Here is a 40,921-nt window from a genome sequence, read left to right as displayed (position 1 = left end):
ATTAGTTCAGCTTCTAAGCGGTTAACTGTAGCTTGTTGAGCAATTTTTTCCGCACTTAATTGAGCAGCTATGCGCGTAACTGTAGCTTGTTGGGCTTCGCTTTCACCGCGCAACTGAGCCTGCAAACGTGCAATTACTGCTGTTTGCGCTTGAATATCTCTAGGTGAGCCAACTCTTACCTGTGCCAAATTAGCGCGGCTTTCTAAGAGTTTGGCTTTTGCTTCTTCTACAGCCGCTAGCTGAGTATCATGATTATCTAAAATAGCGATCACTTGACCTTTTCTGACACGTTCTCCCTCTTTGACAAAGAGCTGTTTAACTCGTGAAGCTGATTGTAATCCTCCTACTGGCGCAGAAAGTCTAATCACTTCTCCTTGTGGTTCTAAACGTCCTAAAGCACTAACACTACTAGCAACTGGTTTGATGGGTACAGATGGGTTAAACTTGCCAATTTGCTCTATTTTTGCTGTAGCTAGTAGGCCGGCGGCAACTGCTACTGGTAGAGCTACAGCAAGACCCCACCAAATCTTAGGTTGTTCTAGCTCAAGTGGCTGCTCTCTTGAACTTTGCTGTTCAGTCACCCTTGACATGGTTTTTTTGCCCGTTTATCTGAAATTTCCCTAATGAAAAGAAGGCAGGAAGGAGGCAGGGGGGCAGGAGGCAGGGGGGCAGGGTGCAGGGTGCAGGGGAGAAAAATCCACCAACTCAGCACTCACTACTCAGCACTCACTACTCAGCACTCAGCACTCACTACTCAGCACTCAGCACTCACTACTCAGCACTCACTACTCAGCCTATACCTGATAAATATTTAACTTCACAGCTTGAATCAGCTATGAGGTGAGATGCAAATTTTGGATTTTAACTACCTATAGTGACTAGACTTAATCACCCTGGTTTCTCTACTAAAACTGGGTTACTGTGTCTCACGAATAGTTGAGTATTCGTAAGTTATTTAAATGAAGAATCTGATTTTGCAGATAGATATCAGTTTGCTAAACTTTGCCAAAATTTTCTGCAACTTATATGACTTTATGGGGCTGTTTTAGCAATTTGATGCCAAATTTATCATCAAAATATCACACCCGCAAAGAATTTTGGTTCTACATAGTAACATTTGACTGCAACTATTTTGATAACTTTTTGAACATAATTAATCATTAATGGTAGGAGAAGAATTATGTTGTATTTGCACATAGTTTTGTTACTTTAGCAGTGATTTTTGTAGTTTAGCAATAGCATAAAAACTTATTTTTAATGATCTATTACTCACAAGTCATCACTTCTTTAAAAAAAATGAACCACGTTCTATTAGGGATGCAGTATTGATGGAAACACAGCCGAAATGTTGCGAAATCTTGAGTAAATTAACGCTTAGAGGAATCAAGCTTGAGGAAAAGTTAAGATACGGAGTATAAAAAGTAATTTTAGGATATAGTGTGGCAACCATCGAAGACTACTTAGAATCATAAGTTATGCGTCTTTTTTTATGCTCTCTTCTACTGACTCTTCTGCTTTTATTTCACTTTGCACCACTAGCACAATCAAAAACACCTTTTGCAGAGATTGAGACTTACTTAATTAATGCTCAATTTCAAGAGGGAGAAGCAGCCTTAGTTGCCAAGATTCAAGAGAACCAAAATGATGATCAAATGCGGTTTGGTTTGGGTGTTGTACAACTGATGGGCGCGACTGAAAAGTTAATGCAATCATTGTACCGTTATGGTTTACAGCAAAACGGCATTACTCAATTTTTTCCTATTTTGCGTTTACCTGTACCCGCAAATCCGCAACCGCAACCAGTTACTTACACAGATGCTCGCAATATTTTACAAAACTTACTGGATGATTTAACTAAAATCAGAGCCACCCTTGAACCTATTAAAGATAGTCAAGTTAAATTACCTGTGCGGCTTGGTTTAACACGCATGGATTTTAATGCTGATGGGAAACTAGAAGAAAATGAATCTTTCTGGAAAACTTTTAGTTTATTATCAGGGATACAAACCACCGAAAAAGCCGCCGAAAATTTTGCGATCGCCTTTGATTTCGGCGATGTCATTTGGCTCAAAGGCTACTGTAATTTACTCTCTGCTATGACTCAAACTGTTTTGGGATACGATGAAAGTAAATTGTTTGATTCTACAGGTCATTTAATTTTTGCTAATGCTCAATCAGCTTATCCATTTTTAGCTAAAGGTACAGGTATATTCAGCTTCGGTAATATTGACATTAGTGACATTGTAGCCTTTGTTCACCTGATGAATTTCCCCGTGGCTGAACCAGAAAGGTTAAGGGCTGCAATCCAACATTTACAAGCAGTGACAGCCTTAAGTCGTCAGTCTTGGGATGCCATTTTAGCGGAAACTGATAATGACCGAGAATGGCTACCCAACCCCAAACAAAAGGCTGTAATTCCTAACGCGGCAGTAACTCAAGAAATGATTGATAGTTGGCTAGCATTTCTAGATGAAACTGATACTTTACTCACTGGTAAAAAGTTAATTCCCTTTTGGAGAAAACGCGAAGTTAGAGGTATTAATCTCAATAAAGTTTTTACTGAACCGCAACCATTTGATTTAATTTTGTGGGTTCAAGGAACTGCGGCTGCTCCCTATTTGGAGTTTGGTAAACAAACTGATGCAGCGACTTGGCAGAGATTATTAGAAGTTTTTCGCGGACAATTTTTTCAATTTGCAGCTTGGTTTAATTAGTTATGTACTTAAGAACAATTTTTCTAGCGATCGCTACTTTCAGCCTCACATTTGTTGACTACAATATTAGTTCAGTTAAGGCTATCAATGCTCATCCTTTCATTGCTCAAAATATTAAACAGCAGACAAAAGGCATTACCACCAGAAGTTTAGAGGTAGGTAGAATTAAACTTTCCATGTCTGAGCAGGTAGTGAGGAGGCTTTTAGGTAAACCATTGAAGGTGGAAAATAGTTTTTCTCATGCAATTGGTAATGTTCGGACTTTGAAATATCCGGGCATCACTATTGATTTAGATGAAGGTGTACAGCCTCGTTACTTTAGTGTCTATCAAATCAAAGTCACTAGTCCTAAATACGCCACTGTAAATGGGATAAAAGTCGGAGACAGCCAAGCAAAAGTGCTGAAAGTTTACGGCAAACCTCCCAATAGTGAAAATGGACAGTTCACTACTTTAAGCTACGGAATTGAATCACCTAGTCCCGCCGGCTTAAATTTCACCATTAAAAATGGCAAGGTAACAGAAATTCTCTGTTTTTATCTCATGAATTAATAGAAGGAAGAAGAAGTTCGTAGTAAGGACTTTAGTCCTTACTACGAACTATTTATTTATCTGTACTGTATTGATTGATTATGTTAATCACCACCAGGTGAAGCAGCATGAATTAAGTCTGGTTTCTCCTCCACGGGAGGACGTTCAATCGATTGATCTGATGTGGGACGTTGATCCCGTTCAAGAGTTGGGATTTTTACGGGTTGACCTGTGGCAATAGATTGATATAGTGCTTGAATAATTCTGACATCAATTAGTCCTTCAATACCGTTTGGTTCGGGTTCTTGGTCTGACAAAATGCAGTCAGAAAAATAGGTAAATTCAGCTGCTAGCTGGTCGTGGCGGGGAAAATTCCGTTCTTGAGTTTGACCCTCAATTGTTAGATAATGCTTGATTTCTCCTTGCCATGTATAGGCGGATTCAACAAACAAATCGCCTTGAGTTCCCACAACTTGATAGTTAGAAACTTTTGCGCCTCCAAAACTACAGGTAAACGTTGCTAGGCGTTCATTAGGAAAGCGGAGAATCACACTAGTCATTTCTTCCACTTCGCTGAAGCGTTGTTCTCCCTTAGTGGCGGCTACTGCAAATACTTCTGTAGGTTCATCTTGAAATAAGTAGCGTGCAGCATTAATGCAATAAATGCCAATATCGTAGAGTGTACCACCGCCAGTAATGTCCCGTAGACGAATATTACCCTGTTCTACTTGTTGGGTAAAAACTGAGTTAAAAGCCCGTGCTTCCCCTATTTGCTGGGAGTTGACTATTTCCACTGCTTCTAGATTTGCGGGTTCTAGGTGTAGTCGGTAAGCAATCATCAGTTTGACACCGTTGTCGTTTGCAGCCTTAATCATGGACTCGCATTCTTGTTCTGTTATAGCCTTTCCCAGTCTGCTGAAGTACAATTGAGCAAATAAAGCTGTACATACTAGTCTAGGGTAAAAATGAAAGCATATTCCCTCGATTTGCGTCAAAAGATACTGGATACATATTTAAAAGATGGAATATCACAACGAAAGTTAGCAGAAAGATTTGGTGTAACTTTAGGATTTATAGAGAAATTACTGAAACAGTATAGAGAAACAGGAAATATCGCACCGAAAGTCAGAACACAACAAACGCCACCAAAGCTAAACTCTCAGCAATTGAATGTGCTTCAGGAAATAGTAGAAGCCAAAAATGATGCCACTTTATCAGAAATTCGGGAGCTACTCAAACAAAAAACAGGAATAACCATTGGAATTTCGACAGTAGACAGAATGTTAAAGAGGATGGAAATTAGCTTAAAAAAAAACATTGCACGCCGCAGAAAAAGATACTCCAAGAGTTCAATCGTTAAGATTACAGTTTTGGCTACAAATACGAGGAATACCAGCCCAAAAGCTGATATTTCTAGATGAAGCCGGAGCGAATCTATCTTTGGACAGACAGTCTGCTCGTGCCAAAAAAGGTGAAAGAGCGCATGGTCAAAGACCGCAAAAACGTAGTAAAAATGTTTCGATAATTGGTGCAATTGGTTTGAGAGGAGTCGTTAGCCAATACAGTATTTTAGGAGCGACTGATGGTCTAACATTTGAGGCTTATATTTCGCAAAAACTAGTTCCGAAACTGAAGAAAGGTGATTATGTAATCATGGACAATTGCTCAATTCATAAAGGTGGGGATATTGAAAAACTCATCGAATCTGCTGGAGCTAAGTTGATTTATTTACCACCGTATTCTCCTGATTTTTCACCCATTGAAAATTGTTGGTCAAAGATTAAGAATGCACTCCGTTCTATCGGTGCTAGGAGTTATCCAGATTTAGTAATAGCAATTGAAACTGCTTTTAGCCAAGTCTCTTTAGATGATATTTTTAATTGGTTTACTCATTGTTGTTATTGTACTTCACTAGACTGAGAAAGGCTATACCGCCATTGGCTTTTCACACAAAACATGAATTGCTTGATTAGCAGCACGCACAGTGTATTCACAATGTAAGTGATTGGGTAATGCAATATAAACAGCATCAATTTCATCACTGGCTAGACAGTCCTCATATTCTTCATAAGAGTAAGTATGGTCAACGCCATACTTTTGGCTGAGTTCTTCCAGTTTTTTGGGGTCATCTGAAACTAGCGCGGCTAATTTGGAATTTTCACTGTGAGCAAATGCAGGTAAAGCGGCTTCTTGAGCAAACCAACCCAAGCCAACCACAGCATAACGGATTTGGCGATCGCTTTTGCTGTTTGTCATTATTTGACCTCTGTATGAAGAACTTGTATCAAAATTGCTCTTCTACTTTCGTCAAGTTTTTCCCGCATTCCATCTTACGGATGAAATAAATGCTCGTCGTACTTAAGTTGGGGATTGGGGACTGGGGACACTTCGACAAGCTCAGTGCATCGCTGGGGATTGGTTAGAGGAAAACTTTTACTCATTTCTCGTTTTTTGTTCTCTCTACCGCAGGTTGGTGATTTATTTTTACTGTGATTTTTTTTACTAGGCGACTTGAAAACTAAAGTTGAGACTTGCCCAATGATTTACGTCTAATATATAAGTATCGGTAACTGTACTACTTATATCAGTCTTGCTACTACTAGCATTGTGTAAGTCTTGCAGTAAGGCTTGGGCAATTACTAAGGGATTGACTAGTGTACTAATGGGTTGTTGGTCGCCTGTGGGAGATTTGGCAGTTTCTAAGGCTTTCAGAGTTTCTTTAAAGGGTGCGGTACTCAAAATTAATTGGTATTCGCACTCATAAGCAGGCCCCGAAATTGTCCAGCCCGATGTTGCGGCGGTTTGGGGTAAGGTGATGGTTTCACCAGGGGCGATAATTATGGGTTGGAGTTGCAGTTTATTGTCGGGGGTTTCGGTTTCTGGGATAGTTTGCCAAGGATAAAATGCGATCGCAGTCCGATTATTTTTCATCCCCAATAGCATTAAATAAATTGGGTTTTGGCTTTTGTTCTGCACTCGATACTGTATCCGGCTCCCAATGGGAATTACAGGAGTTTTAAGGGTAGCATACTGGCTACTAGATGATTTTTTAGTAGAAGTTTCCACTACAGCATTTCGTAGGGTTTCCCGTTGTAATACTACTCTTGGTGAAATTCCTACTACTTCTAAGCTGGCTTTGACAGGTAAACGCGATGAACCTTCATTTTCTGTCAGTCGCCATAACTTTGCAGCTAACAGTGCGGGTAATTTCTTGGCTAACCGCAGTGCAGCTACCTTCACAGCTTCGCTAAATTCCCCTGTGGTGCTGGGTATGGGTTCACCACCCAGGGAAAATAAACCGTAGCGGCTGGGGGTTTGGAGGAGTTTACCAAATATGTAATCTGCTGGTTGTTCTCCCTCGACTACGGTGGAAACGTGGGGAACGGCTGCAAATGCACTAGTAGCATCTACCCGTTCAATTCTTTCTAAATTTGTATTTAAAGCGACTGTTAAATTAATATTTCTCGGTAATATCCGCAGTGTTTCTTGCAGGAGTTGTCCAGCTTGTAGGGGAGTCGCATCACTGATTTTAGCAAGTTGTGCTTTGGCAGTTAATCCCGTGCGCGATCGCACCACTAATTCTTCCCCTGTAGACAAAGCCAGCCGAGAATTACTGCCGTAGTATTCTAAAACCTGGGCAGGTAGTCCTCCTAGCCATATCTGCGCGGTTTTGCCCTCTTCTTCTGTAGCGATGATTGCACCTTCAGCCCCATTATTACCATCGGGAAGTAGATTTTCTATAGTTACTCCCGCTTGATTTTTCTTATTACTCACAAGTGCAGGTTGTTGTTTACTCCCCAACTGAGACATTGCACTAGCAACACGAGAAAAACTGACTTGAATAGTAGTAGATGGGGTAGACTCCCATAATTGTTGGGTTAAAGCGTAGGTAAATAACCCTGCACTAAATCCAGATAGTAAAACTTCCCTGGCGACTTGCTGTATATCTGAGGTAGCCGATAGCACCACAGCCGGACTATTGAGTTCTACATCTGGAGTTTTGCTAGCGGTTTGGGTTTTGAGTTTTTGTAGAAAAGCTAATTCCTCTGCGGCTAATTGCGCCTGTGCTGATGCCGGAAAGGCGCGAATTCTTAAACCTTTAGTTTGGATGGTATTTGGGGGAGAATAACTAGTGTCTAAAACTGCCGTGACTCGATCTGTAGAGAGCGATCGCAATAATAATAATAAGGTTTCTTCTAATAAATAATTACCTACTGGAGCATTTTGTGACGCTTGATTTTCATCAGTAGGGACTAAAGCATTTTGAATTTGCTCCGGTGCTATCTGAATCCTTGTCCCATAACCGCTAAAATGGAAAACTACCACATCTCCGGCTTTGGCTTGCTGGGTGAGGTGTTCACTAAAAGCCGCTTCAATGAATTCTCTGCTAGCTTGTTCATCAGTCAGCGTCAGAATATCTGAAGATTGAAAGCCGAACCGATGAATTAACAGTTCTTTTTGCAGTTCGACATCAGTGAGACAACCATTGAGAGCAGAAATATTTTTGTAATTATTAATACCAATCAATAAAGCTAATTTGCGGGGTGTTGGTTGGGCTAAAGCTTGATAATAGCGTCCACTAACAGTCAACCATTCAGCTTCAGTCACACCCAAAACAGCGAGTATTGAGCCAATCCTTTGTATAAAACTCCGACGCTTCATAGTTTAGGGGTGTAAGGGTGTAGGGGTGTAAGGGTATAGGGGTGAATCCTGGCTAACTCTTCAATTTTGAATTTTGAATTTTGAATTTTGAATTGATGATACCCCCATACCCTTATACTCCTTTTAGGCCAATACTTGTACTCGCATTGCCCTGGCTAATTCTGCGGCTACTTCGGGACGAGAAAATTCTGGTGGGGGTAACTCACCACGACGCAGCATTTCTCGAACTTTTGTCCCCGATAGGTGAATGCGTTCTTCTGGTTTGCTGGGGCTGGTTTTAGTAGTCGCCATTTGTTTGGTGCGAGTGCAGTAAAACGCGTGTTCAAACTTCATGGGGACAATACCCAATTCCCCAGGCTCAAATTCATCGAAGATATATTGAGCGTCGTAAGTACCATAATAGTCACCCACGCCTGCATGATCACGACCGACGATAAAGTGGGTACAACCGTAGTTTTTCCGCACTAAAGCGTGGAAAATCGCTTCACGAGGGCCAGCGTAACGCATAGCGGCGGGATTAATTGCCAAAATTACCCTGTCCGCAGGATAGTAGTGTTCTAACAAAATCTCATAGCAGCGCATCCGCACATCCGCCGCGATGTCGTCTTCTTTGGTCGCACCAACTAAGGGATGTAAAAATAAACCATCTACTGTTTCTAAAGCGCACTTTTGAATGTATTCATGGGCGCGGTGGATGGGGTTGCGGGTTTGGAAACCGACAATTGTTTTCCAACCCTTATCTCTAAACATTTGGCGTGAAGCCGCAGGGTCAATTTGGTAGGCGGGGAAATAGGGGTGGGAGTCGCGTTGTAATAACCAGACATCACCAGCTAAATTCACCGCACCTTGGTTATAAACTACCTGTACCCCTGGGTGTTTTGCATCATCGGTACGATAGACGTTAATAGCTTCGCGGGTTTTATCGTAATGATATTTTTGTGTCAGCTGTAAAACCCCGACATATTCGCCCTTGGGGTTATCCAGACGCACAAGACCACCTTCTTTTAAAGGTGCAGCTACTTCCTCTGTCACCGAGAGGGTAATCGGGATTGACCACACAGTACCGTTAGCAAGCCGCATTTCGGCTACTACGCGGTTGTAGTCCTCTTCATTCATGAAACCAGTGAGTGGACTAAAACCACCGATCGCGATCATTTCTAAATCAGAAAGCGAGCGATCGTCAAGTTGTACCCGTGGTAAAAACTCGGCTTTAGAAAGAAACTCGGCTTTTTGTTCTGGTGTGGCAATACGATTGACTAACTGTCCACCGTGTGGTGCAATGGCATCTGGACGCTGACTCAACTTACATTCCCCCTTGGCGATAACTACGATATGTTGCGAACTATGTACTAACTTATCAAAATGCTGGTACGACTCAAAAAAATAGTTTGGTGAAAATTGCAGAATTGGTCATCGGGTATAGGGCATGGGGCATAGGGAATGGGGCATGGGAACATAAAAAATGAGAGGATGTCACAAGAGGGATGGGAGCAGGGAGCAGGGAGCAAGGGGGAAGACTGAGCTTGCGCCCCCTCATAAGTGTAGGTTTTTTACCCAGCAGTGAGTGATGACTCTCAGACTAACGAGAGAATCATCGTTTCACTCACCCCTACACCCTTACACCCCTACACCCCAAAACCAAAGTTTTTGGTACACAACGTAAAAAAACTACACCTGTCAGGCTTGCTCCCCCTGCTCCCTGCCCTCTTCCCCTCTGCCTCTTCCGTCAAGTCTTACTGACAACCACTACAAGATTGTTACAGATCATCTACCTATGAAAAAATACTCTCAAAAATTACTGTTGATAACTGGAATGCTTTGTAGTTTTAGCTTGTCACCCTTGTCAGTCCAAGCACAACAGCAAACACAAAATCCTCAAATTTCCGCAATGGTAGAAGCTTTGCGCCTAGCTGCACCGCAAACAGGCACAGCTAACGATGCCTTGTATACTGATTGGCAAATTAAACCAGAAACCCTCAAAGCTTGGTCAAGGAATTGTCTGAAAAGAGAAGTTAAGCCAGCACAGTTTGAAAATGACCCAAAGCTAACGCGCCAAGTCGTTGGTTGTATTATAAGCCGTGAGTTAACTCAGCAGTTTCGCGCTACTAATAATGAAATTGCTGCCGTACGTAACGCCGCCTGTTGGTGGATGACTGGTAAATATACAGGCTGTAACAGTGGCTTTACTGGTAGTTATGTACAAAAAGTTGTGGCTTTCTATCAAAAGGAACGGGCGAAAAAATAGTCAATAGTCAATAGTCATTAGACCTCTTGCACAAATAATTGAAGAGTTATTTATTTGCGTTCTTCTTTGCGTCTTTGCGCCTTTGCGTGAGCTTTTAAATAATATTTTTAGCAACACCCAAGGATTCATACAAGAGGTCTATTAGTCATTAGTCATTAGTTATTTTCTCCCTGCTCCCTACCATTCACTTAAACCCCTTAACGGACTTTTTCGGCTTCTTATCTTTAGGTTTAGACTTATTTACCTCCGCGACAGCAGATTGAAATAATTCGTGCAGATGTATGGGTACACTGGCGATTTCTGGTAATTCTGGTTTGAGAGGTTTTTGGAATTCTTGTAGAAGTTTGTCTAAATCATCATCAAGGCTAAATTCTGGGCGTTGCAAATAATCTTGCAGGAGTTTTTCTAAAGCACCGGGATAATTTTTGGCTAAACGATGCCAAATGAAAGCATTGATATATTTATCTTCTAAGTAATGACGAACTAATTTTTCTGCACCTTCGATAGTTCGCCAATCTTCTGTGGTTAATAGTGTTTGGAATTTAGTATAAGTTGGTAAAAACATTTGTCCCCAACGGGGATGAGAAATGGCTGTGACTTGTTCTGCTTTTTTTAATTCCGCAGGTAAATCTACTTTTGGCATGACCATTTTACTGTTGCCATTTTGTTGATTCATTAGCTGTGATATTAATTTGCTATCAGCACCAGTTTCTTGAATAGCTGCTTGAATTTCTGCTTCTGAAACGCCAGCCTCGGCAGCTAATTCACTCAGTGATTTATTGGGATTAATTCCCATTGCTGCCAGTCGTTGCTCAGAAATTAATTCTTGAAATTCACCAATTTTTTGATTGAGTTGATAGCCAGGTAAGGTAATCTCGTCACTGCCAAAAAAGTTAATAAATTGCTCGTGATAATGAGATACAGATTGCCAAGCAGCTTCTAATAATTCTGGTGCATCACTGTAAAGATAATGTGGATATTTCTCTTTAAAGTTGCCAATGGCTACGGCTAGTTTAGGCTTACCTAATTTACCGAGTAGGGTATATTTGCCAAAAAATGTCCAGTATGTGTCAGTTACAGGGGCAATACGAACTAATATAATCTCTCCGATTTTTAAGCGTGAACTTTCTTGTAAAGTTTGATAGTTGTTAATTCCAATAATATAATATTTATCTGTTAACCAGTTTTTTAACTCTAAGCGATCGCCCTCAATTTCAGTAATAGCAAATAAACCAATAAAACTGCGATGCCAACTATCAAGTAACAGGCGATCGCTCTCTGTAATATCTGAATATTGCGCCTTAAATAAATCTATAGGTGATTGGTCTTTAACTTTCCCTTCTATTAAAAAGCTATCAATAATGAAATCTTGCTGTGTGTTATCTTGCCCACGGCGAGATTGTTCGGCTGAATAGGTTTCTAAAGCTTGAGCTAAATCTCCTTCAGCATCCAGCACAAAATCTAATAAAGCCTGTTTTAAAAAGTGCGATCGCTCTAAAATTGTATGCACAAGTCTATCTTCTGGTACAACATCTGTAGATTAAGACAGACAAGAGAATCACAGCATCTAACAACAGCTAGATTTGCCATAATATACATTTGGTAGGTTGACTAATTGGTAATACTCTCCTCCCTTGTCACCCGTGTCTACCTTATCTATCTTGTCTCCTCTACACCCTAAAACTCCCATGATTGCAAACCCCAGTTACACCTACATCTCCCCAGAAGACTATCTCAAAGGCGAAGAAACCAGCCCCATTAAGCACGAATATCGCCAAGGCGAAGTTTACGCAATGGCTTGGGCGAGTAATACTCATGTAATTATTGCTGGTAACTTGTTTGCTATGTTAAGGACTCATCTACGTGGAAAGGGATGTCAAGCTTACATTTCAGATACGAAAGCCCACATTGAATCACGGAACATTTATTACTATCCCGATATAATTGTCAGTTGTGACCAACGAGATAGAGCCTTTGAGAATTTTATCCGTTATCCTTGCTTAGTTATCGAAGTGTTATCACCTTCTACAGAAGCCTTTGACAGAGGAGATAAATTTGCTGACTATCGACAAATGGAAACACTGCAAGAATATGTTTTAGTCAGCCAAAATCGCATAAGTATTGATTGTTTTCGTCGTAATCAAGATGGACAGTGGGTACTTTATCCCTATCTTAAAGAACAGGAAATCCATTTAGCTAGTATAGATTTTCGGTGTGCGATCGCAGACGTATACGAAGATGTCACCTTCGAGTTACCCCAACCTCCAACCTCAGAAACTCCACTGACAAGAGAATAAAACAAACCCCATGCCCTATGCCCCATGCCCCATGCCCCATTCCCATAGCTTATTATGAGTTGAGAAAACCACAAAGCGTAAGTATATGACAACTGTTGTTCAATCACCCTACAGCAGCGAACAGATAGCCGCTTGGTTGCGGGGACTGCTAACTATAGCTTGGGCAGACGGTAACTTTGATGAACAAGAACAGCAATTAATTGCTAGTATCACCAAAGATGAATTAGCCCCTTGTCTGGAATGGGACTCACTAGAAGTCATCACCCCAGAAGAATTAGCAACAGTTTTAGGGAAAAATACACCAACTGCGGAGAATTTTTTGCGTACAGCTGTTATGGTAGCGATCGCAGATGGTACCTATTCCCCCAGTGAAGATCAAGTCCTACATCAATTTTGCCAAGCCCTCGGTGAACCGGAAGACATTCTATCAGCCCTACGCCACACCCTAGAAGACAAAGCACAAGCCACTCCTGTTCTCACCACACCACTGACAGCACCCACACCAGACGCACTTACACCCTTACGCGACTGGTTAGATGGACTAGATGTCCAAGACCCCAGAGTTGCCAGATTTTTGTGTAAAATGATTCCTTCCCAATGTCCCTTTGAGCGAGATGTCACCCTATTTGGACGCAAAATTGTCCATATTCCGCCATTATGTAAAATTAACCCCCTCTATGAACAACTTGTGGGCTTACGCTTCCGCGCCCTCTCCTACTTAGCGGATGATTGTAAAGAAGATGTTTCAGAATATATTTAGTTCTGAGTCATTAGTTATTAGTCATTAGTCATTAGTTTGGCATAATAGCAATAAGAAGGTCTAAGGCAAAAAAGACTAGTTATAGAACATAGAATGTTGAAGGTGCGTTCATAGCCATGACGCACCATTGTTATCAGTAGATAAAAATTTCAGCAGATAAATAACTATTGACTATTGACCATTGACTATTGACCATTGACTAATAACTAATTATGCAATTTATCGACCAGGCACAAATTGAAGTAGAAGCCGGTAAAGGTGGCGATGGTATAGTCGCTTTCCGGCGAGAAAAATACGTACCAGCAGGTGGGCCTTCCGGTGGTAATGGGGGGCGTGGTGGTTCGGTAATTTTCATGGCTGTAGAAAACCTCCAAACTCTGTTAGATTTCCGATATAACCACATCTTTAAAGGACAAAATGGCGGACGAGGTGGGCCTAATAACTGCACAGGCGCATCCGGTAAAGATTTAATTGTCGCAGTTCCCTGCGGAACAGTGATTTATGATGCAGAAACCGGAGATTTCATTGGGGATTTAACCGAAAACAACCAAAAACTACTAGTTGCAGAAGGCGGTAAAGGTGGTTTAGGAAATCAGCATTTCTTGAGTAACCGTAACCGCGCCCCAGAATACGCCCTTCCAGGACTACCAGGAGAAAGAAAACTCCTTCGTCTAGAATTAAAACTCTTAGCAGAAGTGGGAATTATTGGTTTACCCAATGCAGGTAAATCTACCCTCATTTCCTCTTTATCGGCTGCGCGTCCTAAAATTGCTGACTATCCTTTTACAACGCTAATACCAAATTTAGGCGTAGTCAAAAAACCCACAGGTGACGGTACAGTGTTTGCTGATATCCCTGGACTCATTGAAGGTGCAGCCGAAGGTGCAGGTTTAGGACATGATTTCCTTCGCCACATTGAACGCACACGGGTACTACTGCATTTAATTGATGCCACCAGCGATGATATTATCGGAGACTACAATACAATTCAGCAAGAATTAACAGCCTACGGACGCGGTTTAGATGAAAGAATGCAAATTATTGCTTTAAATAAAATTGATGCCGTTGATAGGGAAACTGTAGATTTAGAAGCATTAGCAACACAATTAAATCATCTTGCTCATGTTCCTGTCTTCTTGATTTCTGCGGTGACTCGCACTGGTTTAGAGCCAATGTTACAAGAAGTTTGGCATATTCTCGACCAAATGAACACCATTGAAGAAACAGAGTTGTTGAGTTTAAATCAGCAGGTTTAAAGAAAAGTTGGTAGTGAGAGGCTATAGTCCTCTTTCTACTTTTTTGATTTATCAAAAACTTGCAGCCTTGGGGGTGGCAATATTATTTGATATCGATGCCAATCCTGAATCCGCGATCGCCTAGTAGAATAGGGTACAGATATGCTCTATGGAAGGGAGGAAGGGAAATTGGATGAGCTAAGGGCGGCGTTAGAGTTAGCCACCGAAGATGAATTGCAAGATTTAACAGCAATTTTGTTTAGCAGGAAGTTTAATCCTTTAGATTATCTCCAAACGCCTGAACCTATTGAAGTTCAAAGCCAAAATCGTCGTGCTTGGCTGGACTCCTTAGAAGGTCGCTTTCGATTTTTAGCCGCAGACGGAATGACAGTTTTACGCGGACGTACAAACCAAGTAACTTACCGTCAAGCACTAATTCAAGTCTGTAAATACTTAAAAATCCCTTATTCTGTCAATTTAACAACTATAGATTTAGAAGCAGAAGTATTTTTATATCTGCTAGGACAAGTTTGGAAAAAACTACCAGATAATGAAAAGCAAAAATTGACTGTACAATTTCACAATCAACTGGCAAAATCAGAACCTACAGAACCTCTACCACCCTTATTACAACATGATCCATTAGGTTTACTGCTAAAAGGTGGTAGTGCTTTAGCTGTGACATCTGTAGTTAAGCCTTTCATCCTACAACAAATTGCCCGACAATTCGCCATTCACTTTGCCACATATCAAGTAGCTAAGGATGCTGTAGTTGCAGGTTCTCAAGCCGCAACCACACAGTTTCAAAGCTACGTCACATTGCAAATGGCGCGTCGAGGTATGGCTTTGAATGCTGCACGTTATACAGCAGTTCGCAGTGTCTTTGCTTTGGTGGGGCCGATGATGTGGACTTGGTTCTTTGCAGACTTGGGTTGGAGAATGATTACCACTAATTATGGTCGAATCATCCCCACTATTTTTGCTTTGGCGCAAATTCGTCTCACCCGTAGCGAATGTTGGGAGTTAGCTTGAAGTTAGGTTTTGATCGTTATTCCCCTCATAATCTGCAATTACCCTGGAAATTACTGCAAATCGGGCTATTAATATTCCCATTAAGCCCTTTTTTGGGAGCTGTAAGTATAGGATTTGCCACTCTATTTAGTTGGCTGCGCCAAAACCGCAAAATTATCCACACTTCCATTAATCAGGGCTTTGCAGTTTTTACTATCCTATTGCTGATATCTTCTAGCTTGGCAGTAGATAAACCAGCCGCTTTTATTGGTTTATTTAATTTACTGCCGTTTTTTTTGGTGTTTGCTGGGTTGAGTGCCTTAATTCAAACGGGTAATCAATTAAAACGTCTCGCCTGGATTTTTGTGATTGGTTCTGTCCCAGTCTTAATCATGGGTTTTGGACAGTTGTTTTTTGGCTGGACATCCCAGTTACAAATTTTAGTGCTAGATGTGGCGATCGCATCCGGTGGAAGTCCCCCTGGGAGAATGTCATCTATTTTCATGCACGCCAACATTTTTGCGGCTTATTTAGCGATTGTCTTCACTCTGGGATTAGGGTTATTGCTGGAAAGGGGGATTGGGGACACTTCGACAAGCTCAGTGCTTCGCTGGGTACTGGGGACTGGGAGAACACGCAAATCTCTTAATCCCTATTTGTTATTGCCATTGATTTTAGTGGCTGATTTCGCAGCTTTGATTTTAACTAATTCGCGTAATGGATGGGCGATCGCGATCGTTGCCTGTTTAGCCTTTGCACTTTACCAAGGTTGGCGTTTACTGGTGGGTGCGGTGACTGGAATTGTCGCTAGTGTCCTATTAGCAGCTTTTGCACCTGCGCCAGTAGCTCAATTATTTCGTCGTATTGTCCCCGCTTTCTTTTGGGCTAGGCTCAATGATGAACTATACCCAGATCGGCCAGTGGCTTTAATGCGAAAAACTCAATGGCAATTTGCTTGGTCTTTAACTCAGCAACATCCGTGGACAGGGTGGGGTTTACGTAATTTTTCCGCCCTCTACAAAGCGCACATGAATATCGATTTGGGACACCCCCATAATTTATTTTTGATGCTTTCCGCCGAAACCGGATTACCAGCTACATTATTATTTTTTGGCTTACTAGGCTGGATATTATTTTCTGGTATCCAACTTCTGCAAAAATCCCATTCTCTAATTACAGAAAATCGAGTAATCATTTTTAGCTATCTTGTGGTTTTGATGGAATGGCTGCTATTTAATACAGTTGATGTGACTCTTTTTGATTTCCGATTAAACACCATATCTTGGTTATTATTGGCGGCTGTTTCTGGAATTACGTATCACTACCATCAGCATGACGCTAGGAAACATGAAATAGGTGACAGGAAACAAGGTTAAAGTTCTTTTGGTTTATGGCTTGATGCGACCAATTAATACATGATTGTCCGCAATCTGCTTTATAAAAAATCAACAATTACCAAGATGATTGCGGTAGTAGATACCACTACGAATTCTCAATAATCACCCTAATTAATTTTCAGTGGTTACACTGCGGCTATTTAGAGGTTTTTTTTAATAATATGATTACATTCACGTTTGTGACTGTGAGTGTGGCTAACTCAAATTAGCCACTGTTGCTGATTGTTGGGAAGGTGTAGGGAAAAACAATTTAGTTTTTTCCTGCATGACAGACATCTGAAAAGATGTCTTTTTTTATGCTTATTTTTTGATCAATCAAAGATATACCAATACGGCAATATTTAACGATGTTGGCAAAACATTAATTATAGAAATAATAAAAATACTTTCTAAACCTACAACTACACGCATATATTTACCCTCTGTAGAGACTACAGGAGGGTAAATATATGCAGATGCAAAAAAATGGTATTACTACACAACTTTAATTTGCGATGCCAGCAAAAGGACAACGACTAGCTGAGAGATTTACATCTGTTGTTTTTCTTTTCCAAGGTATAAATCTGCTGATGAAGTTCCATAACCTTTGCCATAGAGAAGATTTCTTTTTAGTTGCTAGCTGCTGTGTTTGATCATTGTTGGGTAATTTTCCACCTGCTGTGAGTTTATCTAAGAACTTGGTATTGTCATAGTAATGTTCTAAGCAGAGAATTTTTAGGTCATCTCTGAGATGAACTACACTAGTACCGATAATTTCAATGGTTTCACCTGTTGGGGCATAGTTTTTATATACACCTTTAAAAGTACCCCAGTGTCGCCATTTAAACACAACTCTTGGTGGAGTGGAATAAACTTCTATAACTTCCCATGCAAAACCATCAGGAAAAGCTGTATGAAAGAGATTAGTTGAAGTTTCAAAGTTTTCTTCACTGGCTTTGTAATGCTGGTTATCGCCAATTAATAGTTTATAAGTACCTGAATTAATCAAATCTGTAATTGTGTAACCATAACCGCCATTGGTACTCATGCGAAACTTGTCTTGGACAACAGTTAACCATTGAGATGGATTAGTTTTAAAGTTGGCCTCAATATCAAAGGCTCTGACCAAATTTTGAACTAATCTTTCTAGGGAGTTTTCGGGATGGTTTTGTATACTTTCTGCGGCTAGTTTTTCATCAGAACGGGTATAGTCTGGTTTTTGACCATAACGCCATTCTACATCGTTGCTATATTGCAACACAGTGTCTCTATCTTGTACCCAAAGATGAAGTTTACTAATGTCGATGGAATCCATAAATACCTACACGCAAAGGAACTAAGAAGTAACTGTAAATTAAGATTAATGGCAGAATTTTGCAGCGATCGCCCTCTTATTTAGCAGCAGCTTATACAGTTTTTCTGGTAGTTTTAATTAGTTACCATGTGGTAGCACCAAAGCTTGATTATTGCTCATGTCAGCATCTTCTATCATTATGCCAATCATGAATCAAGGATGTTCGCAAACATAAAGATTGGGAATTTTAATATTTTATAAATAAAATATCTTGCTAATTAGAACATATATAAAGCCAAAAAGAAGATACGTAATTATCAAATATATATCTTCTTTAGAGAAATATTTTAAAAAACGTTCAAGATTAACAATATACTTTACAAATATGTTATTTTTAAACTAAAAGTTTTAAAGCATAAATAAACAAAAAAAATAAAATAAACTTCTGCAAGTACGATATCTTTTATTGTGCATTGTCATAGTAAGGTATTATTCCTTACCTAGAATGAGCCTATGCTTTATCCAAAAGCTAAAATTAGAACAAACTAGAAACTATCTTGCTATGGTAGCCATCCCCCAACAACCGCAAAAAATGACAGTTGAGGAATATCTCGCTTGGGAACTCCAGCAAGAACTTCGTTATGAATATGTTAATGGCGAAGTTTTTGCCATGACTGGTGGTACAGTTCCTCACAATGACATTGCACTGAACTTTTACAGAGTCTTATACCCACATTTACGTGCTAGAGGTTGTCGAGTGAATGTGTCAGATGTGAAAGTGCTATTTAATACTAAAAATATCTATTATTATCCTGATGTGATCGTCAGTTGCGACCCTCAAGACCTGAATGCTCACAAATTTATTCAAAATCCCACAATAATCGCTGAAGTTTTATCCCCTGGTACGAGTAGCAAAGATCGGGGCGAAAAATTCACTAATTACTTAACAATTACGTCTTTACAAGAATATTTATTGATAGATTCCGAAAAAATCTCCGTTGAACGTTTCTGTCGCGGAGAGGGGAGAATGTGGCTTTACTATCCCTACACCGAGGGAGATATGATTACACTATCTAGCATAGAATTTGAGTTAGCCATCGCACAACTCTATGAAGGTGTCGTATTTGCACCAGCACAAGAATAGTTTATATTGCGATCGCATATTGGGAAAATCTGCTTTTGTGCGATCGCTCCTGAAGTTGTGCGAAAATGCGAATTGCAAATTGGTATTACACCCCTACTTGCTGCCAATACCGTCGCACAAATGCCTGTCACTCTCGCTGAAATTAGGATTATTTTGTAAATAACCGCGTATTGAATCACAATTGTTCTGTATTCATAGAGTCTAATTCCAAATTTGGAAGATTCCAGAGTTTGATGGTGTTGTCAGCACTGCCAGAAGCTAATGTCTTGCCATCAGGGCTAAAAATCACCCTATAGACACCATCACTATGCCCCTTCAAGGTGCTGATTTTCTTGCCTGTCTCTAGATTCCAGAGTTTGATGGTGTTGTCAGCACTGCCAGAAGCCAATGTCTTGCCGTCGGGGCTAAAACTCACACTAGAGACACTTTCACGATGCCCCTTCAGGGTGATGATTTCCTTGCCTGTCTCTAGATTCCAGAGTTTGATGGTGTTGTCAGCACTGCCAGAAGCCAATGTCTTGCCGTCGGGGCTAAAACTCACACTAGAGACGCTTGCACTATGCCCCTTCAAGGTGCTGATTTCCTTGCCTGTCTCTAGATTCCAGAGTTTGATGGTGTTGTCGAAACTGCCAGAAGCCAATGTCTTGCCATCAGGGCTAAAACTCACACTCCAAACAAAGTGATCATGCCCCTTCAGGGTGGTGATTTCCTTGCCTGTCTCTGGATTCCAGAGTTTGATGGTGTTGTCGAAACTGCCAGAAGCCAATGTCTTGCCGTCAGGGCTAAAACTCACACTAGAGACGCTTGCACTATGCCCCTTCAAGGTGGTGATTTCCTTGCCTGTCTCTGGATTCCAGAGTTTGATGGTGTTGTTAAAACTGCCAGAAGCCAATGTCTTGCCGTCAGGGCTAAAACTCACACTAGAGACACCTTTATCATGCCCCTTCAAGGTGGTGATTTCCTTGCCTGTCTCTAGATTCCAGAGTTTGATGGTGTTGTCCCAAGCACCAGAAGCCAATGTCTTGCCGTCAGGGCTAAAACTCACACCCCAAACAGGGCCATCATGCCCCTTCAGATCGCTTATTTTCTTCCCTGGCTCTAGATTCCAGAGTTTGATGGTGTTGTCACCACTGCCAGAAGCCAATGTCTTGCCGTCAGGGCTAAAACTCACACTAGAGACACCTTTATCATGCCCCCTCAGGGTGCTGATTCCCTTGCCTGTCTTTAGATTCCAGAGTTTGATGGTGTTGTCAGCACTGCCAGAAGCCAATGTCTTGCCGTCAGGGCTAAAACTCACACTCCAAATCAGGTCATCATGCCCCTTCAATGTGGTGATTTCCTTGCCTGTCTTTAGATTCCAAAGTTTGATGGTGTTGTCGAAACTGCCAGAAGCCAATGTCTTGCCGTCGGGGCTAAAACTCACAATAGAGACAGCGCCATTATGCCCCTTCAGGGTGGTGATTTCCTTGCCTGTCTCTAAATTCCAGAGTTTGATGATGTTGTCAGCACTGCCAGAAGCCAATGTCTTGCCGTCGGGGCTAAAACTCACACTTACGACATAGCTATCATGCCCCTTCAGAGTGGTGATTTCCTTTCCTGTCTCTAGATTCCAGAGTTTGATGGTCTTGTCACCACTGCCAGAAGCCAATGTCTTGCCGTCAGGGCTAAAACTCACACTAGAGACAGTGTTATCATGCCCCTTCAGGGTGGTGATTTCCTTGCCTGTCTCTAGATTCCAGAGTTTGATGGTCTTGTCACCACTGCCAGAAGCCAATGTCTTGCCGTCGGGGCTAAAACTCACATTAAAGACACTTTCACTATGCCCCTTCAGGGTGGTGATTTCCTTTCCTGTCTCTAGATTCCAGAGTTTGATGGTCTTGTCGGAACTACCAGAAGCCAATGTCTTGCCATTAGGGCTAAAACTCACACTAGAGACAGCACTATTATGCGCTTCTAGACAGTTATATCCTCTTCCTGGCCAAAGAACTGTCTGCAAAGCCTTCATTACCTCTGGGTTAGTTGTGTGTTGGCTTTCCAGGATTTCTCCCGCTTTGATTTCTTGAACAAACGCTCCTAATTCTTTACTTTCATTGAATAGAGACAAGGAATATCGACCAACAAATTCAGCTTGATTCAGTTCCGATTGGTTTTTCTGATTCCATGCTGTCAAACCCAAGCCACCACTAATCACTACTGCCACCAACGAACCCGCCGCAATACTCCAAGCAGTTCTAATTTCGCGCTTTCTGTGGGCTGCTTCGACTTGTTTGAGGCGATTTCTTGCTTGAATACTCTCCTCTATAAATTCTGTCTCATCAATCAAGTCTCCAGGGCGTTCCTTGAGTCTTTCTTCTGCTTCCGCCAAAGCTGCACCCCGCAACAATGAAGCAGAATCTCGCTGCGTTGCTTCCCATTGCGCCTTGGCTGCTCGCAGTCGCTCTTGCCAAGACCTAAAAACCCGGTCTTTATTCATCCATTCCCGCAATTCTCCCCAATTGCGAATCAAAGCTTCATGGACTACTTCTACCGTTTCTTGACTGGTAGCATTGCGACTTGTCACCACCAACCGAGCATCAGCTAATTGTTTGACTAAATACCAGTTTTGCTCCCCCAATTCCGCTTTCATCGCCACCCGTCGAGTATCTTCTGTTCCCTCACCCGGACGCACCAATTGCATAAAAATCCGCCGGACTTGTTCTTTCTGCACCTCTGTCAAGTTGCCATATTTCTCATCCGCATGACGAGCTAACGCACCTTCTACTTGCCCAATTTCTTCATAGATATTGTGAGTTAATTGTTTACCTGTGCGCTTATTCCACAACTCTGTTAAAGCAAACTCTAGCAAAGGTAAATTTCCTGGCTGGTTTTCCACATCCTCTAAAATGCGTTCTACCAGTCCGCTTGCAAATGTCACTCCTAATTTTTCGGCAGGTTTTTCAATGACTTGTGTTAATTCCTCCCGATTCATCGGCCCCAGTTTTAAGTCAGCATTTTGCAAGACATCCGCAAAAGGACGATAGGAGAGAGCATTTCCCAAAAAATCTGCCCGCATTGTCGTTACCCACACCGTAGCGGATGCAGATAAAGACGTAGAAGTTTCTAAACTAGCTAATAAACAATCAAGAAATTTATGGCGAGTTTCCTGATGATGACAGAGAGTATAAATTTCTTCAAATTGGTCAGCAATTAATAGCACCCGTTCATTAGGGTGATTTTGCCGAATTTTAGCAAAAACGTCTGAGATCAGCAGCGAGCCATCTTGCAAGTAACTAGCTAACTTCCGGGCTTGGGCAATTTGGTCAGTTGCATCTAGATGAGGTGTATAAAGTGGCACTAAAGCTACAGCCAGCGCATGGAAAGGATCAGCTCCAGGACGAAAGTGAGTAAACTGCCAATTTCCGGCTGTTTGCAACTTCGGAACTAACCCCGCCAAAACTACCGAAGATTTACCGCTACCTGATGCACCCAACACAGGAATAAAATTCTGGGTTTTAGTGGCACTGTAAAGTGTTTCGATAAATATTTCCCGCCCAAAGAACACATTCGCATCATTGGGGCCGAAATGAAACAACCCCCGATAAGGACAAGGCAGATATTCGTCAGCAGCTTCAACAGATGTAGGTTTGCTCTCTTCTTTATAGTAGAAATAGTTGTAGATAATGTTGTTGTTACCTACCTGCGCGTCTTTAACTTCTCCTTGAAACACTGCATTGTATTCACCTGCTGCTGACTCTTCCGGTTTTTCTTTTTTCAGTAATTCCTGCGCTAACTTAATAATTTCTGTATCTTGATCAATTCGTAAACTCATTAACTCTTCTTTCAGCAAAGCCTTAACTGCTTCTGAATCCAGCTTTTTCTCATGCTTGTCTACTATATCGCTATCATCTTCCTTACCTTGAGCAGCAAACCTCTGTTTAATCAAAGTCTTCAAACCCTGATAGGCATCTTTAACGGCTGTGCCTGCGGTTTCTTGAGTAGCTGCGATCGCACCAGCACCTAAAGCCGTAATAATTATAGAGATCGGTTCCATAGTTAAACTCCCATAATTTATCTAAGTGATAATATTTAGGTTTTCAGATAAAATGATAAATTTATGTGCAAATTATTACCTGTTATTATCTGAACTGTCAGGGCTAATGTGTAAAAAAACATTAAATATACTTAATTCATAGCTGGGATTGGTTTTCAGCCAATAAACACCTGATTGGTTAAAATTTTTGCACCCCTAATGAGACCAAGACTATATCTTTTGATAGGGATTTAAATCTGTCGAACCTACGTTAAACTACGAGTATCAGCCCACTCTGACAGGAAAGCATTGTGAAAGCTAAATGGATTATCACAGCAGTCTCAGCAGCGTTGTTTTTTGGTGGTAGCCTGTTTACCTCACTGCGCGATCCTTGGTTTCAAAATTTACAACGCCCTGACTGGTTAACTTTTGAATTCATCATTCCGTTTGTTTGGACTTTGATTTGGGCTTGTCTGACTATCTCAGCAATTATTGTGTGGGAGAAAAAAACTAGACAAGGTTCTCGTCCTTGGTTGTTGATGGCTGTTTACGCATCAATAGCCCTCCTCACTTCCACCTACAGTCCTGTTGTAGTAGAACTGCGAAGCCTCACAGGCGGAATTATTCTCGGTGGACTAGCTACGCTTTTAGTATATATTTTGGCTTTTGTGGTCAGACCGATTTCTCAAAAAGCTGCTTGGCTATTTCTTCCCTACGCCCTTTGGGGGCCATTCGGTACTTATTTAACTTGGTTATTATTGCAACTCAATCCTGGCGCGGCTGGATAAATCAACAGTCAGTAGGGGCGGGTTTTGGTAGATATTTACGTTTAAAAACAGATATTTTGTTTAAACCCACCCCTACAACAGTCAAAAATCAACTTATTTCATATCGTAACCAAACAAATTCGGGTCAACTTCACCTAACTGTAAATCCGCTAAACCATACTCAGCCCAGCGTCTATCTACCATTGCGGCTACATCTAAATCAGATTCTAAAGGCGCGCCCCATTCATGGTCTGTTTCTGGGGGAATTTTGGTAGTTGCATCAATTCCCATACGTCCACCTAAACCGATTTTCTCACTGGCAAAATCTAAGGTGTCAAAGGGGGTATTGGGGAGAATAAACACATCTCTTGTGGGGTCAACTTTGGAACTAATCGCCCATACTACTTGGCGGGGATCACGAATGTTAATGTCTTTATCAACGACAATCACAAATTTGGTGTAAGTAAATTGGGGTAATGCACTCCAAAAGGCTAAGGCGGCGCGTCTTGCTTGTCCTGGGTAAGCTTTATCAATGGAAATAATTGCGGCTTTATAACTCAAAGCTTCCATTGGTAAGAAGAAATCTACGATTTCTGAGACTTGTTGCCGCAAAATAGGAGTATAGATCCGATTGAGGGCGATCGCCATCATCGCTTCTTCTTTGGGGGACGACCGCTAAATGTGGTCAGGTAAACCGGGTCTTTGCGGTGTGTCATGCACTGAAAACGAATCAAGGGGGAATCTTCCACGCCGCCGTAATACCCCATGTGATCGCCAAAGGGGCCATCTGGTAATACTTCCCCTGGTGTGATTGTCCCTTCTAAGACAAACTCAGAATCGGCGGGAACTTCTAAATCTACGGTTTTACACTTCGCCAGATTGACACCAGAACCGCCGTAAAGTCCTGCAAATAACCATTCTGATAAATCTACAGGGATGGGTGTAGCAGCAGCCATGATAATTAAAGGATCTACACCTAATGCGATCGCTATTTCTAATTTTTTGCCTTTTTCGGCAGCTTTGCGTAAATGTCTCGCCCCACCCCGCACTGATAGCCAGTGAACGGTCATGGTATTTTTAGATTGCAGTTGTAAACGATACACGCCGACGTTTGGCGTACCTGTCTCACAATCCTTTGTAATTACTAGTCCGAGGGTGATAATCTTACCTGCATCCCCAGGGTAAGGACGTATTAAAGGTAACTTATTTAAGTCTAAATCATCCCCTTCAATTACTACCTGCTGACAGGCGGGGAAAAAGTCTCTCCCTGGTTTAGCTTTGACTACATCAAACAGCACTTTCCCAAAGTCGATGGCTTGGGAAATCTTTTTTGGTGGCTTTGGTTGTTGCAGCAGACTCAGCTTTTTACCCAGAGTTTCTAATTCTTGGGGATGCTGCATATTCATCGCCCAGCATATCCTTTCTACAGTTCCCATCAAGTTGACTGCAACGGGGAAGGATGCACCTTTAACGTTTTCAAATAACAAGCCAGGGCCACCTTGTTGTAGCATCCGGTTGGAAATTTCTGCTATTTCTAAGTCTGGGTCAACTGGGGCAGAAATCCGCCTTAATTGTCCTCTTTCTTCTAGAATTTTAATAAATCCCCGTAAGTCTCTGGCCATGGTTTTGTTTAAGCTAATGTTTAAGAAATGTGAAGCGTCTTCTTATATTATTAGCTTTAAATGTCTCACGCAAAGGCGCAAAGGCGCAAAGGTACAAAGAAAAGCAAGGGTAATTTTTGCATTATGTACTCTGATTCAGAAACGCCTAATTTTGAATTTTGAATTTTGAATTTTGAATTGAAATTAGGCGGTGGTGTGATAGACGAGTTTCCAGCTTACTCCTACTAGGATGGTGTAGATTACTAGTCTGAGGGTCTTTTGGGGCATCATTTGACAGAGTTTAGCACCAACTATGACTCCTGGAACTGTGCCGCACCAGATGGGGAAGACTAAACCCCAGTCAACTGTACCTAGAAAAATATGACCTAGTGATGTGAATAGGAGTAGGATGGCGGCTTGTGCTAAGTCTGTACCTACTAGTTTGCGGGAGTCTAAGCAAAAGAAGGTGATTAGAACGATCGCAAACATTGAACCTGATGATACGCTAGTCATTCCCACCATGCAGCCTAAAATTGCACCCACTACTAAGCTTTGGATTTTACCGCCTGGGGTATTTAAGTCAAATTTTGAGATTTCTGGTAACTTGACATCGGGGAAGAAGGCTTTTAAGAAAATCTGCACTAGTCCAATGATGGCGACGAGAAGAATCATTACGCCAATTGCTCTGAGCAAAATATCATCGAGGTTGAGTGTCTGTGTCTGTTTAATGAGGTAGAGAATTCCTACACCCAGGAGTGAACCAGGGACGCTTCCCAAGGCTAGCCATTTGACTACCTCTACATCTAAAGTCTTTTGCTGCCAATGTTTCCAGCCACCGATAAATTTCATCAGAGTGGCGGCGACTACATCCGAACTGACTGCAATAGATGGGGGAACTTGAAAAACGAAGATTAACATCGGGGTGATGAGAGACGCGCCACCAATCCCCGTTAAACCGACGATGATGCCAATAACAAAACTCAAAAAAGGTAGTAGTAAATAGTCCATGATTATTGAAGAGGAAATGGGGACTGGGGACTGGGAATTAGGTGAAATTTTGATTTTTATCTGTTGGTGCTGTCATGTTGAATTTTTAATTTTTAATTTTTAATTGCTATGACTGCCTAATCCCGATGTCCCGACTGAAGTTAATAAGTTTCAAGCCACTTGGGGATGAATATTCATCCCGAAAAAAAACCCCGACTAACTACCGGGGAATAAGTCTGGAGTGTCTAGAATCTTGAATTGGATGAGTGCCAGAATGACTAGGGTGTAGACAGTGGATGAAGCTAAACCCATTAAGAGTTCTTTTTTGAGGTTGCGTTCTTGGGGTTGATTTTGAAATACGTCTACAACTCCCGCCTGCATTAAGAGAATCCCGGCGACATTCGATAGCCAATACCCCGCGATCGCACAGGGAATTAACAAATCTTTATTTAACAAACTACACAGATAGCCAAAACCATAGGCGACAGGCAAATTAAAAAATAGATCATTCCACCAAGATAAAGGTGACAACATATACCCCAGCACAAAGAAAAATCCACCCCTGATTTTCTTCAAAATGCTTCCAAAATTAACTCTTCCAGTGCTTGTCTCTGATAAGTCCTGGGATATGTTTATTGCGTTTTCGTTTAATTCATCACTAAAATTTTGCGTATTTTCCATAAAAGTACCTTTTCTCTATCTACTTACCGTAGTTTAATATAAAAAGACATAAAAATCTATCAAGAAATACACATTCGTAAAATCAAAACTGTATTTCAAATCACGATTAAGACTTTTAAGTAAAAAATATTACTAACCAAATAATTATTTAGAGTATGTAAATGATAAACACAGGGTAATTTATGCGTTGATTACTAAATGTAAATGTTTATTTTATACATAAGTGCTGAGTGCTGAGTCATGTTAGCGGTAGCGGGGCGTTTAGCCCGTGCTGACTATTGACTAATGACTATTGACTAAGAATTTCCTCAAAAGCCTTAGAAAGCTTAGTTTGAAAACGTTGGCGATGCTTGAGTTTCAAAAAGGCGCGGACGATTTGCAAGTATTGCGGCTGGCGTGGGTTAGGTTGAGAGTGGTTATCGATCACCTGAATAGACCTTAAAGTACCCAATTGCAGTTCCTTCTTCACCATTAATTCAGAAATAGCTGCTGCACCAATGCCATTTTCGACTACAGCTTTTACCATTTCCCCACTATTCAAGATGGATATGACATCTAATTGCAGAGGATGAATACCCCAATTTTGCAAGGCTTGTTCAAATTGTTGTTGAGTTCCAGAACCGGCTTCGCGCATTATCCAACCGCTTTTGGATAAGTCGGATAAGGTCACTTCTGGATGGTCATACCAAGGATGATACTGACCGACTACAATTAATAAGCGATCGCCTCCCACTATCTCTTCCTCTAATACATTCTTGAGTGATGGCTTCACCTCTCCTTCCACTAAGCCTAAATCAAACTTACCTGTAGCAGTTCCAGCGCAGATTGTCTCTGCATTGGCGAGGGTGCAATTAATTGCGATGCGGGGGTATTTGTGTTGAAATTTGGTAATTTTCTCTGGTAGCCAATAATTACCGATTGTCAGACTCGAACCTAAATTAAGTTCTCCTCGTTGTAAATCATTCAATTCTCTGAGGGAGCGTTCTGTCAACGTCACTTGATCCATAATTTTTTGAGCTTCTACTTGCAGTAACTTACCTGGTTCAGCAATCTCGATATGGCGGCCAATCCGATGGAACAATCTCACGCCGTACTCTTCTTCTAAACTTTGGATAGCCGCACTCACAGCAGGTTGTGTAATGTAGAGTTCCTCTGCTGCACGAGTAAAGTGTAAATGTTCTGCGACAGCTAAAAAAATCCTTAACTGATCAAGCGTCATTCCTGCCATTCATATACCCAAAAAACACTCCCAACACCCGCATTGAATTTTACTCAGTAAATGTAAAAAAAAGATGTTTTGACGAATACGAAAAAATCGTATTTGCAGATACATTTTTTTGATGAAGAAGCCAGTCAAAATACTAGAAATCCTTACCAATTACCAGTCCCCAGTCCCCAATCCCCAGTCCCTATTAATAACTTCTATTTATCGAAATCACAAAAAATAGTATTTGATTCTCTAACTTAGGGGGGATAAATTAACACCTAGTCTTCAATAACAAGTGTTTGCTCTAGTAAAGGCTGTAACTCTTCACCGAAAGAATTAAGTAGTTGGGTAAAAGGATATGGTGTATGACAGCTGAAATCGAACTGACTCAAAGCGTTCATGGTTTAAAAAAAGAGTGTCTATCCTACGGTGAAGTTTTAGCGCAATCCATAGCAGTGATTGCACCTACAACTACACCAGCAGCGAATTTAGGATTGATTTACGCCTCTGCTGGTAACGGCACATGGTTGAGTTTTTTGATTGGTATGATGGGTTTGATGTTTGTAGCTGTCAACATCAATCAATTTGCACGCCGTTCAGCCTCTCCTGGTTCTTTATATTCCTACATCGTTAAAGGACTAGGTGTCACATCTGGTGTTTTGTCAGCCTGGGGTTTGGTTCTTGCCTACCTGTTTACGGGAATGTCCACATTATGTGGCTTTGCGATTTTTGGTCAGTCTTTGTTAACTCACATTGGGATTCATACCCATGTCCTAACGTTATTTGCTTTAGGAACAGTTTTGGCGTGGTATGTGGCTTATAAAGACATCCAACTGTCAGCCAAGATGATGCTGTTATTAGAGGCCTTTTCCATAGGCTTAATTCTGGTATTGGGACTGATTATTTGGTTGCAAAAAGGCTTTGCTTTTGATATTTCCCAACTGACACTACAAGGAGCAACACCCGGAGGAGTATCATTAGGAGTAGTTTTAGTAGTATTTGGTTTTTCCGGCTTTGAAAGCGCGACTTCCTTGGGAGATGAAGCCAAAAAACCCTTGAAAAATATTCCCAAATCGGTGATGCAAAGTGCGATTTGGACGGGTGTGTTTTTTATGATCATGGCTTATATCGAAGTCTTAGGTTTTAGAGGTAGTGCTGTAGATTTAGCCAAAACTGAGGAGCCACTTTCATTTTTAGCAGAACAAGCAGGTGTAGGATTCTTAGGCACATTGATTAGTGTGGGTGCGCTGTTATCATTCTTTGCTTGCGTTCTAGCTTGTATTAATCCTGCTGCTAGGGTGTTGTTTATGATGGCGCGTCACGGGTTGTTTCATACTTCTTTAGGGAAAGCACACGGCGCAAATTTAACTCCCCATACAGCGATCGCGTTATGTTCCCTGATCACATTTATCATACCCGCAACCTTGAATTTATTAGGCATTAAGCCGTTTGTGATTCTCGGTTATACCGGCACAATTTGCACCTATGGCTTTTTACTCGTATATATCCTAGTTTCCGTTGCTGCACCAGTATATCTGCACAGACTAGGAAAACTGCGATCGCTAGATTTAGCTTTCTCAGTCCTAGCCGTATTATTTATGATGATTCCAATCATCGGGACATTAGGAATCCCTGGAAGTGATTTGTTTCCTGTTCCCCCATCCCCCTACAACATCTTTCCTTACCTATTTTTGCTCTATCTCTTAGCTGGCTTTGGTTGGTTCATGATCCAACGCCTACGCTATCCCAAAATGGTCAAGAAATTAGAGCATTCCATTGATGCGATTCACGCAAGTTTTAGTGATGTTGAATAAATGGGGAATGGGGCATTGGGCATGGGGCATTGGGATATAGTTATTTTCCCCTGCACCCCTACACCCTTACACCCCTACAATCCCTACACCCTTACACCCCTACACCCCTAAATCTATGAGCAATTTCGTCACTGCCATTCCCTCTGGGATTACGGCTTTTACTGCAACTAACCTTGATGATTTGGTGATGCTGACACTGTTTTTTTCGCAAGTCAGCGCAACTTTCCGTCGTCGCCATATTGTTTTCGGACAGTATTTGGGTTTTACGGCGTTGGTAATTGCTAGCCTTCCTGGTTTTTTTGGTGGGATGGTTTTACCAAGGCACTGGATTGGATTATTGGGACTTGTACCAATAGCTATTGGTTTGAGTCGCTGGCTCAATCCTAGTAATGATGAATCAGAGGAGAATCAGGAAGATCAATCTGAGTCTGAACAATTGCCATTTGCCAGTTTTTTATCTCCCCAGACTTATAGTGTGGCAGCAATCACGATCGCTAACGGTAGTGATAACCTTGGTATATATGTACCATTATTTGCCAGCCATAATTTAGGGGGTTTGCTGGTGATTCTCGGCGTGTTCTTCTCGTTGATTGGGATTTGGTGCTATGCCAGTTATATGCTAACTCGCCAAAAAGCGATCGCTGAACTTTTGACTCGTTATGGTAATTATTTAGTGCCTTTTGTTTTGGTCGGGTTGGGTGTATTTATTATCTTAGATAGTCAAGCTTTATCGCCGTTGGCTTTAGCGGCTTGTTGTCTGTGTTTGGTGGGTTTGGTGAAAAAACCCCGACTCTCACCGGAAGTAGAAAATAATTGACGAGGTGAAAAATATTGTGATGGGTAGTGTTGTCAAAGCGATCGTCTCTGGAATTGTATCCTTTGCTGCTACCAACCTTGATGACATCATTATTTTGATGGTCTTTTTTTCTCAAGTCAATGCTAACTTCCGCCGCAGACATATCATTATTGGTCAGTATCTAGGCTTTAGTGCTGTGATTCTTGCTAGTCTCCCTGGTTTTTTTGGTGGTTTAATTATCCCCGCAGCGTGGATTGGTCTTTTAGGTTTCATTCCCATAGTTATAGGTATTAGCCGTTTAATTAATTTAAATCGGGATGAAAACGAAGTCCAGACAGTTTCAGAGGAATTAAACTCATCACCTGGAAGATTTGCGGGTGTACTTGCTCCCCAAACTTATCAAGTAGCGGTAGTGACTTTTGCTAATGGCGGAGACAATATCGGTATTTATGTGCCGTTATTTGCTAGTAGTAATCTCTTGAGTTTAAGTATTATTTTGAGTGTTTTTGTTATCTTAGTTAGTGTTTGGTGTTACGTAGCTTATCAGTTAACTTTACATCCAGTCATTGCCAGATTTTTAACTCGTTATGGTCATGCGATCGTGCCTTTTATTTTGATTGGACTGGGAATTTATATCTTAATAGATAGCGGCAGCTATCGCTTAATTAACATCGATTTTTAGCTTAATATTTATCTAGAAAACAGGATAAGAGAATATCACAACTAATACCAGTAATCTACCAGGAGCAAATTATGCGACTCAGCAAAATTATTGTATTATGTCTAATTTTAATCGCTAACTTCATGATTGCCCGTCCTTCATGGGCAGACAGACCGAACCTCACGAAGCTACCACAATATACCGAAGTTACCCAAGCATTAGATGATTTATTGACAGCCCAATTTTCATCAGAAGCATCGAGTTATACACCCACGGAAATAGAAAAAAAGATTGTAGAATTGCAGCTACAAAAATACATATTAGAATCTGCCCGTGGTTGGTCGCAGTGTCTCAATCAAACAGGGAAAGTTTTAGGGATTTATGCTCATAAACCCAAGAAATCTAATCTTGAACAAGAGGGAGATATCTACTTTTTGGGAGATGGACAAATTACAGAAAATAAATGGAACTGTGATGGAATTTACTTACCAATTGGCGCAAAAATTGCTGCGATCGCTCCTAGTGAAACCCAACCCCAAGAGTTAACCGAACCTTTAGTAGTAAAATTTGTGCCAGGAACACAATTGGTAGTTACAACTAACCAAAAAACTGGCACAATTGAATTTAACGTTCCTCCTGCCAAAATTGTCAAAACTGGTGAAGGTAGCTTGTCAATTCCCAATTTTTCTTTAGCAGAAATTGACGCACAAGTTCCCAATGCACCAACAGAACATTGAAGTAATTAATGAGGGATGAGGCTATCAAACGGGTGAAAGTCAAAAAGTAAACCAATCTATTTACTTATTCCCCAGTCCTCCATCCCCAATCCCTATCTTAAGGAAATAAATGTGAATATTTGGGAATTTTCTTTACTAGTTTGGGTAGGTTCATTCACTGCTGGATTAGTTGGTTCACTGACTGGCTTAGGTGGTGGAGTTGTAATTGTTCCTTTGTTAACTTCAGTATTTGGGGTAGATATTCGTTATGCGGTTGGTGCTTCGTTAGTATCTGTAATTGCGACTTCTTCGGGTGCTGCTTGTAGATATATTAAAACTGGCTATACTAATCTTAGATTAGGAATGTTTTTAGAAGTTGCAACTACTATTGGTGCAATTATAGGGGCGTTAATTGCTACTTTTGTCACAGTAAAAGCCCTCACCATCGTATTAGCAATTGTCTTGTTATATTCTGCATATCTTTCACAACAACCTAAAAAGGAACACCCTGAAGGTGAGTCTACAGATTCTCTAGGTAATTATTTCCAACTCAATGGAACTTATCCCACTGGTAATGGCTTGATGTCTTATCAAGTTCATGCTGTTCCGGCTGGGTTTAGCGTTATGTTAGTCGCTGGGGTAATTTCTGGTTTACTAGGAATTGGTTCAGGTGCATTTAAAGTATTAGCAATGGATCAAATTATGGGTATCCCATTTAAAGTTTCTACCACCACTAGTAACTTTATGATTGGTGTTACAGCCGCCGCTTCTGCTGGGGTTTACTTAGCAAGAGGTTACATTGATCCAGGTTTATCAATGCCTGTAATGTTAGGGGTATTACCTGGTGCTATTTTAGGTGCAAAAATCCTTGTGGGAACAAAAACACAAGTATTAAGAATTATTTTTGGTCTTGTGTTGGTAGTTATGGCATTGAAGATGGTTTACAACAGTTTCGTGTAGGTGGTAGATATGAGCAATTTTGATTCGGGTTTGCCTTGGGTGGTATCACCACCACAGGAGGATCAGATAGATGTTTTAGCTTTACCAAAAGAAGAATTAGATAGTGATATTGCCGCACTAGAACAGCAACAATCTAAAATTTCTGCTGGCGAATCTGATATTCATGAAAATATCACTAAAACAGACAAAGAATTGCAATTAGAGAATATTCTGAGTCAACTATTGAAATATGGTGTATTCATTGCCTGCGCTGTAGTTCTCTGGGGAGGATTATTATATTTAAATGTTCACGGTAGTGAACGTGCTAATTACCAATTTTTTCGAGGAGAACCAGATACATTGCGTTCGCCTGTGGATGTCATGCAATCTGCTTATTCTGGTAGTAGTAGTGCAATTATTCAGTTGGGATTATTAATATTAATTGCTACGCCTATTTTAAGAGTGATAATTTCTCTCTTTATGTTTTTCTGGCAGAGAAACTTTATTTATGTGATTCTAAATTTATTAGTCCTATCTGCTCTAATTTATAGTTTGATAGGCGCGTATTATTAATTAGCTTAAGTTCGTAGTGAGGGCTTTAGCCCTCTTTATTTTATAACAGGGTCAATATTAAAAAAATGCTAGGATCTAATTGGTTTACATCTATTCTAGGGAAACGTCTACAAACATTTACTACATTTTTAAAACAACTATTAATTACTCGTTGGCGTTCCTTATTGATATTATTTACAGGCGTATATCTACCTTTACAGTTATTTGAACTCATAGCTGTGCAGGTATTAGTAAAAAAAGGTGGTTTCCCTTGGGATGTTCCCATTTTATTGGCTATTCATCAAACAGCACAGCCACAATTAGATACTATTGCCGTGATATTAACAAAATTAGGTTCAGTGTGGACTATCGCGCCTATTTTAACTTTATTAGGAATCTTTTTGTTGTTTCGTAAAAAATGGCGATCGCTCACTTTTTTAATCATCACTGGGCTGGGTAATGCTATTATTAATCATGCCGCTAAGGTCTTACTACACAGAATTCGTCCACATCTTTGGGATTCTTTAGCACCAGAGTTTAGTTATGCCTTTCCTAGTGGCCATGCAATGAGTAGCTTGACTCTAGTCGCTATTTTATTAATTTTAACTTGGGATACAAGCTGGCGTTGGTTAACTTTATTTGGTGGTGGTTTGTTTATCCTAACTATTGCATGGACAAGACTATATTTAGGTGTACATTTTCCCAGTGATATTATCGCCGGATGGATGTTTGCAACAGCCTGGGTTGTAGCTGTTAACTTAATTATTCAGCCGAGATTTAGTCATTAGTCATTAGTCATTAGTTTAAAAATTGGCTGACATCGAATTTTAAACCGCCGTTGGGCATAATCTTTGGTAACTTACCATCCCACTTTTCTATAAATTGCTTTTGCAAAATATCAGGTGTTAAGGTTTCACGAATTAGCCTTTGTGCTTCTGTCTCACCTCTGGCTAAATTTATGTTGGCTTCGGCTTCTTTCATGGCTTTAAGTGCAGTAAATTCTGCTTTTTTAGCTTCTTGTTCTGCAATTTGTTTGGCTTCTACTGCTTCGCCAAAGCGTTCAGAAAAATGTATATGCACTATTGAAATATCATCAACAGCCACATGATAGTTGCATAATCTAAGAGTCAATAAATTATCTAACTCTGCTTTTAAAACTCCACGTTTTGTGATAGTTTCTTCAGCCGTGTATTTAGCAATGATCGCTTTTAGAACTTCTTCTATGGCTGGGTTGATGACTTTATCAATTACCTGTTGTGCTGTTCCTAGTTGCTGAAAAGTTGCATTTGCTGCTTCTGGAATAATATGCCAATTTAGTGCTACGTCTGTAAACACATCTTGTAAATCTTTAGATAAAGCTTCTGCTGATATTTCTTGTTTTTGGACTCTGACACTAATTTTTTCTACTGTATTCACAATGGGAATAATTATATGTAGTCCTTCTCCTAAAATTAGCTGTTGCACTTCTCCAAATTTCATCAATACTCCTCTTTCACCAGGATTGATGATGACAAGAGGCCAAAAAATGATAATTATCAGCAATAAACTTAAAGTTGATTTGATGAAAAAGTTACGTGTTTTAATATTATTCATGTTTGATTAAAAATAACTTTAATACCTAATTATCTCATTCATATTTTGCTGATGAAATCAATAGTGATCATCACATCACACTCTCTGAGATTAGTAAAATATCTTCAAAAAGTCATGATATCTTGACATTACCCTAAAATGAGAAAATATACTCATTGGTTTGTTGACAAAAATGCACTGTTAAGTAGTTAAAGATTATAGAAGCTTTATCCTGTAAAGCTTAAGCAAATATAGCCACTGACGATTAGCAAGGTGCTGAAGTCGAATAAAGAGGTAAGTCAAAGGCTAATTTTGTGTCGGCGGTGACAAAAATCTTCTGCATAATTGGGACTAATTCTGCATTGCAATATGCAAAAGCCTTGATAGAAAAGGATTTTTTCAATTACTAGCTAAATTTACTTTAAGTAGATGGGATTAGTGTCCTTAAATTGGCCGAGTTGTGTAAAACTCTTGATTTTCCAAAAATAAGGCTTTATCTTGCAATTTAGTACAGAGCAACAGACCCGATTAAAGCTAAGAAGTTACTTTTATGATCAACGAATCTATCTCCACCACAATGGAAGCCGCTAAACAAATTTGTATTGAATGCCAAACAACTTGTACTGACACCCTTAAGTATTGCAAAAATCAGGGCAGTACATCCATAGATATGGCAATGATGTCTATGTTGCGCGACTGTGCAGAAATGTGCATGATGTGCGTCAATATGATAGATGATGGTTCTGAGTTTATGGGCAATACTTGCGGTTTGTGCGCGCAAATTTGCGATCGCACTGCAATGGCTTGCGAACAAATGAGTAATGATCCCACAATGATGTTGTGTGCTGCTATTTGTCGTCAATGTGCAGAATCTTGCCATGCAATGAGTTTAAATGCTGCGGCTTATTTTCGTAGAGCCAGTTCAGTTACAGAAGCAGCACTTTTGTCTCGTTAAATAACAAAAATTATAGAGCGATCGCCCAAACTCATCATAGTGCGATCGCTCTTTAAAAATCTAACTCTTAGCTTCTCTTTTTCCTGCTGATTTACTTATACTTCAACAGCAGACTTTTCTATCTTTTGTCTTTGTCCAGTTGTGATCATCCACTTACCACCAGAAGGTGCTAAAGTTACGCCACGACGAATAGGTTTGACTGGATAATTCTCCACTAATTTTAAATCCACTTGAGATAATATTGTCGCTAACACCAATTTCATTTCAAACAGCGCAAAAGCCATACCCAAACAACGCCTGTTACTACCACCAAAGGGGAGATATTCATATAACGAGTATTGCTTTTCCAAAAACCTTTCTGGACGAAATTCTGCCGGTTGGGGATATAAATCTGGACGACGATGAACCAAGTATATACAGCCAAGTAACAAGGTTCCTGGCTCAAATTTTTGACCCATAATTTCTATTGGGGACTTGACTATGCGGGGGATAGTAATCATCCCGATGGGATAAATGCGGAGTGTCTCTTGACATACAGCCGTTAAATAGGGAAGACGGGTAATTTCATTGAAATCTGCGTTGTGAAAACTATCTAACTCAGCTAAAAGTTTTGCTCGCACTGATGGTAGATGGTGAATCCAGTATAATGCCCATGTTAAAGCTGAGGCTGTAGTTTCATGACCAGCCACTAATAGAGTCATTAATTCATCACGTAACTCTAAATCACTCATGGGTTCGCCATTTTCATCACGCGCTGACATCATGAGGGAAAGAATATCATTTCGTGATGAATCTGGATGATTTCTGCGTTCTTGAATTTCTGCATATAATAAATTGTCAATTTCTTGGCGTTGACGCAGGAAATTTCCCCAAGGACTCCAACCACCTAAATCTAAGCGTAATGCTGGGATAAAAGATAGAGAAGCACGTAAAGAAGAAGACATTAACTCTAAAATAGAGCATAAGCGTGTTTTCAACTGTGTATAGCGTTCACCTTCATTCAGACCAAACACGGCTTGTAAAATTACCCGTAAAGCAATTTCTTGCATGGAATCACGCACAGAAAAAGCCTTACCAATTTGCCAATTACTGATTACATCTTTGGTGATGTTGGTAATAATATCACCGTAGGCTTTCATGCGATCGCCATGAAAAGGCGGTATTAATAATTTACGTTGGCGTTGATGAGTCTCCCCCGATAGAAGTAATAAAGAATTATTCCCTAATAATGGTTGTAAAATTTGGGCTGAAGCTCTAGAGTCGAGGCTTTCTAAATGAGTAGTGAAAATCTCCTCTATAGCTTGGGGATGGCTGAGAAATACCATTGGTTGTTTGTTAGTTAACCATAAGGTAAAACAATCACCATGAGCTTTGGTAGATGCTTCCATCAGCTGTAAGGGATTGTTAATCCACTTGATTAGCTGCATAAATTTTGGCATTTTAGGACTATCTGGAAGTTGCATGACCAATGCTCCTGTGAGGAATATCATACTAAGCTAGCAAACATAGAAAAAACTGGAAAATTTCTCCATAAAATCTGCCTCTAGATATTTTATACAAACAAGCGATCGCAAGTAAACTGACAAAGCAAGGTTTATTTTTTATACATATTTATATGGTAGATATTTACATACTGGATCTACTGTTAATTGGTCTACTACTACTAGTAGTTACCCTATGTTCAGGTTGGATTACGCGCTTACCACTTTCCTTTGCTTTGATATATCTATTGGTGGGTATACTTCTCGGTTCTGAAGGCTTAGGGATGATTCAACTGCGAGAAAATAATGTATTTAATGCCAAAGTTTTAGAAAGGTTGACAGAATTTGTAGTGATTATTTCTGTTTTTAGCTGTGGCTTAAAAATTATTCATCCTCTGCGCTGGCGGGTATGGAATATTACAGCGAGACTGATTATTTTATTAATGCCAATTTCTATTGTAGCTTTGGCAATTGTTGGTAGATTTTTATTAGGGATGAATTGGGGAGAAGCAATTTTATTAGGCGCGATTCTTGCACCTACTGATCCAGTATTAGCCTCAGAAGTGCAACTTACAGATACTAACGATAAAGACGAGTTGCGCTTTGGGTTAACCTCTGAAGGTGGTTTAAATGATGCGTTAGCTTTTCCCTTTGTTTATTTTGGCATTTATGCCATGAAAGATCATAATTGGGGGAACTGGTTTAAAGATTGGTTACTAGTTGATGTCATATGGGCGATCGCATCTGGAATGGTGATGGGTTTTATAGTAGCAAAACTCATAGTTTGGGTAGATCAAAAAATTCAAAAAAAGCGTGCGGCTGATGCAATCATGGAAGATTTTGTTGCTATTAGTGCCATTTTAATCACCTATTGTTTAACAGAAATTATTAATGGTTATGGATTTTTAGCCGTGTTTGTGGCTGGATTAATTGTCCAAGATAGTTATAGAAATCCTGAAAAGCCAATGGCACAATTAGAATTTATTGAAAGACTAGAAAGATTATTAGAAGTAGGAACAATTTTATTATTAGGGTCAATCTTATTATGGCAACCAATGCTTAATTATGCCTCTCAATCTCTCATCGTTATAGTTTTATTATTTTTGGTAATCCGACCTGTAGGAGCTTGGATTAGTACCATTGGTAAACGCCCCTTAAATTCCCAACGCCGGAGATTTCATCCTGCAACCCGTTGGTTATTTGGCTGGTTTGGAATTCGTGGTGTAGGTTCTTTATATTATCTTGCTTACGCCTTTAGTAAAGGATTAAAAGGTGAAGTCAGTGAGCAGATTTCCTGGATAACTTACACCACTATTGTAGTTTCTGTAGTTATACATGGCATTTCAGCGACACCTTTGATGAATTGGTATGAAAAGCAAGTGGCGACAAAAGCATCGGTGACTCATAATATTATTAGTGAGTTAGGAGAGGATTAAGACCAATTCGCAATTCGCAATTCGCAATTCGCAATTCGCAATTCGCAATTCGCAATTCGCAATTCGCAATTCGCAATTCGCAATTCGCAATTCGCAATGGATTTCTCTCCGAGACGCTAACGCGTAGCTTGCTTCCCCTTCTACACTACAAACCTTTAATTATTTACTTTGTTCTACTTATGTGCATCTAGAAAATATTGATTAATCCAATCTAAAATCACTTGATTGATTTGCTCTGGACATTCATCATGGGGACAATGACCAACATTTTCTAAAGTCAGCAATTGCAGCTTTTCATTATACTGAGCAAATTGATTCGCTAATATCGGCGGGACAAAGCGGTCTTTTTGTCCCCAAATTAACAACATAGGAATGGTAATATTAGGTAGCAGTGCTTTGACGCTGGGACTAAAATTAATAGCGATCGCAGCTTTAAATAAAGCACTAAAAGCACGCGCTGAACCCCTATCTTGCGGAGGCCCGGCCAAAATTTCAATTAATTCGTCAGTGATGGCTTCAGGATTAGCATAAGCCAAACCAGCCCAGCGACGTAAGACACTGGGTCGGCGTACAAAGTAAAATACAGGCTTTAAAAATATCGGCGAAGCCACAATACTTTTAATTGTCTTCACCAAAGGACGCAAAACAGGCGGAATTGCTTCTTGTTCTAATGAAGGGTCAGGTAAACTCATCATCACAATCCCTTTTACCATCTCAGGATGTGCGGCGGCGGCAGCTAGAGAAACCAGAGAACCATTAGAATTTCCCACTAATACCACTGGTTGACCGATAAAAGCGCGCCAAAACTCATATACTTGCTCCACCCATAGTTCTATGCTGTAATTAGCAGGGGCTTTTTCTGAACCACCAAAACCCAGCATATCCAAAGCATAGACAGTATGATATTCGCCTAAAACCTCTAAATTATGTCGCCAATGCCCGATAGAAGCTCCAAACCCGTGTAAGAGAATGAGAGGGGTTGTATTCTGGGAATTTTGACTAGAGCGAATGTAGGTATAACGAATTTGCCAACCACGCCATACCCAGTCTCGTTGATTCCCTACTCGTTGTTGCCAGTTAAGTGCGATCATCCTGATATATTGAGGAGTTCAGTTCTATTTTAAATGTGGGGATTGGGGATTGGGGACTGGGGATTGGGGACTGGGGATTGGGACAAGGGAGACAAGGAGGACAAGGGAGTAGGGGAGAAACACTAGTGACTAATGACTAATGACTAATGACTAATGACTCTTGACTCTTTACCATTACCCTCGAATTGAAAAATAATTGTTACAATAGTTAATGCTTCTCTAGGTTATGTGATTTAAGTTAACTATTGCAGAGAAATCCTCTCAGAATGAGTAGAATAGCAAATACAGAGAAAACAAATTACTCTGTGGACTAGCTAACCTAAAACTATAGGACTCTTGATGAAGTCCTCAGTTATTTTAGTGTTGTGTTTGGTGTTGTGCTTATGAG

At 40.5% G+C, this 40,921-nt stretch carries 34 protein-coding genes and 4 pseudogenes; 23 read left to right on the top strand and 15 right to left on the bottom strand.

What is annotated here, in order from left to right:
- A pseudogene (locus CV014_RS21155) lies at positions 1-590 on the bottom strand (biotin/lipoyl-binding protein); the annotation flags it as partial.
- 83 nt (positions 591-673) lie between these two features.
- Here CV014_RS21155 and CV014_RS21150 point away from each other — a divergent pair.
- The 3 genes from CV014_RS21150 (at position 674) to CV014_RS21140 (ending at position 3,265) form a co-directional block, all read left to right on the top strand.
- A complete protein-coding gene (locus tag CV014_RS21150; protein ID WP_236143833.1) occupies positions 674-844 on the top strand; it encodes a hypothetical protein in 171 nt (56 codons plus the stop codon).
- Between the two features lie 631 nt (positions 845-1,475).
- Positions 1,476-2,714, top strand: a complete 1,239-nt coding sequence (locus tag CV014_RS21145; protein WP_236143832.1) for a hypothetical protein — start codon at positions 1,476-1,478, stop codon at positions 2,712-2,714.
- Positions 2,715-2,716: 2 nt separating this feature from the next.
- Positions 2,717-3,265: a hypothetical protein gene (locus CV014_RS21140; RefSeq protein WP_236143831.1), complete on the top strand. Its 549-nt coding sequence runs from the start codon at positions 2,717-2,719 to the stop codon at positions 3,263-3,265.
- An 83-nt stretch (positions 3,266-3,348) separates the two neighbouring features.
- Here the strand turns inward: CV014_RS21140 and CV014_RS21135 are convergent.
- A pseudogene (locus tag CV014_RS21135) lies at positions 3,349-4,146 on the bottom strand (Gfo/Idh/MocA family protein); the annotation flags it as partial.
- A 63-nt stretch (positions 4,147-4,209) separates the two neighbouring features.
- On the opposite strand from CV014_RS21135, the gene CV014_RS21130 reads away from it, so the two are divergent.
- Positions 4,210-5,164 (top strand): IS630 family transposase gene (locus CV014_RS21130; protein ID WP_236140973.1). Its coding sequence is split into 2 segments (ribosomal slippage): positions 4,210-4,553 and positions 4,552-5,164, totalling 957 coding nucleotides; the frame shifts between segments, so codons are not numbered across the junction.
- Between the two features lie 9 nt (positions 5,165-5,173).
- Here CV014_RS21130 and CV014_RS21125 read toward each other — a convergent pair.
- Positions 5,174-5,500, bottom strand: a pseudogene (locus CV014_RS21125) (Gfo/Idh/MocA family protein); the annotation flags it as partial.
- Positions 5,501-5,614: 114 nt separating this feature from the next.
- Here CV014_RS21125 and CV014_RS30180 point away from each other — a divergent pair.
- Positions 5,615-5,737 carry a hypothetical protein gene (locus tag CV014_RS30180; RefSeq protein ID WP_268964846.1) on the top strand — a complete coding sequence of 41 codons (123 nt, stop codon included), beginning with the start codon at positions 5,615-5,617 and terminating at the stop codon, positions 5,735-5,737.
- A 9-nt stretch (positions 5,738-5,746) separates the two neighbouring features.
- On the opposite strand, the gene CV014_RS21120 is transcribed toward CV014_RS30180, so the two are convergent.
- The gene (locus CV014_RS21120) at positions 5,747-7,906 is read right to left on the bottom strand and encodes a caspase family protein (RefSeq protein ID WP_236143830.1); all 2,160 of its coding nucleotides are present in this window, start codon (positions 7,904-7,906) and stop codon (positions 5,747-5,749) included.
- A gap of 123 nt (positions 7,907-8,029) precedes the next feature.
- Positions 8,030-9,208 carry a sulfate adenylyltransferase gene (gene sat / locus CV014_RS21115; protein ID WP_236143829.1) on the bottom strand — a complete coding sequence of 393 codons (1,179 nt, stop codon included), beginning with the start codon at positions 9,206-9,208 and terminating at the stop codon, positions 8,030-8,032.
- 472 nt (positions 9,209-9,680) lie between these two features.
- Between sat and CV014_RS21110 the strand changes: the two genes are divergently transcribed.
- Positions 9,681-10,151 (top strand): hypothetical protein, encoded by a 471-nt coding sequence (locus CV014_RS21110; RefSeq protein WP_236143828.1) that lies wholly within the window; start codon positions 9,681-9,683, stop codon positions 10,149-10,151.
- Between the two features lie 184 nt (positions 10,152-10,335).
- Here the strand turns inward: CV014_RS21110 and CV014_RS21105 are convergent, their stop codons facing one another.
- Positions 10,336-11,661 (bottom strand): hypothetical protein, encoded by a 1,326-nt coding sequence (locus CV014_RS21105; RefSeq protein ID WP_236143827.1) that lies wholly within the window; start codon positions 11,659-11,661, stop codon positions 10,336-10,338.
- Between the two features lie 178 nt (positions 11,662-11,839).
- Here CV014_RS21105 and CV014_RS21100 point away from each other — a divergent pair, with 178 nt between their 5' ends.
- From CV014_RS21100 to CV014_RS21080, 5 genes are all read left to right on the top strand, one after another.
- On the top strand, positions 11,840-12,448 hold the full coding sequence (locus CV014_RS21100) for a Uma2 family endonuclease (protein WP_236143836.1): 609 nt from the start codon (positions 11,840-11,842) through the stop codon (positions 12,446-12,448).
- An 85-nt stretch (positions 12,449-12,533) separates the two neighbouring features.
- Positions 12,534-13,208 carry a Mo-dependent nitrogenase C-terminal domain-containing protein gene (locus CV014_RS21095; protein WP_236143826.1) on the top strand — a complete coding sequence of 225 codons (675 nt, stop codon included), beginning with the start codon at positions 12,534-12,536 and terminating at the stop codon, positions 13,206-13,208.
- A gap of 212 nt (positions 13,209-13,420) precedes the next feature.
- Complete coding sequence (gene obgE / locus CV014_RS21090; protein WP_236143825.1) at positions 13,421-14,464, top strand: GTPase ObgE; 1,044 nt, start codon at positions 13,421-13,423, stop codon at positions 14,462-14,464.
- 168 nt (positions 14,465-14,632) lie between these two features.
- Positions 14,633-15,475: a YaaW family protein gene (locus CV014_RS21085; protein WP_236143824.1), complete on the top strand. Its 843-nt coding sequence runs from the start codon at positions 14,633-14,635 to the stop codon at positions 15,473-15,475.
- Complete coding sequence (locus tag CV014_RS21080) at positions 15,457-16,830, top strand: O-antigen ligase family protein (RefSeq protein ID WP_236143823.1); 1,374 nt, start codon at positions 15,457-15,459, stop codon at positions 16,828-16,830. The genes CV014_RS21085 and CV014_RS21080 overlap by 19 nt, the downstream gene beginning before the upstream one ends.
- 505 nt (positions 16,831-17,335) lie before the next feature.
- On the opposite strand, the gene CV014_RS21075 is transcribed toward CV014_RS21080, so the two are convergent.
- Positions 17,336-18,145, bottom strand: a complete 810-nt coding sequence (locus tag CV014_RS21075; protein ID WP_236143822.1) for an ester cyclase — start codon at positions 18,143-18,145, stop codon at positions 17,336-17,338.
- Between the two features lie 541 nt (positions 18,146-18,686).
- On the opposite strand from CV014_RS21075, the gene CV014_RS21070 reads away from it, so the two are divergent.
- Positions 18,687-19,268 (top strand): Uma2 family endonuclease, encoded by a 582-nt coding sequence (locus CV014_RS21070; protein ID WP_236143821.1) that lies wholly within the window; start codon positions 18,687-18,689, stop codon positions 19,266-19,268.
- A gap of 6 nt (positions 19,269-19,274) precedes the next feature.
- Positions 19,275-19,427: a hypothetical protein gene (locus CV014_RS21065; protein ID WP_236143820.1), complete on the top strand. Its 153-nt coding sequence runs from the start codon at positions 19,275-19,277 to the stop codon at positions 19,425-19,427.
- Positions 19,428-19,443: 16 nt separating this feature from the next.
- Here CV014_RS21065 and CV014_RS21060 read toward each other — a convergent pair whose 3' ends face one another.
- Positions 19,444-23,298 carry a WD40 repeat domain-containing protein gene (locus CV014_RS21060; RefSeq protein ID WP_236143819.1) on the bottom strand — a complete coding sequence of 1,285 codons (3,855 nt, stop codon included), beginning with the start codon at positions 23,296-23,298 and terminating at the stop codon, positions 19,444-19,446.
- A gap of 290 nt (positions 23,299-23,588) precedes the next feature.
- Here CV014_RS21060 and CV014_RS21055 point away from each other — a divergent pair, with 290 nt between their 5' ends.
- Positions 23,589-24,065: a TspO/MBR family protein gene (locus CV014_RS21055; protein ID WP_236143818.1), complete on the top strand. Its 477-nt coding sequence runs from the start codon at positions 23,589-23,591 to the stop codon at positions 24,063-24,065.
- A 93-nt stretch (positions 24,066-24,158) separates the two neighbouring features.
- Here the strand turns inward: CV014_RS21055 and CV014_RS21050 are convergent.
- From CV014_RS21050 to CV014_RS21035, 4 genes and pseudogenes are all read right to left on the bottom strand, one after another.
- Positions 24,159-25,666, bottom strand: a pseudogene (locus tag CV014_RS21050) (UbiD family decarboxylase).
- A 183-nt stretch (positions 25,667-25,849) separates the two neighbouring features.
- Positions 25,850-26,653 carry a sulfite exporter TauE/SafE family protein gene (locus CV014_RS21045; RefSeq protein WP_236143817.1) on the bottom strand — a complete coding sequence of 268 codons (804 nt, stop codon included), beginning with the start codon at positions 26,651-26,653 and terminating at the stop codon, positions 25,850-25,852.
- Between the two features lie 195 nt (positions 26,654-26,848).
- A complete protein-coding gene (locus CV014_RS21040; RefSeq protein ID WP_236143816.1) occupies positions 26,849-27,313 on the bottom strand; it encodes a hypothetical protein in 465 nt (154 codons plus the stop codon).
- A 289-nt stretch (positions 27,314-27,602) separates the two neighbouring features.
- Complete coding sequence (locus CV014_RS21035) at positions 27,603-28,541, bottom strand: LysR substrate-binding domain-containing protein (RefSeq protein WP_236143815.1); 939 nt, start codon at positions 28,539-28,541, stop codon at positions 27,603-27,605.
- 344 nt (positions 28,542-28,885) lie between these two features.
- On the opposite strand from CV014_RS21035, the gene CV014_RS21030 reads away from it, so the two are divergent.
- From CV014_RS21030 to CV014_RS21000, 7 genes are all read left to right on the top strand, one after another.
- The gene (locus CV014_RS21030; RefSeq protein ID WP_236143814.1) at positions 28,886-30,334 is read left to right on the top strand and encodes an APC family permease; all 1,449 of its coding nucleotides are present in this window, start codon (positions 28,886-28,888) and stop codon (positions 30,332-30,334) included.
- Positions 30,335-30,449: 115 nt separating this feature from the next.
- Positions 30,450-31,151 carry a cadmium resistance transporter gene (locus CV014_RS21025; RefSeq protein WP_103138891.1) on the top strand — a complete coding sequence of 234 codons (702 nt, stop codon included), beginning with the start codon at positions 30,450-30,452 and terminating at the stop codon, positions 31,149-31,151.
- 19 nt (positions 31,152-31,170) lie between these two features.
- A complete protein-coding gene (locus CV014_RS21020; protein ID WP_236143835.1) occupies positions 31,171-31,812 on the top strand; it encodes a cadmium resistance transporter in 642 nt (213 codons plus the stop codon).
- 71 nt (positions 31,813-31,883) lie between these two features.
- Entirely contained in the window at positions 31,884-32,528 is a 645-nt protein-coding gene (locus CV014_RS21015; protein ID WP_236143813.1) for a hypothetical protein, read from the top strand.
- Between the two features lie 111 nt (positions 32,529-32,639).
- On the top strand, positions 32,640-33,467 hold the full coding sequence (locus tag CV014_RS21010; RefSeq protein WP_236143812.1) for a sulfite exporter TauE/SafE family protein: 828 nt from the start codon (positions 32,640-32,642) through the stop codon (positions 33,465-33,467).
- Positions 33,468-33,476: 9 nt separating this feature from the next.
- Entirely contained in the window at positions 33,477-34,019 is a 543-nt protein-coding gene (locus CV014_RS21005; protein WP_236143811.1) for a DUF1634 domain-containing protein, read from the top strand.
- A 65-nt stretch (positions 34,020-34,084) separates the two neighbouring features.
- Positions 34,085-34,786 carry a phosphatase PAP2 family protein gene (locus tag CV014_RS21000; protein ID WP_236143810.1) on the top strand — a complete coding sequence of 234 codons (702 nt, stop codon included), beginning with the start codon at positions 34,085-34,087 and terminating at the stop codon, positions 34,784-34,786.
- A 10-nt stretch (positions 34,787-34,796) separates the two neighbouring features.
- On the opposite strand, the gene CV014_RS20995 is transcribed toward CV014_RS21000, so the two are convergent.
- Positions 34,797-35,591, bottom strand: coding sequence for a prohibitin family protein (locus tag CV014_RS20995; RefSeq protein WP_236143809.1), 795 nt, complete (start codon positions 35,589-35,591; stop codon positions 34,797-34,799).
- 529 nt (positions 35,592-36,120) lie between these two features.
- Between CV014_RS20995 and CV014_RS20990 the strand changes: the two genes are divergently transcribed.
- On the top strand, positions 36,121-36,525 hold the full coding sequence (locus tag CV014_RS20990) for a four-helix bundle copper-binding protein (RefSeq protein WP_236143808.1): 405 nt from the start codon (positions 36,121-36,123) through the stop codon (positions 36,523-36,525).
- Positions 36,526-36,620: 95 nt separating this feature from the next.
- Here the strand turns inward: CV014_RS20990 and CV014_RS20985 are convergent, their stop codons facing one another.
- A complete protein-coding gene (locus CV014_RS20985) occupies positions 36,621-37,988 on the bottom strand; it encodes a cytochrome P450 (protein ID WP_236143807.1) in 1,368 nt (455 codons plus the stop codon).
- Positions 37,989-38,140: 152 nt separating this feature from the next.
- On the opposite strand from CV014_RS20985, the gene CV014_RS20980 reads away from it, so the two are divergent.
- Complete coding sequence (locus tag CV014_RS20980; RefSeq protein ID WP_236143806.1) at positions 38,141-39,442, top strand: cation:proton antiporter; 1,302 nt, start codon at positions 38,141-38,143, stop codon at positions 39,440-39,442.
- 173 nt (positions 39,443-39,615) lie between these two features.
- Here CV014_RS20980 and CV014_RS20975 read toward each other — a convergent pair whose 3' ends face one another.
- On the bottom strand, positions 39,616-40,533 hold the full coding sequence (locus tag CV014_RS20975; protein ID WP_236143805.1) for an alpha/beta fold hydrolase: 918 nt from the start codon (positions 40,531-40,533) through the stop codon (positions 39,616-39,618).
- Positions 40,534-40,921: the final 388 nt, after the last annotated feature.

Source organism: Nostoc sp. CMAA1605 (genome assembly GCF_021596505.1).
Lineage (GTDB): Bacteria > Cyanobacteriota > Cyanobacteriia > Cyanobacteriales > Nostocaceae > Trichormus.
The sequence above is the reverse complement of the archived record's forward strand: the minus strand, read 5'-3'. Positions and strand labels throughout refer to the sequence as shown.

Excerpts from the sequence above, each read along its gene's own strand:
- CV014_RS21005 (WP_236143811.1), top strand. The coding sequence starts at position 33,477 with ATGAGCAATTTTGATTCGGGTTTGCCTTGGGTGGTATCACCACCACAG.
- CV014_RS21030 (WP_236143814.1), top strand. The coding sequence starts at position 28,886 with ATGACAGCTGAAATCGAACTGACTCAAAGCGTTCATGGTTTAAAAAAA.
- CV014_RS21035 (WP_236143815.1), bottom strand. The coding sequence starts at position 28,541 with ATGGCAGGAATGACGCTTGATCAGTTAAGGATTTTTTTAGCTGTCGCA.
- CV014_RS21045 (WP_236143817.1), bottom strand. The coding sequence starts at position 26,653 with ATGGACTATTTACTACTACCTTTTTTGAGTTTTGTTATTGGCATCATC.
- CV014_RS21075 (WP_236143822.1), bottom strand. The coding sequence starts at position 18,145 with ATGGATTCCATCGACATTAGTAAACTTCATCTTTGGGTACAAGATAGA.
- CV014_RS21120 (WP_236143830.1), bottom strand. The coding sequence starts at position 7,906 with ATGAAGCGTCGGAGTTTTATACAAAGGATTGGCTCAATACTCGCTGTT.
- CV014_RS21095 (WP_236143826.1), top strand. The coding sequence starts at position 12,534 with ATGACAACTGTTGTTCAATCACCCTACAGCAGCGAACAGATAGCCGCT.
- CV014_RS21140 (WP_236143831.1), top strand. The coding sequence starts at position 2,717 with ATGTACTTAAGAACAATTTTTCTAGCGATCGCTACTTTCAGCCTCACA.
- CV014_RS21025 (WP_103138891.1), top strand. The coding sequence starts at position 30,450 with ATGAGCAATTTCGTCACTGCCATTCCCTCTGGGATTACGGCTTTTACT.
- CV014_RS21110 (WP_236143828.1), top strand. The coding sequence starts at position 9,681 with ATGAAAAAATACTCTCAAAAATTACTGTTGATAACTGGAATGCTTTGT.
- CV014_RS21015 (WP_236143813.1), top strand. The coding sequence starts at position 31,884 with ATGCGACTCAGCAAAATTATTGTATTATGTCTAATTTTAATCGCTAAC.
- CV014_RS20980 (WP_236143806.1), top strand. The coding sequence starts at position 38,141 with ATGGTAGATATTTACATACTGGATCTACTGTTAATTGGTCTACTACTA.
- CV014_RS21020 (WP_236143835.1), top strand. The coding sequence starts at position 31,171 with ATGGGTAGTGTTGTCAAAGCGATCGTCTCTGGAATTGTATCCTTTGCT.
- CV014_RS21060 (WP_236143819.1), bottom strand. The coding sequence starts at position 23,298 with ATGGAACCGATCTCTATAATTATTACGGCTTTAGGTGCTGGTGCGATC.
- CV014_RS20995 (WP_236143809.1), bottom strand. The coding sequence starts at position 35,591 with ATGAATAATATTAAAACACGTAACTTTTTCATCAAATCAACTTTAAGT.
- CV014_RS21145 (WP_236143832.1), top strand. The coding sequence starts at position 1,476 with ATGCGTCTTTTTTTATGCTCTCTTCTACTGACTCTTCTGCTTTTATTT.
- CV014_RS20990 (WP_236143808.1), top strand. The coding sequence starts at position 36,121 with ATGATCAACGAATCTATCTCCACCACAATGGAAGCCGCTAAACAAATT.
- CV014_RS21070 (WP_236143821.1), top strand. The coding sequence starts at position 18,687 with ATGGTAGCCATCCCCCAACAACCGCAAAAAATGACAGTTGAGGAATAT.
- CV014_RS21100 (WP_236143836.1), top strand. The coding sequence starts at position 11,840 with ATGATTGCAAACCCCAGTTACACCTACATCTCCCCAGAAGACTATCTC.
- CV014_RS21000 (WP_236143810.1), top strand. The coding sequence starts at position 34,085 with ATGCTAGGATCTAATTGGTTTACATCTATTCTAGGGAAACGTCTACAA.
- CV014_RS20975 (WP_236143805.1), bottom strand. The coding sequence starts at position 40,533 with ATGATCGCACTTAACTGGCAACAACGAGTAGGGAATCAACGAGACTGG.
- obgE (WP_236143825.1), top strand. The coding sequence starts at position 13,421 with ATGCAATTTATCGACCAGGCACAAATTGAAGTAGAAGCCGGTAAAGGT.
- CV014_RS21080 (WP_236143823.1), top strand. The coding sequence starts at position 15,457 with ATGTTGGGAGTTAGCTTGAAGTTAGGTTTTGATCGTTATTCCCCTCAT.
- CV014_RS21040 (WP_236143816.1), bottom strand. The coding sequence starts at position 27,313 with ATGGAAAATACGCAAAATTTTAGTGATGAATTAAACGAAAACGCAATA.
- CV014_RS20985 (WP_236143807.1), bottom strand. The coding sequence starts at position 37,988 with ATGCAACTTCCAGATAGTCCTAAAATGCCAAAATTTATGCAGCTAATC.